Source organism: Glutamicibacter sp. BW78 (assembly GCF_002332245.1).
Taxonomy (GTDB): domain Bacteria; phylum Actinomycetota; class Actinomycetes; order Actinomycetales; family Micrococcaceae; genus Arthrobacter_H; species Arthrobacter_H rhombi_A.
Genome location: NZ_NRGU01000031.1, coordinates 115,344 through 173,014, shown reverse-complemented (window position 1 = coordinate 173,014; position 57,671 = coordinate 115,344). Strand labels below are relative to the sequence as shown.

Below are 57,671 nucleotides of genomic sequence, written 5' to 3'. Positions count from 1 at the left end.
AGAACGCCGGCCAGACTAAGGCTGTGAAAGACATCGAAAAGGAGAATGCCAGGCTAAAGAAGCTTTTTGCCGATCAGGTCTTGGCCAATGACATTCTGAGTGAGGTGGAGCGGGGAAAATTCTAAGCCCCGAACCACGCCGCCGTGCTGTGCGTATGGCGCAGGAGAAGTTCGGGGCTTCCGAAAGGCTCGCGTGCACTGTCCTGGGCCAGAATCGCTCAGCCCTGTGCAAAGGCCGACCGATGATCAGCTTCGAAGAGGCCCAACTGCGGGCTGATCTACGTGCCGTGGCTCAGACGTATCTCGCATGGTGCTGGCGTAAAGCACGCTGGCACCTGCTCGAGCAGCCGCAGTGGCACGGGGTAGCGCTGAACAAGAAGCGCCTACGCCGGCTCTGGCGCCTGGAGGGACTCACCTGCAACCCCAAGGCACGGAAGAAGCGCCGCAGCGGACCCTGCGCCGGGGAGCAGAAGAGGCTCAGGCCCGAGTATCCGATGCATGTGGTCAGTTTTGACTTCCCATCCGATACGATCCCATGCGGCTGGCATATCCGGTTTTTCAACGTTATCGATGAGTTCACTCGAACCGCCCTGGCGATCATCCCCAGACGTTCGTTCACGGCCACTGATGTGGTCGCCGTTCTAGAGGACATCATCGCCGAAACCGGCATTGCCCCGGCTTTGAGTATTTGAGGTTTTGAGCCCCACCCGATCGTGCGACTCAGCACCACCGATCGTGCGAGAGAGCACCAGTAACGTTCTGACATAGAGCCACCGATGCTCTCCGCCATGGATTAGACGCCGCCCAGCACCGTATGCTTCCGCATGTTGTAGTTGCCAGTTTCGACCCGGACCGTGTCGTGGATGATGCGGTCCATGATTGCGTCCGCGTGGACAACGCCGGAGCCGAGCAACTGGTACCAGTCCTTCTACTGATACTGCGTGCAGAAGACCGTCGACTTTCCGCTGGCGAGCACGGGTTTCGGGGTACCTCTAGACAATATGAAGTAAGCACCCTGGCAGTGTCCTAGGACTGGAACCCCGGGTTCAAAGATCGGCGTGGATTGCCAGCCCTGCGTTCTTTCCCGTCCAGCCGGGCGGGTGTGGACTGGTAGAGCCACATTTGAACGTCTGGAGGTTCCAGTCATGAATCAGCGTACCTACGTCGGTCTGGATGTCCATGCCCGGTCCATCCTGGGCTGCGCAATCGATCAACGCACCGGTGAGATCAAACGCCAACGCCTGGCAGCAAACAATGCCGGAGTCGTGGACTGGGTCAGGGGCCTGAGCCCTCCGGTTCGCGTTGTCTACGAGGCCGGCCCGACTGGTTTCGGTCTCGCCCGGGCCTTGGAGGCGGCAGGGTTCACGTGCGTGGTCGCAGCCCCGTCGAAACTCCAACGTCCGCCGGGGGATCGGGTCAAGACCGATGCCCGCGATGCTGAGCATCTTGCACGGCTGAACCTGCTGGATCAGATCACCGCAGTCGCGGTTTCAGATTCCGGCCGTGAAGCAGCACGCGACCTGGCCCGAGCCCGGGAAGACGTCCGCTCAGATCTGATGCGGGCCAGGCACCGGCTTTCCAAGCTGTTGCTGCGCCACGGGATCGTTTATTCCGGAGGCACTACGTGGACGAACGTGCACCATACGTGGCTGCACCAGCAGCGCTTCAAGGACCCTTCCCTGCAGGCTGCTTACGACACTTGCCTGGAGACGGTGGAAATGACTTTGGACCGGAGGAACCGTCTCGATATCCGGATCACGGCCCTAGCCGAGACCGATCCCTACGCCGAAGTCGTGCATGCCCTGATGTGTTTGCGTGGAATCAGCGTACTGACCGCGTTCGGGTTGGCCGTCGAGGTCGGGGACTGGTACCGGTTCACCGGCAAGACCATCGGCGCCTACCTCGGCTTGGTGCCATCCGAGCATTCCTCAGGGGCATCGCGTTCCTTGGGCTCGATCACGAAGACCGGGAACACCCATGCCCGCCGGCTGCTGGTCGAGGCGGCCTGGCACCACCGGCGCAACTACCAGCCCTCCCGAGAGATGCGGGCACGTTGGGATAAAGCCGATGAAGCCTCCCGGGTCCGTGGCCATCAGGGCAATCACCGGCTGCATCACCAGTGGGAGAAGTTCGAGGCCCGCAAGAAGCGCCGGGTGATCGCCAACGTGGCCGTCGCCCGGGAATTGGCCGGGTGGTGCTGGTCCCTGGCCGCACGAGTACAGCGGGAGCACCCATGGCCAGCTGAGTAACTAAACGTCCCGTCGCCTACCGGTGATCATCCGGCTTGGCAGCGTGGAGGAAACCCGCGATACACCTATGGGCCACCGGCGGCCACCGGCGGCTGCCGGTGATGCCCGATGTTCCTAGACCAGCGGTCACCCTCCAGCCGAACACCTCGTCCTGCGGTAACCAACCCGCGTATATCTCTAATGGGTAGTGGCTGGCCCGTGGCCGGCTGGCAGACTGGTGGCATTCCGGCTGGATGTGACTCAGCGTATATCTGACCTCGCCTGCGGGCAGTGTCTTGATACTGACTCGTCCATCTGGTTCGGGATGGCACCGGCCCTGTCCACTCCGATGGCCTGATGGAAGGTTGTCCGACCCGAGCAGGTCGTGACTCGTTAGAGATGTGCCTTGGCGTGAACCACCGCGGGCTGCTGCATTGAAACAGTCCCGAGGGAAGGAAACCAACACGATGAGCACCGTTGCCGAGGAATTCACCCATGTCGTCGGGGTCGATACCCACGCCAAAACGCATACCTACGCGATCCTGGCCTCGACCACCGGCCACGTCACTGTCACCGGAACATTCCCCACTAGCCCGGCCGGTATTTCACGGGCCCTGGCATGGGCCTCACGCCGAACAAGCGGTGAATCGTTGTTGTTCTCCGTCGAAGGTGCCAGTTCATACGGTGCGGGCCTGACCAGGGCCCTGACCGCCGCACGGCTTCCGGTATGCGACGTCAGGCCCCCTCGCCGGCGATCCCGTGTCGGTCGTGGCAAGTCCGATGACATCGACGCAATCGCCGGCGCCCGTGCGGTCCTGGGCGCCGATACCAGCGCTCTGATCCGTCCGAGGGCTGAGGGCCAGCGCAATGCCTTGCGCATCCTGTTGAATGCTCGACGTGCACTCGATGGACAACGCAACGCCGATCGCCACGCGTTGACTGCGTTGGCCCGGACTTGCGATCTGGACCTTGATGCCCGCAAGGCCCTCACCGACCAGCAGATAGACACCATCGGTTCCTGGCGCTCACGCCATGCAGAGCCCCTAGCTATCAGCATTGCCCGCACCGAAGCAAAGCGCCTGGCCCGGGCCGTGAAATATGCGAGCCGGGAACTGGAATCCAATCGTGCCAGCCTCACGGATGTCGTCGAGAAGATGGCACCCGGGCTGCTCGAGGTCCCAGGCGTCGGGCCCGTGACGGCTGCCATCATGCTCTGCGTGTATTCTCATCACGGCAGGGTCAGATCGGAGGCCGCGTTCGCTGCCCTCGCCGGGGTCAACCCGATTCCAGCTAGTTCCGGGAACATCGTCCGCCACCGCCTCAACCGCTCAGGTGATCGCCAGCTCAACCAGGCCATCGATACCATCGCCCGCAGCAGGATGGGCTTCGATCCGGCGACGAAGGATTACATCAAGCGACGCACGGAAGAGGGAAAGACTAAGCGTGAAATACGTCGCTGCCTGAAAAGGTTCATCGCCCGGCAACTCTTCCGCAAAATCAATGCCCTCATGGCTTGACCCAACCCATAGAAGGGTCAGTCTGACAGCGCCGTCGTAGAAGACGCGCCAGCCCAGGACCACCACCAGGCGACGGGAACGAAAAGAGCGGTCCACGACAACCAGCCGCGGACCGCTCACCTCTGCCTCTTGACAACTCGTGCCCACATATCAGTTGTACTGCCCGGGTAGGTGGTGTGGAACCTCATCCCTTCGTGGACGGTGAATCTCAAGGCTTTGTCTGTCCAGACTCACGCTACCGTCCAGCGCGACTCGCCAACGTGGTGAAAGGAGCCTAATGAGATGCTGCTCGTCCGTGCCGGCACTGGTGCTCAACTGCGCCAATCGCAATCCCGGGACATGGTGCTGACCCGCACCACAGGTGGAGCCCACAGAGGCGAATGTTCAGCTTACGTACTGTCCGATAACGGGCCGGAATTTACAGCTGCTGCGCTGATCGACTGGTGCGACACTGCCGGGGGCAATGCTGCGTTTATTGATCCAGGATCACCGTGGCAGAACGGTTTCGCTGAATCATTCAATGTGCAGTTCAGAAGGGAACAACTGACCGGAGAAATCAAGGAGACGATGGCCGAGGCAAAGTACTTAGCCGACGAGTGGAAAGATATCTACAATCATGAACGTCCTCATGGATCCCTTGGCGGAATGACGCCGTTCAGACACTGGGATCGCGGGATTGCAGAGAACCAACTAGCTATCGCATAGCCACTGGACTGCTAACGCGGACCTAATCTGTAGGATCGGGGATGGTCGGAGTCTCTGTTGGTTGCTTGTTTTGTCACTTCCGATTATGGGGCTCCGATCCTTCTTCCCTGTCATTTGTCACACCCACTGGCCTACTTTTCAATCAACACACTTCAATCCGAAGACCCGTAATGACGACCGCGAAAATTGTGACAAGGACGGTTTGAGGTACGGCGAGCACGCAATAAGTCCATAGGCATGGCACCCCATCATGACTCTGATGACAACTTCCATGGCTGGTGTCTAGTTCCGTTGTGGCACCAACACGGTGCCAATTTCGCCAAAGCAACGGCGAATATCGGTATCGACCTCGTTTAGTTCTCAAAAGTCGCACACGGAAGACGTCAAACGCTTGGTTCGTCATCACGCACTGACCCGACAACTCCATTAGACCACTAGTGACCGGTCTTTAGCAGATTGAGAACTTCTAATTTGCCGATGCGATCTTCACGCTAAAATTTCCATATTTCGTCCTATACCATAGCAAATCTTTTGAATCAGTCATCTCAAATGACTCAGGTAGCACCAGCCGACGTTTGGAGTTCCAAGTCTCATCGTCAAAGCGGACAAAGACGTTAAATGTCTGTCCTTTAGATTGAGAAAAATAGTCATATGGAATAGGGAAATTAAAGGATTTATCATCGGATCCTTTGATGCCGACAGACTGAAGGAATGTATTAGTTTTCCGACTTGCAAGCAACATTTGGAGGCGGCGAGCATCGGTGTATTCACCATCTGCAAATTGAATATTTAGACAAACCGAGTTACTTTCCTCGCTGATGTCGATATCGTCAACCTTGACTGTCGGCTTGCCCTGGAGAGGAAGCGGATCCTTAGCTGTCGCTACTTCGCCAATCGCGGTCAACCACCGGGCGTAGCTGGCGCGAGGTAAATACGACGCTGCCTTTTCAATTGCAGCAACCCGCATTTTAAGTTTTTCATCTGCAGTCAGGCTCAAAAAGTTCACAATGCTAGCTGCCAGAGCATTCGTATCCCCGAACGGAACCACGAAGCCGTCGACTCCGTTGTCAATGATGTCCCTAGGACCGTAATTAATATCGTAAGTGATCGGGACGCACCCAACGGCCATTGATTCAATGACCGCAAGTCCGAGGCCCTCACTCATGCTCGTGAGTAGGGAGAAGGAACTCTTTTCAAGCCGTGATGGAAGATCAGCGACATGGCCGGCGAACTTTATGGACTCTTCAACTTCAAGTTTACGACTGTAATTTCGTAGACTTTCTAGCTCTGGTCCCTTACCAAATACCGTTAGACGTGTCTTTGCGCCGAGCTCGTTAGCCTCAGCGATTGCTGATATTGCGTGGTTGACGCGTTTCAACTTTGAAAGTCTCGCTATTATGACCCCAGACAACTCATCACGCCGGGCGTGGGCAGAGGCGAGATTCGGAGAAAATGATAGCTCGCTTGGAAGATGTCTCAGCTTTTCTGGCGCTATTCCTTTTGCTGCCATGGCAGCTGCCTGCTGACGAGTCTGTGTCGCGATAAAATCGAATCGTTCGATGTTCCGCATGGTGTTCGTGCGTTTTGCGAGCGACTCGCCATAAGGACCGTCGTACGGTCTCCGTAGGTGCGATCCATGCATAAACAGAACCATTTTAAAGTCGCGCTCGACGATCTCACAAAGGAATTCACTCATCATTTTATCGTCGACAATAAGTAGTGACTTATCTTTTTCTATTACATTTTTAATCCAGCAAACATACAGGTCTTCTATAGTCTTGAATTCAGCAAGAGGTGTTTGAGTGGTGGAGCACAGCGTTATAGATGCGTCTGCAGTGTCGGTGGAAATCTGCACTCCGAGTAAGCTTCCATCGTCGCGATAAAACCGCTTGCGTAAATCGCTGTTCGTGCCTGGCGCGGTAGCTGTTAATCTTTCGCGCGACTCGGAATATTTCGAGTTGTCGTCCCTTAATGTGACATTGGTGTTTTCCGCACAACTATCCACAAATCGACGCAAGTCATCGTCTGACATGGCTCGCAGGTCAGTCCATGCATTTCGAATCTTGACGCTTTCTTCGAGCTTATTTTGCTCAACGAGGCGTTGGCGAGTAGATTCGGCATCGAAATTCTCGTTAATTGTTAAAATCGTCACAGACGGATGATGACCATATTGTACGAACCCGTTAATTCTGCGCAACATTGAATTAACCATCCCGCCAAACTCTAAAGGGATATTTGACATGGCATTGTATACGTGCAGGTTCTCATTTTTTGTGATCTGGGTTGCCGAGCGGTAGCGATTTTTGGAAGACTTGAGATTTCCACGCTTAAACCGTTTCAGCGTCCGTATAACGAGATTAATGATCGCACATCCTTGATTTTGAGCTGTATGACCAGAGGAGCCTATCTTGCTGGGGTAGGCGAGGTTAACCCAACAATGTCTGCAGAGGCCCCGTCTGGGTTTAGTTTAAGCTTCTTGTCGAGTTTTCTATGCTTTGTCGCCCCATATCTTTGAAGGTTGGGAGCAATGTCAAACGTTGCCGTGTTGAATGTCGTATTTGAGAAAGATATTTCTCCTTAGTGTGAGGTTTGAAAATCCGGGATTCGGACAGGGACTTGGCGAGTAGCCCGAGTTGCTACGGATAGTCCAAATTGTTGGTACGGCTGATCCTGGAGGGATGGTACTGCGGCGACTATTGAGGTCTTCTGGTTCCAGCAGTGGCACGCCAGATGGGGACTGATGCAAAGGAAGGTGACACTTGATCTGGCTTGTTTGTAGGCAAGCCTGAAAGGATAGTCACCATGCCACGCCCTTACCCGAAAGAGTTCCGTGACGACGTGGTCCGCGTCGTATTGGACCGGGACGCAAAGACCACGATCGGCCAGATCGCGAAAGACTTCGGCGTCCACGAAGGCACCATCGCTAAATGGCTCCGCGCAGCCGAGATCGATGCCGGCAACAAGCCCGGCAAGACCACGGACGAGTCAACAGAACTACGCGACCTACGCCGACGGACACGCCTACTCGAGCAGGAGAACGAAGTCCTCCGCCGTGCTGCTGCCTATTTATCGCAAGCGAATCTGCCCTCAAAAGGTTCTACCCGCTCGTAAGAGAGCTCGCCGCCGACGGGATCGCCGTCGCGGTGTCGTGTCGGGTTTTGAAGTTCTCCCGCCAGTCCTACTACCGCTGGCTGTCCACTCCCATCTCCGAAGCCGACCTCGTCGCCGCCTACCGGGCGAACGCCCTCTTCGATGCCCACCGGGACGACCCGGAGTTCGGGTACCGATACCTCACCGACGAAGCCAACACCGCCGGATATCCCATGGCTCCACGCACCGCGTGGCGGATGTGTTCGGATAATGCCTGGTTTTCCTCCTTCGGGAAGGGGCGGGGCAAGAACGGAAAGAGACCCGGCCCACCGGTCCATGACGACCTGTGCGCCGTCACCGACTCCGACGGACGGACTCGACACGAGTTCAGCGCAACGGCCCAAAAACCAGTTGTGGCTGACCGACATCACGGAGCACGAAACTCTTGGATTCTAGTAGTCGTCGCAACACCGAGCTTCTCAACTTGTTTCCAGTAAAGCACGGACTCGTTCTGCCGGCGTATCCCAATTCAGTGTTTTTCGCGGTCGAGCGTTGAGCTCTGCAGCTACGTTCTCAATTTCCTCGAGAGCATGTCGAGACAGGTCTGTGCCCTTGGGAAAGTACTGGCGCAGGAGGCCACTGGTGTTCTCGTTGCTCCCACGCTGCCAGGGACTGCCCGGGTCGCAGAAGTAGACGTCCATTTTGGTTGCAGCGCGAAACGCGAGGTGTCCGGACATTTCCGCTCCTTGGTCCCAGGTCAGAGTCCGCCGCAGAATCCGAGGGAGTTCATTGACGGTCTTTACCAGCCCGTCGCGGACAGTTTCGGCAGTGTGGTCGTGGCTAAGATGAACGAGGCTCACGAACCGAGTGGATCGCTCGACGAGTGTTCCAATTGCGGATCTATTCTTCGTGCCGACAATTAGATCGCCCTCCCAATGTCCTGGCACGACACGGTCATCAGCCTCAGCAGGCCGGTCAGCGATCGGAGCCATCCCATCGACAAAACGCTTCGTCCTATGTGCCGGACTTCGTCGAGGCCTGCGTGCTGTCCGTCCTCGCCGCATAAACGTCGAGAGTTCGCGCTTGAGCCCACCACAGCCCTGGATATAGATCGATTGGAAGATCGTTTCCGTGCATACCCGCATTTGGCCGTCATCAGGGAAGTCTCTGATCAACCGGTGGCTAATCTGTTCCGGCGACCATTTCTTCCCCAACTTTGCCTGAACATCAGATCGCAACCCGCTTGGGGATTCGAATTTACGAACTCGTGGTCGCGGACGGCGAGTGGAGAACCTTCGGTGCGCGGTATAGGGAAGATAACCAAGGGTGTTCGTTGAGTTCCGCCCCAGCTCACGGCTGATCGTCGAAGGGCTTCGCCCCAACTTTTCGCCGATGGTTCGCATCGATTCCCCGCCCCTGGCCAGATCATGAATCTTTTCTCGTTCGATCAGGCTCAGGAAACGGGAATCGATAGGAGTTTCAAGGCGCTCGACATCGACAGCAGTGCCTCGCGTATACGTCTTCCGTGGGTTGTTCACGGTTTTCAGTATCGCTGATTGACGGTAGCGAACGATCCGGCCATCCGGATGGATGCGACCGCCAGAGAATTGCTTGATGTCCTTGTCCCAGTCCTGAGCGCTGGTCGATTCCGACCTGTTCGGAGGCCTGGGCTCGAGGGATTCCAGCGGCTCTGAGGGCTTTGAACTGTGCACGTTGGGCGCGGGTGTCCCTGCCGGTGAATATGCCCGCCTGATGGGCCCATTTATAGCAGGTGACTCTCACGAATCCGAGTTCTTTCGCGATTTCGGAGACGTTGCCATTGAGCTTCAATCGCCGGAAGAACTCTGCCTTGTCTTCAGCGGTGTAGGAGCGGCTCTTCGCTCGTGGTGTCGACACACCTGCCTCTCGACGCCACCGGTAACAGGAATCGACGCTCACGCCGAGCTCGGCAGCTACAGCACGGATGGTGCCTCCACGATCGAGGCGGCGGAAGAACTCTTCTCGTTTCTTCGCTTTGTACTTGACGTTGTCTTTACCTCTGGGCCGGGCCACCACACACTCCCCTTGATCAGGGGTGTTGCAACGATGGCTAGAATCCAAGCAAGTCAGGGCAAGCTCTACCTTTGTGCGATAGAGGACGTGTTCTCGTCTCGGATCGTGGGCTACTCGATCAGCAGCCGGATGAAGGCCAGGTTGGCCGTTGATGCTCTCCAGATGGCCGTGGCCAGACGTGGCGACGTGGCCGGCTGCACGGTGCATTCAGATCGCGGTTCGCAATTTCTGTCCAGGAAATTCGTCCGTGCTTTGGCCGGTCAGGGCTTGGTCGGGTCGATGGGCAGAGTCGGGGCGGCTGGTGACAATGCGGCCATGGAATCGTTCTTAGCGCTGCTGTGGAAGAACGTGCTCGACCGTGGTCGCTGGGCCACCCGGGACCAGCTGAGGATCGCCATCGTGACCTGGATTGAGCGGACATATCATCGGCGTCGACGTCAGGTCCGGCTGGGTCGTTTGATCCCAGTGGAGTACGAAGCAATCATAGAGACAGCTGTTCTCGCAGCATGACACTCAAACTGTCACCTCGACTTGCAGCAGTCCCGTCCCGCTGCTCAGCAAGGAGGATGCGCGCGCTGGACGGGACCAAATGACCCTGATGCTCCGCACCACCGCAATCACGATCTTTGGCTAGGTCGTCGGGGCGATCATGCCGCCCAGTGGCCTGCGTTCGATGTGCACGGAGGCCTTGGAAAGGCGGCTGTCAAGGCCGGAGGTAAAATTCACCGCAGTGGTCGCTAGCGACTTCGGTGTTGGGTCGTCATTACTTTGAACTCATAATTGTTCTGGACTCGTTGAGGAAGTTTTCGACTGCCTGTCGACCGTTGAACCCGCCGAGGTAATAAGTTCGTTGTTCCCACCGGTATGCCGCGAGAGGATCGTCTCCAAGCATCCTGTCGAGGGCAACCGTCAGATCTCCATTTGACGGGGTAACAACGTAGCCCGACCGTGACGTAGGAAATTTTTCATTGAATTCGTCTGGCGTGAAGCGTGTCGTTGCCATGGCGTACGGCTTCCCCGATTGGAGATAGTCAGTCACAATACCCGATACATCTGCAATCATTGCATCCGAGGCGTTTGTCACATCGCTTACGGTCGCGTCCGATTCAGCTGGAGCACCCCACCTATGTCGGCGATTCGAGTGCTCTGAATCACGTTCGAGCATTGTTTGAATCGTCTTGATGAGCTTGGCGAACTCCTTATTACTTCGACTCGCAGGGTGGGGACGGAAGATGACATTGACGTCTCGTTTGATCAAGGCCTCGACTATGTCTGGCCCGAAAGTGAGGGAAGAGTAGTTTTCAGCTTTATTCTTTCCGTACCAAGTGGGGGCATAGAGGACTGTTGGCCGAGTCTTTTCGGCAATTGGAGTTCTATCGACCTCGATTGCTTCCGTCGGGGGCCGTCCGATGACCTTAAATTTAGATTGGTTTATTTTAACACCGTTCCGGGCGTATCGGTCGATGGCTCCCTGCCCCGCAACAAATAAGAAGTCGTACTTTGCGCTGTTGGGGTTGAAGCTGGGTGCTTTGTCGCCGTCGCCGTGATGAACAAATACGTGGGTGTACCGCTTGTCAGCTCTGAACAGGGAGTTCTTGGCCGCGTTATGTGGGTAATAGGCAATGCTGACTGAATCTGGTACTAACTTACGGACGTCCGCGGCAGTTTGTTCATCCGGTACCACGATTGGCCTATTTGTGTTCGCGGCCAATCGGTTCATGGTTTTTTCGGTTAGGGAGACAATGAAGTAAGGCTCGCCCAGGCGGTCGATATATGGGTACCACATTTCAGCTTGGTAGGTGGCAGTTCCTCCATATGGAATTACCGCTTTCGGACGCAATCTCCGTAGTTCCCGTAAAGTTCGCCACCTTGCTCGATCAGCGTAGATCCAAGCATTCACCATGCTCCACGCAGCGACTGAGAACGCTAGCAAAGATAGTGCAAGTGAAACCCACGGTGTTGCTTGGACAGAGAGAAAGGCGAAGATTGCGATTACGGCGAAGGCGGCCCATGCGAGTCGGAAGAAACCCTTGACCTGAACTCCTGAAAGCTTGGTGATGCGTGGATTAAAGTTGAAGTTCGTGGCCACGAGTGGCTTCGTGGAGGAGAAGACCGGAATCGCGCTTGCCAGCCAAGTAGAAATCGTCAAGAGGAACAATGAGATCCACATTACTGATGGGAGATATGTGGAGTGAGCGGCATAAACCGCGCCGACTCCGAGAGCGAGTAGGGCCATATAGGGGATGCTGATCGTCGAATGTCGGGCAACGGACTGGGGAGTCGATGTCAGCGCAAGGACTGCTTCGGATAGGCACACAGCAGCAGCTAGAAGTGCACCCACGACTAGGGCCCCAATATTGGCTGGGAAAGCAACGAGTAGAAAGCCGGCGATGCTTGCAGCAATGAGGGTCGTGCGACGTGATAGTGCCTGGGGAAGGAACCCGCCGAGGCTCCAGACGATGGCCTTTCGGGTCGTTTGAGCCAACTGTCCCACCTTGTGCTTCATAAAATGATATCTCTCAGTTTGATCGCCAACGTTTCTCAATTGACTTCATGACACCGGAAACCTTCGATGGCTCCTCGTGTTTCGGCGCGACGATGGGGCGCCCCTAAGACTGCGCGACCCAATAGCCAGTAGATCTTAGCACTCGTCGCTGTTGAGTGTGGCGAATCGATTCGGCGGTTGGAATTCTCCGCGCATGGGTCATGGGTACGGTCTTGTCGAGGTGGAGAACTGCTCGAATAAGGGACTTTGTTGCTGTTGACTGATAGGGGTAGGAAGAAATACGAACTGGCCTTTCGTTGAAAGGCCGTCCTTCTCGTGCTCGGGCCGAACTGCTCAATCAAGCGGTTCGCCGAGCAAATTGGCGTGAACCCAGGCACTCTGGGTAATTGGGGCCTATGCTTTTTGGCACGTCGCTACCGGGGTCTTGGCCCGGTAGAGGGCCCCGTTCTTGATCATCGAATACAGAACGTCGCAGCGGCGTCTGGCTAGACACATGACTGCTGCATTGTGTCTCTTTCCCTCGGCTCGTTTTCGCTGGTAGTAGGCCTTGGAGATCGGATCGTGGCAGCTGGCGACCCAGGCCGATCGGAACAGGGCGTTCTTCAACGCTTTGTTTCCCGATCGAGATGGGTGTTCACCATGGATCGAGGTGCCTGAGTATCTTGATGTCGGGGCGATCCCCGCGTAGGCCGCCAGATGGGCTGCGTCCTTGAATCCGTGGCCGTCTCCAATGGCCAGGAGCACGGCTGCAGCGGTCTTGATGCCGACTCCTGGCATGGAGATCAAGACCGTGGAAAGAGGGAAGTCATCGACCAGCTTCTCCACCTCGGTAGCCAGGAGCGCCCGTTGGGCTTTGAGTTCCTTGATCTGGGCTGCCACCCTCGGGATGATGATTTCGACCGCGGCCGTGCCGGCCACGGTCACCGTCTGCTCTGACAGGGCGGTGAAAATCTCTCCGATGAGTATGGAAGGATCCTTGCGGGAATGATTCCGGGCGAATCGCAGGACGTTTCCCCTGCCGGCGGCGCGCAGCCCGGTGGGTCCGCCGTAGTGGATGAAGAGCTCCAGCACGAGGGGGCGGGTGATCCTCGTTTCGGGGAAGACCCGCTCCAGGGCGGGGAAGATCTGCAGCAGCAGGCCACGGAGTCGGTTGATGGCCCGGGTGCATTCATGCGTCAGGTCCGCATCAAAGCCGGCCAGGACCTTCAACGCTGAGAGGACCTCGCTGTCCCGGTCCACTTGGCGCAGTGTATGGGGCATTGAGCGGGCGGTGTCGGCGATGATGAACGCGTCCCGGGCATCTGTTTTGGCTCTGCCCGGGTATAGGTCCGCTGCTTTTCGCATCGCGAGTCCGGGGAGGTAGGCGACTTCGCAGCCGGCGTCGCGGGCCACGGCGATGGGCAGGGCGCCGATGGTGTTGGGCTGGTCCACGATGACCAGCACCTTCCCGTGGGTCTGGAGCCGGGTGAAGACCTCTCGTAGTTTTGCCTCGTCCTGGGGCAGGGGATGGTCGATGATCCGGCCACCGTCCCGGTCCAGGGCTGTTGCGTGGTGACCCGATTTACCGACGTCGAGTCCGCAGAACACGGCGATTTCGTTGTTTATGGTGGCGCTCCTTTGCACCGTGCGGTTGGCCGCTAGTCACGACACTCGATGCCACACCCACGTTACGAAGAGACCACGGTTTCTGACTTCCGGGTCATGTCCCTATCAGCGGTCAACGCGTGCCTCCAGGTTCGGCGACAACACCCCCCCCGGATCATGAGTGACAGGGCAGGACAGTCATACCGAACCTAGCGACCAAACCCCGTTTATCGGGGTCCTACAAATGTAGCGGGCGCGCGCGTGGTTGCCTCGAGTTTGGGCAAGAGCTCCCCGACAGGCTAAGATGTGATGTCGGTCTTTGTTCTACAGGAGTTCTCATTAGCGATAAGCGTTCAGATCGTCCGTCGTCACGCGGAATCGATCGCAGCTCGCCGTTGGTCTTTTCGGCCAAGGAATTCGGGGGATACCCGGGTACCATGAAGACTCTTGAACGGACCGTGCCCGCTCCGCCTGAAATGGGGGCGGCACTGATCGGAATCGAAGAGGGGTCGGATATCGATCTGGATCTTCGATTCGAGGCCGTACACGAGGGAATCTTGGTTTCCGGTACAGCGTTCTCGGAAGTGTCCGGTGAATGCGGCCGATGCCTGGAGCCTATCGCGTACGACCTCGAGTCCGACATTCAGGAGTTGTTCTTCCATGAAGGCGCTGAGGTGCCCGATGAGGAGGACATGGACCAGCGACAGATCGTGGATGACTTCATCGATCTGGAGCCGGTACTCAGGGATGCAGCGGTGACCGCGCTGCCGTTCCAACCGGTGTGCCGAGAGGGCTGCGAAGGCCTCTGCGCCGAATGCGGGATTCGTCTCGCGGATGAGCCAGGGCACCACCACGAGATCCTAGATCCCCGCTGGGCAGCTCTCACCGAGCTGGCTGGCACCACCGCAGAAGATGCGGTACAGAGTACAGATTCAGTCGAGAGAGAAGAGAGTTAGCCGTGGCTGTTCCCAAGCGGAAGATGTCCCGCTCGAATACCCGGGCCCGTCGGTCCCAGTGGAAGGCAACTGCGCCGAACCTGGTCAAGACCATGGAGAACGGCCGCGTCACCTACAGCCTGCCGCACCAGGCGAAGGTCGTGACCGACTCTGCCGGCACCGAGTTGTTCCTTGAATACAAGGGGCGCAAGGTAGCAGACGCCTAATAACGTCTGATGCCTTCAACAGAAGAGCTTCTGAAGCGTCTCGGGGTCACCATCGACCCCGAGACGCTTCGTCTTGCGCTCACACATCGCTCCTATGCTTATGAGCATGGCGGCCTTCCGACCAACGAACGCCTCGAGTTTCTCGGCGATTCAGTGCTCGGCTATGCCGTGACAGACCATCTCTACCGGACCTACCCGGACCTGCCGGAGGGCGATCTGGCGAAGCGACGTGCCTCCGTCGTCAGCACCCGAGCACTCGCCGGGATTGCGCGCAGCATTGACGTTGGACAGCATATTCTCCTCGGTCAAGGTGAGGTACTGACCCACGGTGCGGACAAGTCCTCGATCCTTGCCGACACCATGGAGGCGTTGATCGGTGCCACGTACCTCAGCGATGGCCCTGACGCGGCACAAGCCCTCGTGATGCGTCTGGTAGCCCCGCTGCTATCGGACGTTGAACACCTCGGCGCAGGCACCGATTGGAAGACAGCGATCCAGGAAATCGCGGCAGCGCGCAAACTTGGCCCCATTGACTACTCCATCACCGGCACCGGCCCTGATCACGCGCGGGTGTTCGAAGCAACGCTACGCATTGGCTCGAATGATTACGGAACAGGCACGGGCCCTTCCAAAAAGGAAGCCGAACAAGAGGCAGCTGCGATCTCCTATCGGACGCTGGTCCCCTCAGAGCCTTCGGTGGGGTCGGAAGAGAAGACGGCCCACGAGTAGATGCCGGAACTTCCGGAAGTAGAAGTTGTGCGACGGGGTCTGGAATCCTGGGTGGCCGGCCGGAAAATCAACGAAGTCCACGTCCATGACGCACGCTCCATCCGTCGACATCAGGATGGCCCAGCTGACTTCATGGCCACGCTGCACGGCACAGCGATCACCGACATTGTGCGACGTGGAAAGTTCCTCTGGATGCCTCTGGGCGGTGTGACACGTGGAGCAGCTCTCGTTGCCCACCTCGGAATGAGCGGCCAACTGCTGGTTGAGGACTCCACAGCAGCTGACGAAAAACACCTTAAGATCACCTTTGATCTATCGGCTTCGGCCGCAAAGCCGGAACAATTGCGCTTCGTCGATCAGCGGATCTTCGGGGGCATGTTCGTCTCACCCCTGGTGCCGACCATTGACGGAGCTCCGGGCGGACAAGGTTCCCAAGCTGCATCCATTCCCCAAGCTGCCTCCCATATCGCCCGCGATGTCTTGGACCCGGATTTCGATATAGAAGAGTTCCATCGCCGGCTGCGGACACGTAGGATAAGTATTAAGCGAGCGATCCTAGACCAGGGACTGGTGTCCGGGGTAGGTAATATCTATGCGGACGAGGCGCTATGGGAAGCCCAGATGCACTACGCCCGTCCCACCGACACTTTGCGGCGCCCAGATACCATCAGGCTAGTCGATGCCTTATCGACCATCATGGACCGAGCTCTTGCTGCCGGGGGAACAAGTTTTGATCAGCTTTACGTCAACGTGAACGGTGCGTCCGGCTACTTCTCTCGGTCATTAAACGCGTACGGCCGCAGCGGACAACCGTGCCACCGATGCGCAGACGGGGGACAGACTTCGCTGGTCTGTCGGGATGCGTTTATGGGCCGTTCGTCCTACTGGTGCCCGGTCTGCCAGCGAGTTCCGCGCAACGCCCGCTTCTAGGCGGAGAACTCGGAGACTACCGCATCGTTGAACGGCGTCCACGCATCAATCGCCCATGGGCCAAAGTCGCGGTCGGTCAAAGTAACGCAGGCTAAGCCGGCTGGCGGGTCAACCCAGAGGAAGGTCCCTGATTGTCCGAAATGGCCGAAAGTCTGAGCCGCGTTCCTAGTGCCAGTCCAATGGGGTGACTTGTGGTCCCTGATTTCAAAACCCAGGCCCCAGTCGTTGGGCTTCTGGCGCCCGTAGCCGGGAAGAATGCCGTCAACACCGGGAAATTGCACGGTCGTTGCTTGCTCCATGGTGGGTCCGGCCAGAAGGGTAGGCCGCTGGAGCTCTGCTGCGAAGAGCGACAAATCGTGGAGAGAAGAGACGGCGTCGGCGGCGGGAGAACCTTCGAGCGCCGTTCTGGTCATGCCCAGGGGCTGCAGCACAGCTTCGGAGAGATAGGTGGCAAAGGGGATGCCTGTCTCCGATTCGAGGGTCTGTCCCAGGACATCGAAGCCCGTATTCGAATAGATGCGGCGGGTCCCCGGTTCGGCATGAATAGCATCGGAGGAAAAATCATAACCGCCGGTATGTGCCAGCAGGTGGTGAACAGTTGAACCTTCCGGGCCTGCTGGCTGATCGAGAGAAAGTGCCTCTTCTTCAAGAGCGACCAAGAATGCGAAGGCGGAGAGCAATTTGGTGACCGAAGCTAGCGGAAAAATGCGCTGGGGGTCCCCCTGACTGTCCAAGGTGTTGCCTTCGGTGTCCAGCACGGCTGCTGCGGCGTGGGGGACAGGCCATGTGTCGAGTAAGTCCAGGGCGGTCATGAAACGGTGCTCCTCAGCGGTTGCGGGTGGTGAGGCAGTCTATTCCGCGGTGCGCGGGGCAGTACCACCATAGTGGGCAGCGAGGCGGGACAGCCCCTCGTCAATGGAAAGCAGGGGCTTCCATGCGAGGACTTTATGCGTGGTGCGTTGGTCGAACCAGTGCGCAGTGGACAATTGCTCGGCGAGGAATTCCGTCATCGGTGGCTCATCGGAGACCCAACCGTGACGCAGCGCGCCTGTCCAAAGACTCTCTATCACTTTCCCTGCGTTGCGGGCCAAGGATCCGGGGACACTGAACTTTGGTGCGGGGACGCCGCCGGCGGCACAGATTCCGGCAATGAGCTCACCGACTGGACGCGGCTCTCCATTGGTGATGACCAAGGAGAGACCATGGGCAACGCTGATCCGTTCCAGCCCTTGAACAATCGCAGAAGCCGCATTGTCGACATACGTAGTATCGATCAGAGCCAGGCCGCCATCCAACAAGGGCAGCCGGCCTGAACGAGCTCTATCGATAACTCGTTCCACAAGTTGAGTGTCGCCCGGGCCCCAGACGACGTGTGGGCGCAGAGCGGTCACACGAAATGATGGTGTGTCGGCTTCCAGTGCCAAGAGTTCTGCACTGGCCTTGGAACGAGCGTAGTAGCCCCGCGCAGCGGCAGGTTCAGGAGCGCCGGCAGCCCCTCCGACGATCGATGACCCTAGGTGGGCTACGGAGGGCGATGAAACGAAGACGAAGTCTTCAACGCTAGCCGTTCGAGCGGCGGACAAGAGGTTCCTGGTGCCCTCGATGTTTGTTGCGACGAACTCCTCCCACTCACCGGTGAAGGAGACTTTCGCGGCCAAATGAATGACCGCGGAAGCGCCTTCGACAGCTCGGGCAACGGCGTGGGGATCGGTGACAGAGCCCCGACACGGTTCGACGCCGGGCAATGATGTGGGACCGCGTTGAAAGGTCCTGACCCGGTAGCCGCGGGCCAGCAGTTCTTCGGCCACCGCCCGTCCCAGCATGCCACTCGCCCCGGTCACCAGAACGAGCTTGTCGTGATTGGCAGTACTCATTGCAGGGTTGCCTTTTTCCCGGACAGAAGCTCGGCAGCCCACTTCGACAAAGCAGAACGGTCGATCTTTGAGTTGTGCCGGATATCGGTGGGCAAATCGGGGATGACCACTACTGCCGCGGCCGTCATACCGGTCGCTCGGGTTATGGATGAACGTACGTCCTGCGTCAAAGCCTGAGCAGCCAGCGCGGAACGACGAGTTCTCTGCACGGTTTCCACGATGACGACCACTGCCTGCGTACCTGCTGGTCCAACCCCGACGACTGCGGCACGACGAATGCCCCGCACAGCTTCCGCAGCCAACTCTGCGGCAACGGGTGTCCTCACCCCTGCGGCGGTAGTGATGATGTGCCCTAGCCGCCCCTGAACCCAGAGACGTCCAGCGGTGTCGAGATGGCCGACGTCGCCCGTGTGATGCCAGCCTGGATGAACTGCGCTGGCGTGCTCGGTGACCCATAACCGGTCGTACCGATCCTTGACATGGGGAGCCGAAACAACGATTTCTCCGACCTGGCCAGGGCTGGCATCCAGTTCATCGGAAACCCCTCCCTGATCGTCCAACGCCGCGATGGAAACTTGGGCGCCCGCCACGGGTTGGCCGACACAGACTCCGTCGCCCGAACCGGCGGCGAGGATCCCTTGAAGGCTGATGTCGGTGATGGGTAGTGCCTCGGTCATCCCGTAAGGCGTGTGGACCTCTGCCTGCGGAGCCAAGTCCTGAACCTGTTGCAGCAAGGTGGTCCCGAGTGGTGCCCCGGCTGAGAGGAGCAGATCCACGCGTTCAAGAGCAGCTCGTTGGATGGAGTCGAGCTCCGTCGAGGTGGCCAGAACGTTCACTAGGGCGGCCGGGGAGGCGAAGACGATGGTGGCGTTGATGGCCGCTGCCGCGTCAGCCAGCGCGGAGGCAGACAGGGTCCTGGGTGAGGTCACGTCCATATCGGGCGTAACGGATACTGCCCCCAGAGCCGGCCCCAGAAGGGCGAAGGGGGCAAACCCCGCCACGAGGGCGTCGCCGGACTTCAATCCGTAGGTGGCCTGCAGGGTATCGCGCATGGCGGCTAGCTGCCGATGAGTATAGACGACGCCTTTGGCCGGTCCGGTGGATCCTGAGGTGAACAAGATGGCGGCGTCGGTATCGGGATCTGCCGCCACGAACGGCGGAGCACCGGCCGCGATGCTACCCATCCCTGATTTCTCCAGGTCGCCAACCGTGGCGACCACGCCCAGGAGCCGACGTTTGGCGGGGGAGAGGTCGCCAGCGGAAATCCGCTGACCGGGCCATTTCAGCGCCTTGGCGGCCATGAGGGCCCGTTCGATGCCGATCAGGTACCCAGGGCCCGCACCGCGGATCGCCCTGCCGAGACTCTTCGTGCCCAGTCCGGCATCGGCGACGACAATGATGGCCTCGAGCCGGAGGCAGGCATAGATTAAGGAAGTGAGCTCCGCGCTGGGTGGGACCAGCAGGTTCACTCGATCGCCACGGCGGACACCCAGTTCGGATAGACCGTGGGCAATGGCATCGACGCGTCGGACCAGTGAAGCCCACGACAGGGAAGTGGAACTTCGTACGCCCTCTCCGGCGGGTCCCATGTCTACGACCGCGTCTGCGTGGTCATCGCGATGAGCGTCGAGTTCGGCGAGCATGCTGCGGAACCCGGTAGCCAGGTCGCGATCGCGAGGACCGCCGTCGGAGCCGACATTGGCGCGTGACGGGGCGTCGTCTTGAAGAGCAGACTTTATTTCCGACCTTTGGTGCACCGTGGAGGAGAGCCAGGCCAACAAGGGGGTGGCGATATCTCGATCTTCGGCAAGGAGGTGACCGGCGCCTTCGAAGCGGTGCACATCTGCTTGAGGCAAACGGTACATCAGGTCGCGTAGGTAGCGGTCGGAGAAAATAGGATCACGCGGACCCCACATCATCAGTGCCGGGACCTCGAGTGTCCGGATCTCCGTGGAAATCTGATCTAGGGTTGGCCAACTGGGATGCTGCGGGGTAGCGGGGATGTCGGCGACGAAGTTGGCGACCCCGGCACGTGCCGGGGCTGTGCGATACGGAGCCATAAACGCGCATTCAACGTCGGACGGCAGGCTCGGGTGTGCTAGCGCGTGGGTGACCTTCAGGAAAGCCGGGGTAATGCGGGTGCCCCATCCGTGGACGGCAGGGTGTAACGCAAGGCTGAGGGCAGGTGGTAGGGCGAAACCTGAGGGGTGCACTGCGGTGTTCGTCAGGACGATGCCTGCCAGCTGCTCGCGATGGCGTGTCGCCCAGCCCAACGAGATGATCCCGCCCCAGTCGTGGCCGAGAGTCACCACGGGGCCTTCAAGTCCCAGCGCGTCGGTCAAGTCCCCGAGGTCGGTGACTCGATCCGCTAGTCGGCGAAATATGTCAGTCCGGTCGGAATAACCCATGTCGAGTTGATCGACGGCCACCACGCGCCAAGGGGTTTCGGCCTCGGCGCCGGCTTCAAGTACGCTTCGCCAGAGGTAGGACCAGGTGGGATTTCCGTGCACGGCCAGAATGGTTCCTGCTGGTGCTGCCTCCCGAGCTTCGAGAGCTGGCAGGTTGTCCAATAAATGCCATTGGTGCGACGATCCTGAGGGATCACAGCTGGCTGTTGAGGGGACGGTAAGGTATCGGGAGAATTCCGGGCGGACCCCGGGCCAGCTCCTTGCTACCACGCCAGCTCCAGCATTGCCGTGTTCAGACCGGAACCGACACCCATGCAAAGCACTCTGTCTCCAGGGTTGAGCGTGTTGGCCTCTTGGGCCAACGTCATGGGAAGCGAAGCAGGACCGACGTTTCCCCACTTCGGGAACGTGATCGGAACCCGGTCTCGAACGAGGTTCACGGCCTTGATAATGGCATTGGTATACGAATTGGACACTTGGTGGGTGACGTAACGGTCCATCGACCCCCAGTTCCAACCGTCCTTATGGGCTTCGTCCCAAGCATCCACGACGAGTTTCAGGCCGTTGTCGAGCAGGCCTTTCGTGTCGGTGTACATCCCCTGTGGGCCGCCAACGCACAGTTCGTGATGTTCGCTCCCGGCGCGTGAGACGCCTCCGAGGATGCGGTGTGAGCCTGGATGTTCGTCGGCGCGGCCGATGACTGCGGCTGCAGCACCAGAGCCCAAGGTCAGGGTCGCGAATTCGCGGAGGTAGTCCTCACGCGTCGAATCTTCGCGGTTCAATCGATCGAAGGTTGGTTCCTGGGCAATCTGTGAATCTTCACCAGCGACGATCAGCGCGTACTTAATCTGCCCGGAATCGATCATATTCGCGGCCAGCGTCATGCCGTTGACGAATCCGAGGCAAGCGTTGGCTAGGTCGAAGTTCATGGCTGAGGACGGTAGACCCAGCCCATTGTGGACTTTGACGGCGACGGAGGGCTCAAGATTCCTGCGGGTGACCGAGGTATTGATGAGCAGGCCGATTTCGCCGGCTTCAACTCCGGCTTCGGCTAACGCCTTGGACCCGGCTTCGATAGCCGCGTCGTCGAATCCTGTTCCTTCCGGCCACCAACGTCGTTCGCTGACACCGGCTACCCGTTCGAGGAGCTTCTTGGACAGACGCAGCCGCTTAAGGCTCGGCTCTAGCCGCTTATCGAATTCGCTCGAGGTGACGATGACAGGAGCCTCCACACTCGTAACGGCAATAACCGCCGAGTTGGTGTGTCGAAACGTTGCATTGCCGCTCAATATCCAGCCTTCGTCCATATAGGATTCATCTGCCGCCGACGCATCCCTATGATGCGAAGACTCTCCAACCGTTAACTATGCACTCTGCGAAGTGGTTCCCGCACATTCGCCATGCGGTATGAACGCCGCCTGTGACTTTTCTCCCCTCGAGTGGCAAACCCGCCGCGGGTGTCCAGACACAGTAGATTGGAGGGAGGAAGACCTTTGTCCCGCCGTCCGAAAGACCTCCGTGCATCTCAAGACCCTGACCGTTCGTGGATTCAAGTCGTTCGCCTCTGCGACGACTTTTGAGTTCGAACCCGGCGTCACTGCCGTGGTTGGACCGAATGGTTCTGGGAAATCCAACGTCGTCGACGCCTTGTCGTGGGTGATGGGGGAGCAGGGGGCTAAGACGCTCCGTGGCGGCAAGATGGAAGATGTCATCTTCGCCGGAACCTCTGGCCGTCCGGCGTTAGGGCGAGCGCAGGTCTCGCTAACTATCGATAATGCAGACGGTGCCCTGCCCATCGAATATTCAGAAGTGACGATCACCCGGACCCTGTTCCGGGCTGGCGGCTCTGAATATGCCATCAATGGTCAGTCCTGCCGCTTGCTCGATATCCAGGAATTGCTTTCCGACACCGGAATGGGCCGGGAGATGCACGTCATCGTCGGGCAGGGGCAACTGGACCGTATCCTTCATGCCACATCGGATGAACGCCGAGGTTTTATCGAGGAAGCCGCCGGGGTGCTGAAGCACCGCAGACGTCGGGAAAAGACCGTACGCAAACTCGAGTCAATGGCCACCAACCTCTCGCGTCTGCAGGACCTCACAGGAGAGGTTCGGCGCCAGCTGACACCGTTGGGTAAACAGGCTGACGTTGCACGGCGGGCACAATCGGTCCAATTTGAGGTGCGCGATGCTCGTTCTCGGCTCCTGGCCGACGAGTTGGTGACCCTCCAAGAAGCCCTCCATCGAGAGGTCGAAGACGAACGACGAATCCGTGTGCGACGGGACGAAGTCGAAGTGGAGGTTACCCGAGTCGGCGCCCGGGTCGCGGAGCTGGAATCTGCTGCCGCGAGCATTGTTCCTGCCCTAAACTCCGCTCGAGAGACATGGCACGGGTTGAACGCCATGAAAGAACGGTACAGATCTCTGGGCGCCTTGGCGAAAGAACGCGAACGCGGCTTGGCTGAGCAGAGTCGCGTCGTGCACGATCCGTCTCGGGAACCCGACCGGCTAGAAAGCCAAGCACAGCGTTTACGCGTTGATCTGGAAGCGCTTGAGAACGAACGCGATAAGTCATCAACTGTACTCGATTCCGCGATTACGGATCGGAAGGAATCGGAACAGGCGGCGGCCGACGAAGCCCGTCGAATGAACGAATTGATGCGTGCCTTAGCTGACCGTCGCGAGGGACTGGCTACCTTGGCCGGAAAAGTCGCCTCGGCGCGCAGCCGCGTCGAATCACTCGAAGGTGAGCTGGGCAGACTGCGAGCATCGGCCGAACTGGCACGTGTACGCGGTTCTGAGGCACAGATGAAATATACCGAACTGGAACAGCAGGCTAGCGGTGTTGAGGACACGGAAGAGGACCTGGACGCTTCGCACGAATTGGCCGAGGAACGTTTGGCGTCCTGCGATCGAGAGTTGGAGCAGGTAGTTTCTCGGGAGCAAAAAGCAGAACGTGAACGGGCCGCTCTTCAAGCTCGTCTTGACGCACTGCACGCTGCGATGAGCCGCAAGGATGCCTCCGAGGAGATTCTTGCAGCAGGGCATCAGGGCATTAGGGGGCGTATCAGTGCAGAGCTCCATGTCGAACCCGGATACGACGGTGCGATTGCCGCTGCGCTAGGTACCTACGCCGAGGCGCTAAGTGCCTGTAGCGCCGACGACGCTCAGCAAGTCCTGGAATCAGTCCGCGAACAGGAATCAGGCCGTGTCCACCTGATCTTTCCGCAGGCAACCGAGTCAGATGTTCTTCTCTCGGACCAGCGGGCGGAAACGCACGCGAAGAGGAATCCATTGCCCGCTGGTGGCTTGTGGGCTTCGGGCCTCGTGGATGTCAAGGAAGCAGCCCCCGGCGGCCTCGCCGAAGCTGTCCGGCATCTTCTGCGCAATGTCATCGTCGCTGAAAATAGGGAAGGCGCTGTTGAACTCCTGACCGCAGCACCCCAATTTACTGTGGTCACTCGCGATGGCGTGGTCCATTCGACGAATAGCCTTGCCGGGGGATCTGGCACCGGTTCATCACTTGTGGAGCAGCAAGCGGCCATTGATGCCACCAACGTCGAACTATATGACGTCACCTCATGCTACGAACAGCTTCGTTTCCAACGCTCAGCGCTGGAAACTAGACGCAGCGACGCTGCCGAGGCTGTCGATACGGCACTTGAAAAGTTGTACCAATCAGATGCCCGCATTACCGGCGTTGCTGAACAGCTGGCAACTCTCGGAGCCACGACCCGAGAAGCTGCCGCAGAGGTCGAAAGATCAAGGGACCGGATCAGCGTTGCCACGGAGTCGGTAGCCGAAGCCAAGAAAACCCTGGCTGCACTTGAGGAGCGCCTGGCTGCTACCCGGGAGGCCCCAGCTGATGATGAACCAGACAGCTCAACGCGCGAGAGGCTAGATGCTGAGGCCGCCAAGGCCCGTGACCGAGAGCTTAACGCACGGTTGGCTCTGCGGGGCAGTGAAGAGCAGGTCAAGAGCTTGTCGAGCCGAATTGAATCACTCGTGAAATCCGCCGCGGGGGAACGCCGTAACCGTGAACAGGCTGAGCGGAGAACCGCGCTACGACGTCGTCAAGCCAAACGTGCTCAAGCCGTCGGACAGGCGATCTTGTTGGTGCAAGAACACCTTGAATGCTCATTGCAGGAAGCTGCGGATGAACACGCACGGCTAACAAAGCATCGCGACCAAATAAATGGCGAGCTGCGGCAAACCAGAACCCGATCTAATGAACTAGGTAGTGAGTTGGCCGGGCTCACTGATTCCGTGCATCGTGATGAGTTGGCGCGCGCCCAACAACACCTGCGCATTGAAAGCCTTGAAGCCCGGGCCCTCGCAGAGTTGGGGATGACGCCTGAGCATCTCATCGAAAACTATGGTCCCGACCTACCGGTCCCACAACCTGACCAGGGAAGTGATAAGTGGGCGGCTTTGCGTCAAGACGTGGACATGGACGGAAACCCGGAGCCGGTGGGACGACCCTTCGACCGTGGCGAGCAGGAAAAACGTTTAGGGAAGGCAGAAAAGGATCTAGCGTCCTTGGGCAAGGTCAACCCCTTAGCCTTGGAAGAGTTTGCGGCACTTGAGGAACGGCACAAGTTCCTGGCGGAGCAACTTGAGGATCTGAAATCCAGTCGCAAAGACCTTCTGGACATCATTCGCGACGTGGATGAACGAGTTGAACGCGTCTTCACGGAGGCCTTCGACGATACGGCCGAACAGTTCGAAAAAGTCTTTGCCACACTGTTCCCGGGCGGTGAGGGAAAACTGGTGTTGACCGACCCGGATGACATGCTCAATACGGGGATCGATGTGCAAGCCCGTCCAGCCGGCAAGAAGATCAAGCGTCTCTCGCTACTTTCTGGTGGAGAGCGATCATTGACTGCCGTTGCGCTCCTGGTAGCGATCTTCAAGGCCCGCCCATCGCCGTTCTACGTGATGGATGAGGTCGAGGCTGCCCTTGACGATACGAACTTGGGGCGCCTACTGGTGATTTTCCGCGAGCTCCAAGAAGTTAGTCAGCTGATCATCATCACGCATCAAAAGCGCACGATGGAGATCGCTGACGCCCTGTATGGCGTCTCCATGCGCGGCGATGGGGTCACGAAGGTCATTAGCCAACGGTTGTAGACCGTCTTTCATCTACGCGAATCCATGCAGCGGCACCGGCCAAGCCGATGATTCCGGTCATGACGAATGCCCACCCGAAACCCATCTGGTCCGCGATGAGCCCCGCAACTACGGGGCCTAAAATGGCGCCGGAATCGCTGGCCATCTGGAAGCCGGCCATGACTTTGCCGCCATTATGATCGCGGCCGATGACGTCGGCTACGGCTGCTTGCTGCGCGGGGTTCATAAATCCGATACCGGCGCCAGCAATGATCGAGAGCGCGATGAACAGTATTGCGTTGTCGGTCAGTCCAATCCCGGCCATGGCGACTGAGCCCACCGTCAGTCCGACCAAAACCGGCATGCGCCGCCCGTATTTATCGGTGATTCGTCCGGCAACGGTGAGCGCAGCACCGTTTCCAATGGCGAATATTCCCAACGATAGACCCGCCAACGCTGCCCCATCGTCAAAGACTTGCGCGGCAAACAGGGGGACCAAAGCTACCCGTACGCCGAAATTGGACCATCCATTTGCGAAGCCCGAAAACAAAGCGGCCCGATAAGTCGGACTCTTCATGGCAGCGGCGAATGACATCGCTTGGCGTTCGTCGCGGGGCCCACGCTTGGCAGCCGATCGCACTCCCAAAAGTGACAAATACACGAATGCTGCTGCGATGATGAGGGCGCCACCGTAGATGAAGAATGGCAGACGGTATCCGAAGACTGCAAGGAAGCCGCCGAGCACAGGGCCAACAATGTTCCCGATGAGGAATGATCCGGCGTAGTACCCGGATATTCGGCCGCGGATCTCGGGGGGTGCGAGTCGGGCGATGAGTGACATGGCCGAAACGGTGAACATGGTCGAACCGAGCCCACCAGCTGCCCTGAAGACCAGCAATTGGGTGTAGTCCTGAGCGAAGCCACACAGGATGGTCGATACCGCAACGATGAGAACGCCGCCGACATACACGGGGGGCTCGCTCAGCGCAGACGCCAAACGACCACTGACCGGTGCGAAAGCCAACCGGGTCAGCGCGAAGACGCTGACGATGAAACCGGCTTGGGCGATCCCGACGTCGAAGCTCTTGGCAAATTGCGGCAGAATAGGTGCGATCAGGCCGAACCCTAGGGCTATAACGAACGCCGCAGCAATAAGGACTCTAATTTCGCGGGGGATCGTTGGTTGTTTTGGAGGGAGTGTGGGTGTGCTCATCAAGCCAACAGCCTAGTCTGTGAGAAGCTAGTCCCGTGTCTACAGAAACCCTCCTGATTATTGCCATCGTCATCGTTGTAATCCTTGTCGCGGGCCTGGGAACTGCCTTCTTCCTCCGGGGACGCAAGACGCCCCCCGGTACCTACGACGGACCCCGGGACGCGAATGATCCGGCCCCCGGGAATGCCAGCAGTGATGGAACCGACACCCTGACCCATCCGGGTAAAGCTCTTGAGCAGGACGTCGAAGGTGGTGGGGGACCAGGCACTGCGCCGGCCCCTGAAGAGGCATTAGGACAACAAGACCTTGCCGTTGACGTTCCGGCGCCAGTTCTCGGTCGTCTAGCACGCCTCCGGGCGCGTCTGGTCAAGTCGAACAACGCTCTGGGCAAGGGGCTGTTGTCCCTGTTGTCACAGGACAACATTGACGAAGACGTTTGGGACGAGATCGAAGAAACACTGCTGCTGGCAGACCTCGGGAGCGAACCCTCCCAAGAGCTGGTCGAGGCACTCCGCGAACGGGTAAAGGTTGAAGGCCATCGGGACCCGGCCCAAGTCAGAACCATGCTCCGTACGGAACTCATCAAATTGGTCGACCCGAGCATGGATCGCACCATCGTTTCGGAACGGCAAGTCACCGGCCCATCGATTGTCATGGTCGTGGGGGTCAACGGCGTCGGCAAAACCACCACCATTGGAAAAATCGCCCGTGTACTGGTTGCCGAGGACAAAGACGTGCTCCTCGGGGCTGCTGACACGTTCCGTGCAGCAGCTGCCGAACAATTGGCAACGTGGGGGGCCCGAGTCGGTGTCCCTACCGTCCGTTCCGATGTTGACGGTGCAGACCCCGCGTCCGTGGCTTTCGAAGCCGTGAAAGCTGGCATCGATCAAGAAGTTGACGTCGTCATGATCGACACCGCCGGCCGCCTGCAGAACAAGGTCGGACTGATGGACGAACTGGGCAAAATTAAGCGAGTCGTGGAAAAGCAGGCCGCCGTCAATGAGGTTCTGCTGGTCCTCGACGCCACCACTGGCCAGAATGGTCTGAACCAGGCGAAGGTGTTCTCCGAAGTTGTTAACGTCACCGGAATTGTTCTGACCAAACTCGACGGAACGGCAAAAGGCGGCATCGTTGTCGCTATCCAGCGCCAACTCGGTGTGCCGGTAAAGCTGATCGGATTGGGCGAGGGACCTGACGATCTGGCACCTTTCGACGCAGAGGGCTTTGTCGACGCACTACTCGATTAGAAAATGAGTCTCGCAGAAGATGGGTAGTAGACCAGTTAGAATATCAAGCGCCGGACACCATCGGGGGGAACGACCGATTGGAGTAACAGTGATTGCTGGCTGGAGGCTTTTCGAAGCCTTGCATAAAGATACCGTCCTACTCAAGTACAACTGTCCGCCACCAACCGCAGAAACATACGGCTGGTTAAGGGCGGGCACACCGATTAAACTGTCACACGACGTGAGGATAGAACAGAATAGTGGCCTATATGGGGGGGCCTATAAAGGCATGCCGGGAGGGCGCAAGCGTCCTGGGTTCGCTTCTATAGGCGCGTTCAGCTATTCGATGTCAGCGTTGCCCGATGGGGTTAATGTCGGCAGGTACTGCTCTATCTCCACAGGACTTCGTTTCACGGATTCCGTGCATCCATTAAATCTGTTAACCACCTCAGCCATCAGCTTCCGCTCACGGAATATGCTGTACAAGGGCCATCAGACTCCGAGTCTTTTGGAGTATGCGGCGGATTTCGACGTGACCGGAGAGAAGCCGTACCCAACCATAGGACACGACGTGTGGATCGGTACTGGGGTTACCATAAACATGGGCATCACTGTTGGTACCGGCTCGATGATCGCCGCAAATTCCACTGTCACTAAAGACGTTCCGCCATATTCAATAGTTGGTGGGAATCCAGCGAAGGTAATCCGTATGCGAATTCATCCGGACATTGGTGAGAAACTTCTTGAGAGTAAATGGTGGGAATATGAGCCCCAGTATCTTTTCGAAGATGTAAATACGTCTTTAGACCTGTTGGCAGATCGCATCCTCGATGGCCATGCGCCTCGTGCCCATTTCCGCTCGTTGAGAGTCTCAGACTACTTGGATTCGGACCAAGAGTAGACTCATTGCCGGTTCGGCGGTGCAGAGGTATTCAGCGTCGTTTTGATCTGGGAAGTATCCCAGCGAGTTCCTGAGAATTCTTCGATACGGTCTCGCATCCCATGATTGTGGTCAACGTGTCTAGACCGAATTAATCCCTCGAACGATTCCACTTGGGGATGGGTCTCGATAAATAAACCTTCGCTTCTTGCTCGGAAAGACTGGACTGAGGAAAACTCACGACGTCGAGCAATAGACCGTCGCTGAAGCGTCGGCTGGACCACGCCTAGACAGCGACGGAATAGCGCATAGGCGAAATTCTTATTGCTCTCGAGTGGCCTTTGGACAGATATGTGCAGGGCACGGCTTAGAGCCAGTTGGTGCGTCAGAAGTTCGTCGCCGAAGGAACTCTTCGATGTTTTTGGCTGCTAGCCTCAAACACAACCAATTGTTACCGTAGTGTGATGAAAGCAGTTGAGGTGAAGCGGCGCGACCAGCGTCTCGACATTGCCAAAGGCCTCCTGATTGGGCTGGTGGTTCTCGGACATTTGCTCGAGGGGACGAATGTTTGGTCGGCAACTACGGTTCGTCTGCCCTTGACACTCATATACGCATTTCATATGCCTGCTTTCGCGTTCCTCACCGGGATCACTGGAACTCCAAAGAATTTGGTCCGGAGAGTGGGCCCGCTTCTGGTGTTGTTAGTCCTCTTCCAATTCCTATATTTCGGGGCAACCCGCGTCCTTAAACCGGGCGCAGAGTTTGAATGGGACACTCCTTTTTGGATGCTCTGGTTTTTAGTGGCGATGATCTGGTGGTTGTTACTCACACCCATCATCGATAAATTTCCCAGGGCTTCTATTGCGGTCTCTACCGCTTTAGCCATCGCAGTCACTGCTGTCCCATGGATTGGCTACCCCTTGTCGTTGGGGCGGGCTTTGGTCTTCTTGCCGTTCTATGCAGTTGGATACGCGTACGGCAAGCGGGTACTCGATTGGTGCATGAGCTCCACGAAGGTTCTCAAGGGCGTCACAGTCGCTGGTGCCGCGTCAGCCCTGATGGTCTTGTATTTTGCGCACCTTAAGCATGAATGGTTTTACGGCAGCTTGAGCGCCGATAGCTTGGATGCGAATCCAGCAGAAGGCCTGGTCATCAGGTCCGCACTTCTTCTGGCAGCAGGCTTGGGAATCATGGCCTTCCTGATGCTCGTACCTCAGCGTGAGTCTCCGGGGCTGGCCATGGTGGGCCGTCACACGTTGCCAGTCTTCTTGTTGCACGGGTTCATTGTGCTGGGCGCCGAACTGTACCTGCCCGCAGTGTTGGCACGGAATAACGTCGTTGCACTTGCTTTTGTGGTTACCCTGACCGCGGCCACGGTGTTATTGACTTCGGGTCCACGGACCAATGCCGTGATGCGCACTATCAGCGGGTACTTTTTCAAACCGTCAACTCAACAGGCAAACAAGAAGAATTCGAAGCTGCAAACAGCATCTTCATGACGGGCCCGGCGTTTGCTTCTCCACCACGCGCCGCGACGAATGTTCACCGCGAGAAAATAAGGGCAATGAGCCTGGAGTAGGTGACCGACGATCTACTCCAGGCAGCACGTCTATTTGCGCTTTTTCTTCTCTTCCTTCTCGCTGGGAACGACGACAAAGGGAGACTTGGAATGTGCCACACAGTGCTGGCTTACGGAGCCCAGCAGCATGCCGGCAAAGGCTCCATGGCCTCGGGTGCCCAAGACCAGTAGCTGTGCGTCTTTCGACGCTTCGACCAGCGTTGAGGAAGGATGGCCCCGCTCGGTCCGCCGAATAACGGTGGAGTCGGCTCCGACGACTTCGGCGACGGTTTCTTCGAGAAGCTCGCGGGCACGCGCCTCGATTTTCTCTCCGGACTCTGCATACGCGGCCAAGTATCCGTAGCTCGTCGGGATATCCCAAACGGCCAGTGCCTCTACCGGAGCTTCGTACCGCTGCCCGTATTCCACGGCCCATTTCAGGGCTGCCTTGGAATCATCGGACCCATCGACACCGACCACAACTGGTTTGGTTGCCATGATTTCGTTCACCACCTCCGGTGTGCTGCGAGCACACCCTTGAAGACTGCGGCCACGGTTCTGGTGGACGTGCCTTCTGGCAGGACCGCCTCGTCCACTCAATAGCCAGCATATCAAGGCGGCAGAGCCCTGATCCGGGGCCAGACTGGGGTCGCCGGAGGGTCCTTCGACCCTGCGGCGACTCCGAACATCAATTACTTCGCTTCGACGTCGCTCTCCGGATGCCGAATGACGACGAAGGGGCATTTTGAATGAGACGCGCAGTGCTGACTGACGGAGCCCAACAGCATCCCCCTGAAAGCACCGCGACCTCTGGTGCCCAAGACCAAGAGCTCGGCGGACTCCGAGATTTCCACCAGAGTTTTGGCGGGGTGCCCACGTTCGGTGCGTTCAAGCACTCCGGAATCTGCGCCGACGGCTTCTTGAACTGCTTCGTTGAGGACCTTGCTGGTGCGTTCCTCAACCTGTGCGCCGGTCTCTGGGTAGGTGGCCATATTCCCGAAGGCCAACGGAAGTTCCCAGACCGCCACAGCGTAGACCGGAAGGTCGAAGCGCTTCCCATACTCCACGGCCCACTGAAGGGCTGCCTTGGAGTCGTTGGAGCCATCGATGCCGACGACTACTGGTTTGGTTGCCATGTGTTCTTTCACCACCTCCGGTGTGCTCCAAGCACACCTTCGAAGATCACGGTCACTGTTGCAGAGGACGTGCCGGATGGCAGGACCGTTTCGTCCACCTGAGGCCAGCTTAGCAGCGGGTACGGAGGGGTCAGCCGGCTGCTGGAGGAGCGTCCTGTGGTGAGAGTTCGGTGCCCGGAAGGAGGCCTTCCATCGGTTCGCTCTCCAGCTCGACTTCTTGGGAAGTCACCCAGTGGGTGGGTCCGTTGGAGCCGGCGGGGTATTCCTCCATCGGGACCTCGTCGTTCGCCCAGGCGGCCAATACCGGCTCGATGATCCGCCAGCATTGTTCGGCGGTGTCATCACGAACCGACAGTGTCGGGTCCCCGGCCAGTACGCCCGCCAAGACTTCACCGTAGGGCAGCAGGTCGGGGGTGTTGAGCTGGGCTGAAAGACCGACACGGTCCAGGTTGTACATATCCCCGGGGCCATTGACGTCTAGCTCGAGTTGAAGGATGTCCGGGCCGAAACCGATGCGCAGGCGGGTGGGGGAGTCGTTGCCGGTGAAGCCTTGCGGTAGGTGGGCGACCGGCTTGAAGGTGATGACGGCCTCTTTGCGGGGCTGCGCCAGAGCCTTTCCCGAACGCAGGATGAACGGTACGCCAGACCAGCGGGAGTTGTTGATCTCGACTTCGATCTCCGCCAGGGTTTCGGTGTTGTTGATCCGATCCACACCGTCTTCGGAGGTGTAGTCAGGCACATGGTGTCCGCGGCTCGTCCCAGCGGTATAGCGGGCACGCCGGGTGCTTTTGGTGTAGTCGGTGGGGACCTTCGTCGCCCGAAGGACCGAACCGATGTGGTCGCGTAGATCCCGTTCGCCCAAAGTGGCGGGGGCGTTGAGGGTCAGCAGGGCCAAGATCTGCAAGAGGTGTGACTGGATCATGTCCCGTAGGGCACCGGCATGGTCGTAGTATCCTGCCCTAGACTCCAGGGCCAGGTCTTCGTCGTAGAAGATCTCCATCTTCGCCACGTGTTCGCTGCTGAACAGCGGTTCTAGGAAGCGGTTGGCGAAGCGTAGGCCCAGGATGTTGAAGACCGTGGCCTTGCCCCGGAAGTGGTCCACACGCTGGATGGATTCCTCCGGCACCAGGCGGGTGAGTGTCTTGGTCAGGGCGTGGGCTGACTCGGCGCTGGAACCGAAGGGCTTCTCCATCACCAGCGAGGTACCCTCGGGGACTTCTTCCGGTGTCAGGACTTCGCAGGCTTTCTGACTGACCGTCGGGGGAAGCGCGAAATACAGGGCGATCGGGCCCTCGCACGTGGCCAGTAGTTTGCCGAGTTCGCCCGGTGCGGTGACGTCGAGGGCCGTGTACGTCGTCTGCCGGGCAATGCGGTCCAAATGTGCGGCGCCGTCTCCGGAAGCCTTCGTCCGCGCGTCGGCGAAGGCCTCGGTGACGCGGTTGGACCAATCTTTTGGGGTGAAATCCGGGGAGCCGGCCCCGGCGAGGATCAAGTCAGGCTGATCTCCCTTGGAGATGAGGGCAGCCAGACCGGGCAGCAGCAATCTTCCGGTCAGATCCCCTGAGGCGCCGAGGATGAGTAACGTCTTGACATGGGATTTCTTTGCTTCACTCACCTGTCTAGCTTGCCACCATTGCGCCCACCGTGTCTGCCCCCCCGCTGGCCGATACCGTTGGGCACGTTGGACCTTGGTAACCTTGGTAGTCGAGTCCAGCGGGGTTTCCCGCAGCCACCCACACGAAAGTAGTTCAGCTCACGTGTTCAATTCTCTCTCCGACCGGCTGACAGCGACCTTCAAGGGCCTGCGCGGCAAGGGACGCCTTTCCGAAGCCGATGTCGACGGGACCGTCCGGGAGATCCGGCGCGCCCTACTCGACGCCGATGTCGCCGTTCCGGTGGTGCGTGCCTTCACCGCACAGGTCAAGGAGCGGGCCCTGGGTGCAGAGGTCAGCGGTGCGCTGAACCCGGGCCAGCAGATCATCAAGATCGTCAACGAGGAACTGGTAGGCATCCTCGGTGGGGAGACCCGCAGGCTAAACCTGGCCAAGGTGCCACCGACGGTCATCATGCTCGCGGGCCTCCAAGGCGCGGGTAAGACCACGCTGGCGGGCAAACTGGCCAAATACCTCAAGGCTCAGGGGCATACCCCGCTGTTGGTGGCCTGTGACCTGCAGCGGCCCAATGCCGTCAAGCAGCTCCAGGTCAACGGTGAACGCGCGGGTGTCCCGGTCTATGCCCCACACCCAGGCGTCTCCTCGGAATTTGAGGAGGCCACCGGCGACCCGGTCGTCGTCGCCCGCAACGGCGTTTCCGAAGGTCGGCAGAAACAGCACGATGTGGTGATTGTTGACACCGCCGGCCGTCTGGGTGTTGACGAAGAGCTGATGCAGCAGGCAGCTGACATTCGTTCGGCAGTCAATCCACATGAAGTCCTGTTCGTCATCGATGCGATGATCGGTCAGGATGCCGTGAACACTGCCCAGGCCTTCAACGAAGGTGTCGGAGTTACCGGTGTGGTGCTCTCCAAGCTCGACGGCGATGCCCGTGGTGGTGCCGCATTGTCCGTTGCCTCGGTGACCGGCAAGCCGATCATGTTCGCCTCGACTGGTGAGAACCTGAGCGACTTTGAGGTCTTCCACCCGGACCGGATGGCCAGCCGCATCCTGGACATGGGCGACATGATGACGCTCATTGAGCAGGCTGAGCAGAACTGGGATAAGGGCGAAGCCGAACGGATGGCGCAGAAGTTCGCCGACCGCGAGGACTTCACGCTGGACGACTTCCTGTCCCAGATGCAGCAGATCAAAAAAATGGGCTCCATGAAGAAGATGCTCTCCATGATGCCCGGAGCCGCCATCTCCAAACAGCAGCTCGAACAGTTCGATGAGCGTCAGATCGACAGGATCGAAGCCATCGTCCGCTCGATGACCCAGCACGAACGCGTGGCGCCGAAGATCATCAACGGTTCGCGTCGAGCCCGTATCGCCAAGGGTTCAGGTGTGAGCGTTTCCGAGGTCAACCAGATGCTGGAGCGCTTTGGTGAAGCACAGAAGATGATGAAGCGCATGGCCGCCGGCGGTGGGATGCCGGGCATGCCGGGTGGTGGTGGCCGGGGCGGCGCCAAAAAGGGTAAAGGCGCTGGCAAGAAGAAGCAGAAGTTCGGAAACCCGGCCAAGGCTGCCCAGGCGGAATTGGATTCCAAGAACCGCAAGTCGGCTGCTCCCTCGGCCCCGACGGGCGCCTCCTTCGGAGGCCAGGGCGGGCAGGACTTCAATCCCTCGGACCTGAACCTGCCCAAGGGCTTTGATAAGTTCCTGGGCAAATAGGTCGGCGGCGGTAGCGGCTGATGACTGTTGTGCAGGGACTTGATGGTTTCCTCGGCGCCCGGTGGAAACATCAGGCCTATGCTTCGACATTGGTGCGGCGCTTCGATGGCGCGGTCCTGACCGTCAAGGATGCCGTGGGGGTCAACGAATCCCGCTACGGCGAGGACTCGGAACCGGATTGGGTGCTACCGACCGCCCAGGTCAGGTCAGGGGCGACACCGCGCGGGGCTGCCGCCTCGATCCTGGCCCGGATGGCCTTGGAACCCTCGATGGGCCGGATGCTGGTCCATGATTTCCGCCCTGCTACTGGTGGCGCTCACTCAGCCGGAGGCAGTGACACCGGCCATGAGTTCTTCGTTTACGACGGCGGTACCTGGGTCACCGGGGTGGAACGCTTCACCGCCGACGGTGGGTTGCTCCAAGTCAGGTTCTGCCCACTGGACCAGCTCCCGATCCTCTTGCCGCCCGGGGACGCTGAGCGCGCCGCGGCAGGTGTCCGTGCCCTGGAGCTCGGGGGAGTGACCGAACTCGAGCACGGCAGGGACATGACCCCTCGCCATGTACCGGGTAACCGGCAGCCTCCTCGCGCCCTCATGCCCGAGCTGCCCGCGACCGCGCCGGTACCCGGGTTGCGCCAAACACGAGAATGAGCGCAGGCTGCGTGTCGCAGCCCCGACGATAAATAATCGCCTGCCCATCGAGTCAAGTATGGCGTGCCAGGCGTAGAGTCCACATCGGAGGGGCTCGGCGGGTCCGGCAAGGGCCGGCACACGCACTGGCGGGCCGGAGACCATGGATGCTGTGGAATCGATCAGCCTCGTCGGCGGCTGGCTACCCCCACTGGTTTGGGCCGCGGGTATTATCGGACTCGCCTTTCTCCTCCTGCCGCGCCGCCATCGTCGATGGTGGCTCGTCTACCCGTTGCTTCTCGTGTCCGCGGCCCTGATCACTTGGGCGATCTACCTTCTGCTCGTGTACGTCTGGTTCGTCATCGCCGATCCGCTTCCACTGGTCGTCATCGCCTGGGCGGGGTTGGCCCTGTTGGGCATCCTGCTGGGTGTGTATTCGGCGTCAAAATGTCCCTGGACCTGGAAGCTTCTGGCCACACTGGCGACCATCGCCGTCGTTCTCCTCGCCGGATTGCAACTGAACGCCTATTTCGGGCAATACGTGAATGTGAGAAGCCTGTTGGGCGATCAAGTGGCGGTCAAGGCCCTGCCGTCGAACCTCATGCGCGGCGGATCCGGGACCGGCAGCCAGAAGATTCCAGTGCACGGTACCGTGAGGCAGGCGTCGATTCCGGGAACTGTTTCGAAGTTCACGGCGCGCGATGCCATCATCTACCTGCCGCCCGCCTATGAACCGTCGGGACCGAGGCAGCTACCCGTCTTGGTGTTGGTCGCCGGGCAGCCCGGCGGACCGCAACGTTGGCTCGACGCAGGGCATCTGCCAGGGATCATGGACTCCTTTGCCGCTGCGCACCACGGCATGGCACCCGTGGTCGTTGTCGCGGATCCCAATGGAACCACGAGCGGAAATTCACTGTGCATGGATTCAGACATCGCCCAGACGGACACCTACCTCTCAGCCGATGTACCCGCCTGGATCACCACGACGCTCAACGTACAAAAACCCAGCCCGGGCTGGACCTTCGGAGGGTTCTCCTTTGGAGGTACCTGCGCGCTGCAAATGGGCACCCTGCATCCGCGGCTCTACCCGAACATCATCGACCTCTCCGGTCAGCAGGAGCCGGCACTGTCGGTCAGCCGAACCCAGACCATCAACAAATCCTTTGGCGGAAACACGGCTGCCTTCGAATCCCGCCTGCCGCTCACCATCCTGCAGCACCAACGTTTTCCCTCAACCCACGCTTTCTTTTCGGTGGGGGCCAGCGATCATCAATATGGTCCCGATATGGAGGTGGTGGTCACCGCTGCCCGTGCCGCAGGTATGCAGGTGAAGGAACTCCGGGTCCCCGGAGCGGGCCACTCGTGGCCGGCTGCCAGGGCGGGGCTTACCGCGGGCCTGGATTTTCTGGCGCCTCACTGGGGCATGGTGCGCTAAATGAGCCTGGGAGAGAGGAACTCGGTTGATGCCTGGAGCACCGGCATTCAGGGACGGCTCCTGCGGCTGCCGGTCACCCTCGCCCTGCTCTGTGCTTATGTCGCCGCCGGCCTCGCCAGCCGGGGACACCATCAGGGCGGTCGACATGGGCTGATTCGCCTCGACCCGGCAGGCTCTCGCATGCCGGATCCAACCGTTCTGTCGCCTGTGCCCGCGGCGTGGGACGCTTATCTGCCGAGCACCAGCCATCTGACGGCGTTCATCTTGGGCGGGGTCGTCCTGACGGTGGTGGGCCTGTGGGTGGAGACCAGGATCGGCAGCCTGAGATTCCTGCTCGCGTTCCTGTTTACCCAGTCTGCGGCCTTGGCAGCCGGGGCAGTGTTCGTGGCATTGGTCCAACCGGCACCAGCCCATCGGGGAGAGCCTGGGCTTCTGGTGGGGGTGACGATCATCGCTTGCGGCACGGCGATGGCCGCGACGGCTGGCCTTCGGGTGATGTGGCGCAGACGGCTGCGCACCGGGTTGCTGGCCGTTGTGCTGGTCACCGCGCTCTATGCCGGGACGCTGCCGGACGTCATGCGTTTGGGGTCGGTCCTGATAGGGCTATTGCTCGGGCCGCTGCTGCTCGGTCAACGACCGGGCAGACTTCGGATCAGGGCTACACGTCATGAGGGCCGCGTCCTCGTGGCAGTCGTCATCTGCGCTGCGGCGCTGGGGCCCGTGGTGGCGGCCCTCTCACCCGGAGCGGTGGGGCCGCTGGCCGTCCTGCGTTATCTGGGAACCAACATCGTGCCGGTCGATCCCCAGTCACTCGCCGAGTTGTGCTCGAGTCCGGAACGCATCAACGAATGCGCCGCAGCACAGCTTCAACAACGAGCCGGCCTCGGCGCCATGTTCTCCGCAGTCCTTCCTTCCATTCTTCTGGTGGTTATGGCTGACGGTCTGCGGCGGGGGCGCCGCCTCGCCTGGTGGGCGGCAGTCGTGGTCCAGGGGGCCATGGCCGGGTTGACCCTGATCTTCCTGGCCGGCGTCGTGCTTCAGGCCAGGGTCCCGGACGCTGGCTTGTTGGAGGGGTTGGGCGAATATGACTTCACCGACTATGGGCAAGCCAAGGCCATCATCCTGCCCCTCCTGGCCCCGCTGGCCGTCTTCCTCCTCTTGCTGGCCACCCAGCGACTGTTCCGCCTCAGTGCGCCGCCCCGAGTGAACCGTCGTCTACTGCAGAAGATCCTGCTGCTCGGGATTTTCCTGTCGGCGCTCTACCTCGGGGTGGGGTTCTGGTTGCGCGAGGGGTTCCGCCCGGTCCCGGATCTCGGGGAACTGGCAGAGAACCTGCCCGAACGTTTCGTTCCCTTGGTCTATGCCCTTCATATCAGCCCGGAGTTTGTGCCGATCACCGCGGCCACGACCATCCTGTTCGAGGGGTTGGGGATCCTCTTTTGGACTGCCGTCTGCTTCTGGCTGCTCGCATCCTTCATCACGGCAGGGGACTACGAATCGACGGCAGATAGGACCCGCGCCCGGGCCCTGGTGCGCGAGGGGACGGGTGGAACCTTCTCGTGGATGAGTACATGGGAGGGAAACAGCTACTGGTTCGCACCAGATGGTCGCTCGTTCATCGCCTACCGGGTGATCGCCGGAGTCGCTTTGACCACGAGCAACCCCATCGCAGCGACCCAGGATGTTGCTGCGGTGGTTCGCGGATTCGCCGAGTATTGCATGAGCCACGCATGGATCCCGTGCTTCTACTCCGTGACGAGCGAAGTCGCTGACGCGTTGCCGCCGGAGATGTTCAGCAGGGTTCGCGTCGCCACCGAAACGGTGCTCCCACTCGGTTCCATGGCGTTCACCGGGAAGAAGTTTCAGGATGTGCGCACGGCACTGAACCGGGCAGAGAAGTCGGGTGTCGCGGCGGTGTGGAGCAAATCCTCGCTGTTGACCCTGAACATGCGCGAACAACTACGCGCCATCTCCGAGGAGTGGGTTGCCGATCGGGGCATGCCCGAGCTCGGTTTCACCCTGGGCGGGCTGGCTGAGCTGGACGATCCCGAGGTGAGGCTGTTGCTGGCCGTTGACGACGCGGGTGTGCTGCAAGGGGCCACCTCGTGGCTGCCGGTCCGGCATGGCGGGCAAGTGACAGGGTGGACGCTTGATTTCATGCGTCGGAAACAGGGAGGATTCAGGCCGGTCGTGGAGTTCCTGATTGGCACCGCGGCACTGACGCTCCAAGCGCAGGGCTATTCCTTCGCCAGCCTGTCCGGGGCGCCGTTGGTCTCCGCGGACAATCCTCAAGGCATGGTGTCGACGGCCGGTGTTGACACCGGAGTGCCGCCCATGGAGCGGGTTCTGGGTTGGCTGGCAGCCACCTTGGAGCCGGTCTATGGATTCCAATCGCTGATGTCCTTCAAGAAAAAATTTCAGCCACAGTTCGTCCCCCAATACATGGTTTACCCCGACGCAGCCGCCCTGCCAGCCATTTCCGTCGCCATCTCCAAGGCTTATATCGGCGACGCATCATTGAGCGCCGGCTGGTCACTGGCCAGGACATTGTTGAGCCGTCACTAATAGATCTGTAGCGACTCGGGCCCGTTCGGCGGAGCAAAGAGGTCATCGAGTGCCGCCAAGTCCGTCGTCGTGAGTTCTAGTTCGAGGGCGCCGGCATTCTCGGTGACCCGCTCCACCTGGGAGGTCTTGGGGATGGGAATGACCTGGTCTTGCGCCAAAAGCCAGGCCAGTGCGACCTGGCCTGCGGTGGCACCACGTTCACGAGCGAAGTCGGTGAGCCCCGCGTGATGGGCCAGATCGCCCCGGTCGAACGGGGAATAGGCCATCATGCCCAGACCCTTCCGCTGCAACCACGGCAGGAGGTCCCATTCGATCCCTCGCTGGTTGAGGTTGTAGAGCAGCTGCTGGACCTGGGTGTGACCGCCGCCGGGCAACGAGTGGAAGTACTGCATTTCCTCGAGGTCCAGGTTGCTGACACCGAACTGGTCGATTTTGCCCGCAGCGACGAGATGCTCGAAGCCCTCGAGCGTCTCCTCAAACGGTGCGGGTCCGACCCCGTGGAGCAGGTACAGATCCAGATGGTCGGTGCCCAGGCGTTCCAGGCTCTTCTCGCAGGCTTCGATGGTTTCGGCGCGATTGGATCCGGGGAGGACCTTGCTGACCAGAAACACGTCGTCGCGACAGCCGGAGATGGCCTCACCGACGAGGTCCTCCGAGCGACCGCCTCCATACATTTCAGCGGTGTCGATCAGGGTCAGGCCGCATTCAACGCCGGCACGCAGCGCAGCGATCTCCTGCGCCCGACGCTGGGGATCGTCGCCGAGGAACCAGGTGCCTTGGCCCATCGCGGGCATGGTCGTCCCGTTAGGTAGTTGAACTGTTCGCATGATGGGTCCTTTCGTTCACGTCTCCGTCACATGAAATCATGCAAAGCTGCTGCGGGCTGCTCGCCGCCCGTCGTGGAAAGCGCCGAACGTACAGAGGGGATCATCAGCGTCGCTGTGGAAGATCTCGGCATCTACCGATGTGGTTGGGCGTTGGGTGCCATTGATACATTGCAGCGTGGGCCCGTGCCCGCTGTGGGTGGGAGATCGCCTCTGGCGACGGACTGTTGTTGGCCCATCGTGCTGGAGGTAGGCTTCGTTTCTCCGGTCCCGGTGGATCTTCACGAGTCGTGAGCGGCTCCAACACTCGGCTTGGTCGGCAAGATGGGGGGCGTAACGGTGGTCGAAGCCTCACGGGATTCGAGCCCGGGCCTACACGGGTATTGGTGGAAGGTGCTTCTGGGCGGAGTCGTCTTGTGGATCCTCACCATCGTCGTCACCGCCCGCACAGAGAACACCAATCTGATCCCCACGCTGATCCTGTTGGGGAGTTTCTTGGTCCCCTTCGTGGTGGTCCTGTTCGTGGGAGCCCGACAGGAAGGCGTTTTATCGCCGGTCCGCTTATTCTCGGCCTTCTTCATCGGCGGGGTCTTCGGTGTCTTGGGGGCTTCCCTCCTCGAGGTAGACCTCGGTAAATCAGCCCTCCAGTTCGCCCTGGTGGGGTTCATTGAAGAGTTCGTCAAGCTCCTGATCTTGGCCATTGCCGCTCGCGGGATCACCCGGCGCACGGCGGGTTTGGGAGCATCGCTGGGTGCGGTGGTTGGGGCAGGCTTCGCGGCCTTCGAGTCCGCGGGATACGCCTTCAACGCAGCATTGGGCCAAAACACCATCAACCTCACCTCTCTTCTGGAGACGGAGGTCCTGCGGGCAGCCCTCTCTCCCGTGGGGCACATCCTGTGGACGGCCATCCTCGGTGCCGCACTCTTTTCCCTGAGGCGGCCCGGCCGGCCCGTCTTGAGACTGATCCTGACCTTCGTCGGCGTCTCGGCACTTCATTCCCTTTGGGACCTGATCGGACCGCTGAGTTCCTTCCTCGCCGTTCTCTTCACCGGAACCGTCAGATTTGAGCTCACCTACGGTCATCTGCCCCCATCGGTGGCTCCCGAGGTCGCCTTCATCTCATTGCTGATGTATATCGGAGGAATGGTGATCATTGCCCTTATCGGGATCAACTGGCTGCGACTATCAGTGCGCCACGGGACTCGCAGGGAGCAGGAATCCGCCGACCGCTCCATGCGCTGACCTGCCAGCACCCGCTTCCACCAACGCGCCGTGCGGCTACGGCTCGCCCGTCTGAACGATGGGTCGCGTCGCGCGCCGCGTTCTGGCATAATGGCAAGGTACTCGATCGACGTGGCCCCTCTCTCCGCGTGTGCATCTTGTCCTCAGACCCTTCGCAGTATGGCCCGCCCCACGGGTGCAGAAACGCGGGATCGCCCAGTATTAGATACAGGAGTGACCACTACAGTGGCCGTTAAGATTCGACTCAAGCGCCTCGGCAAAAAGGGCGCACCGTCCTACCGCATCGTCATCATGGACTCCCGCGCCAAGCGCGACGGTTATGCCATCGAAGAGGTCGGCAAATACCAGCCCACCGAGGAGCCCTCGTTCATCGAGGTCAACTCCGAGCGTGTTGGCTACTGGCTCTCCGTCGGCGCCCAGCCGACCGAGCAGGTTGCCGCACTGCTGAAGATCACCGGTGATTGGCAGAAGCATAAGGGCATCGAGGGCCAGGAAGGCACCTTGAAGACCAAGACCGCCAAGGAAGCGTACGTCGCTCCGGAGAAGTCTTCGGTCATCCTGCCCGAGGCCATCACCAAGAAGGCCGATAAGACAGAAGAAGCACCCGCCGCGGAAGCCGAGGCCGAGAAGGCAGAAGCCACCGAGGCTGAGTAGAAATGCTCGTTGAAGCTCTCGACCACCTGGTCCGCGGCATCGTCGACTCCCCGGAGGACGTCGCCGTGGAGCAGAAGGCCAACCGCCGAGGCGACACCCTCGAGGTCCGGGTCCACCCCGACGACCTCGGACGGGTCATTGGCCGTCAGGGACGTACCGCCCGCGCATTGCGCACCGTGGTAGCGGCCCTGTCGGACGGCGAACCGGTCCGCGTCGACGTGGTCGACACCGACCGACGCCGCTAGGCCCGGTCGCAGAGTTTCACCCCGCCGGCCCCGCACCGTACACCGGTGCGGGGCCGCGCGCTTTAAACACATCGTCGGAACGTTGCAGAACGTTCCCGTCTCAAGGAGTCACCATGCGCCTCCAGGTCGCACGCATCGGCAAGCCTCACGGAATCCGGGGGGAGGTCACCGTCCAGCTCATGACCGACGACCCCGACGCACGCTTCGAACCGGGAACCGTCTTCGACGTCGAATCCTCCCCGGCCAAGCACCTGACCGTGGAGGGGGCGCGCTGGAATAAGGAAATCCTGCTGGTTGCCTTCGAGGAGATCCCCGACCGCAACACCGCAGAGACCATGCGCGGATCCCTGCTGTTCCTCGAAACAGCGGACCTTGAAGAAGGCGATGAGGACGCCTGGTATGAGCATGAGCTGGTCGGCCTCACGGCCCGCATCGGCGAGGAAGCCGTCGGCACGGTGACCGGACTACGCACCAACGACGCCCAGGACCTCCTGGTCATCGAAGACACCGAAGGCGCCGAAGTCCTCGTCCCCTTCGTTGAAGCCATCGTCCCCGAGGTCGACCCCGAGGCCGGCTTTATCCGGCTCACCCCGCCGGAAGGGCTCTTCACGCTCAATCGTGCGCAGGGCGCCGAGGAGGGCCAGGCCTAGGGCATGCGCATCGACGTCGTCAGCATCTTTCCCGAATACCTGCAGGCACTGGATATCTCGCTGATCGGCAAGGCCCGGCGGGAGGCCCTACTCGACGTGCGGATCCACGACCTGCGCGACCATACCCACGACCGTCACCGCACCGTCGACGACACCCCTTACGGCGGGGGAGCCGGCATGGTGATGAAACCCGGCCCCTGGGCCGAAGCGCTTTCCTCGATCGCCGGAGCCGAGTCAGCAGCACAGCACGCCGGTTCTTCCCGGCCCCTCTTGCTGATCCCCTCACCCGCTGGAGAGGTTTTCACCCAGGCAATGGCCCGGGAACTGTCCGGACGCGAACATCTGGTTTTTGCCTGCGGACGTTACGAAGGCATCGACGAGCGGGTCTATGAATTCGCCGCCGAACACTACGAGGTCCGCCCCGTCAGCCTCGGCGACTATGTCCTGAACGGGGGAGAAGTTGCCGTGCTGGCCATGGTGGAGGCGATTGGCCGCCTGGTCCCCGGAGTCGTGGGCAACCCCGAATCCTTGGTCGAGGAATCCCACTCCGACGGGTTGCTCGAATACCCCGTCTACACCAAACCGTCCAGCTGGGAGGGCCGCGACGTCCCCGAGGTACTCCTCAACGGCAACCACGCTCTCATTGCCCGGACCCGCCGGGCCTGGCAGCTCGAACGCACCGCCGAACGCCGCCCCGACCTGATCCGGGCGCTGGACCCCGATTCCCTGAACCGGCGCGACCGCGACACCCTGTGGCATGCGGGCTTCATGATCGAAGACGGCTGCGTCGTGGCTCGCCCCGCGGACTAACCAGGCCAGGAACCCCGACAGCACGCTCCGGGCCGGCACGGGATTAACCACCGCGGGGATGCGTATGGCAAAATGGGACCTTGCGTCTACTGGGTGCGCCCCTGCCACAGGGGGAGTGCGCCAACAGTCAGAGCGCCGACGAACACAGACGTGTTGGTCGGTTCACCACACTCCGTTTCCACGGTTTCCGCTTTCCTCGTATCGCGGCCGTGAGAACGTGTCGAAGGTGGGTGACCTGTGGCATCCGCCCAAGGAGAAGCACCAGATGCATATTCTCGACTCAGTTAACGCGGCCTCGCTGCGTAACGACATTCCGGACTTCCGGACCGGTGACACCCTCAAGGTGCACGTGAACATCGTTGAAGGCAAGAACACTCGTGTTCAGGTCTTCCAGGGCTACGTCTTGGGCCGCCAGGGCCACGGTGTGGGCGAGACGTTCACCGTGCGCAAGGTGACCTTCGGCGTCGGCGTGGAACGTACCTTCCCGGTGCACTCGCCGATCGTCGAAAAGATCGAGGTCGTCTCCCGCGGTGACGTGCGTCGCGCGAAGCTGTACTACATGCGCGATCGTCACGGCAAGGCTGCACGCATCAAGGAAAAGCGCGAGTTCGGCTCCAAGTAGAGCCGTGCGTCGGGACGAATTCGTCCCGTCCATGATCGTGAAGACATCATCCGTCCCGCACGCTTCGCCGAGCGGGCGGAGCAGGCGCCGGTCCCGTTTTCGGGGCTGGCGCCTTGTCGTGGGCGCACTGATGGTCGCTGCCATCGCGGCGATCATCGTGCGGGCCACGCTGGTGGACTTCTACTACATTGGCTCCGACTCCATGGAAACCACCTTGGAACCCGGCGAGGGACTGCTGGTGAACCGGACCGCCTACCACCAGGATCCGCCGCAACGCGGGGACGTCCTGGTCTTCGATGGCCGCGGATCCCTGCTGCCCTACCAACGGGCCAGCCCGCTGGATGATGTGCTGCGGGCGCTGCGTGTCTCGGGGGACGACACGGCTTTCGTCAAACGTGTCATCGCCGTCGGCGGAGACACCCTAAGCTGTTGTGACAAGGACGGACGGCTACTGCTCAACGGGGAACCGCTCCACGAGCCCTACCTTTTCGCCGGGGACGCAGCCAGCGAACAGGAGTTCACCGCAGTCGTCCCCGAAGGCAGGATCTGGGTCATGGGCGACCACCGTTCGGTATCGGCCGATTCCCGCTCCCTGCTGGGGGCACCCGGGGGAGGAATGATCCCCGAGGAACGAGTCATCGGACGGGTGGAACGGGTGATCTGGCCCCTGGGCGCGGCGCGGCATATCGAGGGAAAGGCACCACGTGAATGAGCAGCAGGCGGTAGGACCGGCCGGGGACGACGGCGGTGCGCCCGTCAGGCGCCCCCGGAACCCCGTCTGGGGGTGGGTCCGCGAATTCCTCATCGTGGTCGGCATTGCGCTGGTGCTCTCCTTCGTCATCAAAACCTTTTTCTTCCGCGCCTTCTACATCCCCTCGGGCTCCATGGAGCAGACCCTGGAGATCAACGACAGGATCTTCGTGAACCTGCTGATCCCCGGACCCTTCGACCTGCACCGCGGCGACGTCGTCGTGTTCAACGACGATCTGGGCTGGCTGGGCGAAACCCCGCCAACCCCCACCAACCCGGTGACCGAGGCGATGACCTTCGTCGGCCTGCTCCCCAACACCGCAGACCAGCATCTGGTTAAACGCCTCATCGGCATGCCGGGGGACACCGTGGAATGCTGCTCCGAGGACGGGCGCCTGATCGTCAACGGGGTGCCCATCACTGAGCCCTACATTTACCCCGGAGCAGCCCCCTCGGAGGAGTCCTTCAAGGTCACCGTGCCCGCAGGCAAGGCCTGGGTCATGGGGGACCACCGCAACGCCTCCGCCGATTCACGCTTCCACCCGGATATTCAGGACGGATTCATCGACACGGACTCCATCGAAGGCAAGGCGGTCCTGCGTGCCTGGCCCCTGGACCGCTTCGGAACCATCGACGGACACCACGAAGTCTTCGCCGACGTCCCCAACGAATCAGGCCACTAACCCATGGCCCACCGGACCCCCGCCCCGACCCTGGACACCGAACTCGCCCTGGCTACAGCCCTGGGCGGCGGAGGAAACCAGCTCATCGGCGGTTGCGACGAGGTCGGCCGCGGAGCCCTGGCAGGTCCCGTCAGCGTGGGCATGGTCGTCATCGACCCGGCGACCGCCGAACTGCTCGAGGACGTCAGGGACTCCAAACTTCTCAAGGTCGCCACTCGCGAAGCCCTCGTCCCGGTGATCCGGGAATGGGCCGCCGGCTGGGGTGTGGGCCATGCGGCAGCGAGCGAAATCGACGAGCTGGGCATCGTCGGCGCCCTGCGCCTCGCCGGAAACCGGGCCTGGGCGAACCTCGCCGAATCGGCGCGGCCCCACGCCGTGTTGCTCGATGGCAGCCACGACTGGTTGACGGCCCCCGGACAACCGGCACTGCTGGGCCAGGGTACCGGTGCCACGGCGCCGTCGTACCCCTTCGATGCTTCCGGCGCCCGGGTGAGCACCCAGATCAAGGGGGACCTGCTCTGCCTGTCGGTGGCCGCAGCCTCGGTCTTGGCCAAAGTGGAACGTGACACCCTCATGGCCACCTATGATGAACTGGAGCCCCACTATGGGTGGGCGATCAATAAGGGCTACGGAACGGCAGCCCACCGCCAGGCCATCGTCGAACGCGGTGCCACCGACTACCACCGCCGCAGCTGGCGGCTGACGGCGCCGGCGGCAACCCGTTAGACCCAGGGAGGAACCATGAGCGCCGACGATCTCGAGAACTATGAGACGGATCTGGAGCTGCAGCTCTACCGCGAATACCGCGATGTGGTGAACCTGTTCACCTATGTCGTGGAAACCGAACGACGGTTCTACCTCGCCAACGAGGTCGACCTCCAGATCCGCTCGGCCGACGGCGAAGTCTATTTCGACGTCACCCTCAAGGACGCCTGGGTCTGGGACGTCTACCGTTCGGCCCGATTCGTGAAAAACGTCAGGGTCATTACCTTCAAGGACGTCAACGTCGAAGAACTCGCCGAAACCGGGGAACTGACCACCAAGGATGCCGGCCTGGGCAGCTAGGCCGCCGCCATGAAAGACCAACCCACCCCCGTCCGGGACGTCTCAGGCCCGCTCGAACTCGTTCTCCCGGAACCACCACTGCTCATCTGGGACGACGGCGGAACACAGGGCACCGCCCGTTGGTTCGGTAGCGGCCCCGCCCCCCTACAGATCCAGGTCGTCGACGATACGTTGACGGCCGAAGACGCCTACCGGATGGCCCACCGGGGCACCGCGATGCTCTGGACCGGGGATTACCATAACGCCCGTCAACTGCTCAGCGCCCTCGGACGGCGGATCCCCGGCCCCCGCCCCGCAAAACGTGCGGCCGGCACCCAGGCAGAACGCGAGCCAGACGTCGGAGCCGAGTTCTACCGGCACCGTCAGGCCCGCTCCCGACGTTCGCGGATGTTGGCGTCGCTCCTGGTCCCGCTGGCCCCCGGACCGTCGGTGGACCTGCGCCGCGGCCCCGAGATCGCCACGGCCTGGACCCACGCCCACGGCCCCATCACCGAAGCCTCCGTCATCCCCCTGCAGGACCTGCTGGGGGTGCTGGGAGCCGAACAGTGGAGGGCGCGGGGAGTCCACGTCCCCGCGCTGGACGCTCCCATTCACCCGCATTACGGCACCTTCGCCCCGATCCGCGGGGAATACCTGGACTTGGTCGCCGGCGAAACCTTGCCCGAGACCGACACGGCCTTCGACATCGGCACGGGAACCGGAGTGATCGCAGCGATCCTCGCACGACGAGGCATGAAACGGATCGTTGCCACCGACCTTTCCGCCCGGGCCGTTGCCTGCGCCCGGGAGAACCTAGACCGGCTGGGCGTCGGCGCGGCTGTTGCCCTCGAGCAGACCGATATGTTCCCCACCGGCCGGCGTGCCGGCCTGGTGGTCTGTAATCCGCCGTGGCTTCCCGGTAGTGCGAACACCCTGCTCGATCAGGCCGTCTACGACCCCAAGTCCCGGATGCTCCGTGCCTTCCTGACCGGACTGCCGGAGCATCTGGAACCCGGAGGTGAAGGCTGGTTGGTGATCTCGGATCTTGCAGAGCATCTGGGGCTGCGTAGCCGGGACGAGCTGCTGGGCTGGATCGCCGCCGCCGGGCTTCAGGTTGCCGGGCGCAGCGACGTGAAACCCAGCCATCGCCGCGCCCTGGACCGCGAGGACCCGTTCCATGCGGCACGATCTGCCGAAGTCACGTCCCTCTGGCGGCTCATTCCCGCCTAGCGACACGACCTGAGGTTCGAGGCAGGCTCGGGCGGGAGCTCTGAGCTAGAGGCCCGTCTTGCTGACTCCATATTTGGCCTGCGCCGGGGTGTATCCCTCGAAGACCAGTTGCTCGATCAGCCCGGAACGGAAGAACGCCGTGTAATCGAGGTAATTCTCTGCGGCTTGGGCAGCCTGTTCGTTCCAATCAACGGTCAGCCGGTTCACGGCCCAGGTGGCATCGGCTTTCGAATACTTTTCGAAGACCAATTGTTCGATCAGCCCTGGCTGGGAGAAGGCCGTGTAATCAAGGTAGCTTTCAGCGGCCCGCCGAGCGTTCTGCTGGCTGGTCGTGCCAGCCGCAGCTTCGGCTTTCTTTTGCGCGGCTGCCTCTGCCTTGGCCTTCTTGGAGGCATCTGCCTTCTTTTCGGCAGCTTCAGCCTTGGCCTTCTTCGAAGCCGTGGCCTCGGCCTTTTCCGCGGCTGCCTTCTCCTGCGCTGCATCAGCCTCCGCCTTCGCAGACGCTTCGGCGTCAGCCTTTTCCCGAGCTGCCTCGTCCTTCGCCTTCTGGGATGCCTCAACGTCGGCCTTCTCCTGGGCCGCCTCATCGTCGGCCGCCTGAGCTACGGCTTGTGCCGAAGCATTCGGTGCCGAATCGGCTGGGCCGGGCACGGAAGCGGTGCCGCCACCGGCCACGTTGATGATGATACTCAGAGCGAAGAGGGCGAGGGTGACGATCAGTGCCACCTTCTTGTGCTGGTCGTAGCCTTCCAACGGGAGACCGCGCTTATCGCGGGTTCTATTCGCCAGTACGAGGATGAGATCGACCAGAGCCCAGACACCCAGACCACCAAAGGTGATCAGCTTGAGAATCCCTGTCCCGACTTTGCCCAGATAGAACCTATCCACACCGAACATCCCCAGCAGAAGCGAGAGCAGCCAGGTGGCGAGGAAGGATTTCGAGCTCTGCTGAGGTTGGCCGTAACCATAACCATTGGCTGGCGGATAGGGCGCGAAGTTGGGAGTTTGGCTCATGAGAGTCCTTTCAGGGGACACCTGACCGACGTGCGATACGTATCGTGCGGGATGGGTGCGAGACTGGGCGCGTCACCGGGAGGACCGATGCGGCGCGCGTGCCCCGGAAGCGAGATCTCTCGCCAACCACAAGTCACCAGCATTTTTGTTCCCCCCAGGACGCCGCGGGCGTCGATGCCCGTCCAACGGATGATACACAGATTTTTGGCGCCAAATCCATTGGCTTTGTAAAATGACTTGATGTCGCAGGTTTATGACCACAACCGGCATTTCAGGCGGCAATCGAGGGGAATGCCCGCCCGGGCCCACCGGTGACTTGACAAGCCTCGCCGCGGAATCATGTTCGTTGTTTTCGCCCGTTCCCTCAGCTTCGTGTGAGTCCTCCACAGGTACTGCCCTGAACCCCGCGTCCACAGCTGCCGACCCGTCAGGTCGACCCAACACACCTGCCGCCCAGAGTAGAGGCGGAGGTGGGTCATGGGACATAACCAGGAGCTGGGTCAACGCGGGGAAGTGTTGGCCGCTCAATACCTGATGGGGCGCGGCATCCACGTGTTGGCCAGGAACTGGCGGTGCCCGATCGGCGAAATAGACATCGTCGCGGATGACGCCGGGACCCTGGTGGCCGTGGAAGTGAAAACCCGTTCGGGGCTCGGCTTCGGTCATCCGGCCGAGGCCGTGGATGCGGTGAAGCTGCGACGACTGCACCGATTGGCTAGCGCCTGGTGTCGTGCGGCGGGCCAACCCCGACGGCGGCGCCGCGTGGATGTCATCGCCATTATCGCGGTCCCGGGGCAACACCACCGGGTCGCCTATTTCAAGGAAGTCACCCCATGAGCCTGGGCAGGGCCGCCGGGGTGTCCCTGGTCGGTTTGAACGGTCACATCATCGACGTCGAGGCCGATCTGGGCGGAGGGCTGCCCGCCTTCGTGCTGTTGGGGCTGCCCGATGCCTCCTTGATCGAAGCCCGTGACCGCATCCGCTCGGCGGCGCGCAATTCGGGAGTGCCACTGTGTCCGCGACGCATCACCGTGAACCTCACTCCGGCTTCGCTGCCCAAACGGGGATCCTCCTTCGATCTCGCGATCGTCGTTGCGGCACTTGCCGCTGCGGGGGAGATCGAGAATCCTCCCGACATCGTCTACGTGGCCGAACTCGGCCTGGACGGAACCTTGCGCCCCGTCGCCGGAGTCCTCCCCTCGGTGATGGCAGCAGTGAGGGCAGGAAGGCCACGAGTGGTGGTGGCCGAAGCCAACGCGGCCGAGGCACGCCTCGTCCCCGGGGCCCATATCAGCGCCTACCGTCACCTGGGCGAAGTTCTCTCGGACTATGGCTGCCTCGATACCGTGGTCCCGCCGAGGGCCCCGGCGCAGGTACGGACACCTACCGCAGCGCCGGGCACCACCGCCGAACTGCCCGGCGCGGCCACCGAACGCGCCGACCTCTGCGATGTGCTCGGCCAGCCGTTGGCACGCTTCGCTCTGGAGGTTGCCGCGGCCGGTGGACACCACTTATTGCTGGTGGGTCCTCCCGGTGCGGGCAAGACGATGCTTGCCGAACGGCTACCCGGCCTACTGCCCGATCTGGATCCCGTCGAGGGGATGGAGGCCACAGCCATCCATTCGCTGCATCGCGGGACGGCAGGCATGGATCAGCTGCTGCTGAGGCCGCCGTATGAAAGTCCGCATCACAGTGCGAGCATGGTCGCCCTCATGGGTGGAGGGGGAGGACTTCCTCGACCGGGGGCCGCCTCGCGTGCCCACCGCGGGGTGCTGTTCTTGGACGAAGCACCGGAATTCAGTTCCAAATCTCTGGACAGTCTGCGCCAACCGCTGGAATCTGGGCAGATCACATTGCACCGTGCCGGAGGTATCGCCACCTACCCGGCCAGGTTCCAGCTGGTGCTCGCAGCGAACCCCTGCCCCTGCGGACAGAACACGGGCAAAGCCCTGGACTGCCGGTGTACACCGATGCAACGCCGCCGCTACTTTGACCGGCTCTCGGGGCCCCTGCTGGACCGTATCGATGTGCAGATCGAAGTTCCTCGAGTGAACTCGGTGCATTTGGGGACGGGACGCGGTGAGGAAACCTCCGCCACCGTCGCCGGCCGGGTGGCCGCTGCACGACAGGCTCAACGCCGCCGTCTGAAGGCGCTGGGGCTGCGCCGCAACGCCGACCTTTCGGGAACCATCCTGCGCCACGAACTAGCCCTGCCCGGGCACGTCACCGCCACTGCGGATCGGCAGGTCGAGCGAGGATTGCTCACGGCCAGGGGATACCACCGGGTGCTTCGCCTGGCCTGGACCATCAGTGATCTGGGAGGACAGGAATGCCCGCGGCAAGGCGATATCGAAGTGGCCTTGCAACTACGCCACCACGCACGAGGAGGAAGACCATGAGCGTCGAAGCAGAAATACTCGTCGCGCGCGCCGGACTGTCTCGACTGATGGAACCCAACGACCTGACCGGGACCGCCCTCGTGGCTGTTAGCGGTCCGGTGGAGGCCTATCGGTTGATCAGTACGACCACCGGCAAAGCACCAGCCGCCGTACAACAGGCAGTGGCCGAACTCCTGGGTGGCGAAGCAGGAACCCGGGGTGCCCACCGCCTCGACGCGGGACTCGAGCGATGGAGGCCGCGCGTTGACGCCTCGGGGGCGGCACGGGATCTGGAAACCATCCGGCGCTTCGGCGGCGGCCTGCTCGTCCCCGAAGATCCCGCCTGGCCGGCGCAAGTTGACGACCTCGGCCTCGGCGCCCCGCTATGTCTCTGGTGGCGGGGGACAGTTCCTCCCCAGCAGCTGCCAGTCAAGGACGCCCTGATGGCCGTGGTGGGAAGCCGGGATGCCACTGACTACGGCCGACAAGTGGGCAGCCAGATCGTCTCCGAACTCTGTGCCCGGGGAATCACGATCGTCTCCGGTGGTGCCTACGGTATCGACGCACGCGCCCACGAGGCAGCACTTCACGCGGCATCTGGCCATGAGTGCCTGGCAACGGCGGCCGTCATGGCCGGGGGGTTGGACCGTTTCTACCCGGCAGGAAATGATGAACTCCTACGCCGGGTCGAAGCCAACGGGATGCTCTTCGCCGAGGTTCCCCCGGGGACGGCACCGACTCGTTGGAGGTTCCTGCAACGCAACAGGTTGCTCGCCGCGTTGTGTGGGGCGACGCTGGTTGTCGAAGCACGCTGGCGCTCGGGAGCCTTGACCACTGCCCGGCGCGCCAGTGAACTGGGGCGCGATGTCGGGGCGGTACCCGGATCGGTGTTCTCGGCCAATTCAGCAGGTTGTCATCGACTCCTGCGGGAAGGATCGGCGATCCCCATTACCGATGCTGCCGAAGCCTTCGAGATGCTTGGCACCATGGCCCAGTCCGTCACGAGCGGGGACTCAGTCCGTGACAGAGGAGTTCAAGCGGAGGAAACCAGACCCCATGACGGGCTCGATATCCAAGATCTACTGCTCATGGATGCCCTCCCCATCCGCCAGCCGGCCACCCCGGATAAGCTGTCCACGGTTTCCGGGCTGGGTATCGGAGCAGTCCTCGGTGGGCTCAGCCGGTTACAGGCCCGAGGCCTTGCTGAATCCAGTGCCGACGGCTGGCGACGCCGCCATGGGGGCTGAACCAGTCCTATCCAAACGACGGGGTGTCCTGCCAAGAGTGCGGCGTGGCAGCACCGGTTACCGTACAAACCAATCCAAACTGAGAATATGAGTAGTGAGCCGCATTCCGTGGACCCGGCAGCAGCAGGGTCGGCCGCCGGGGCTCGAGACGCGAGCGGTCTTCCGGTCGAGTACGAAGTGGCACTGGATGGCTTCGAGCGGTATCTGGCATTGGAACGTTCCCGGAGCGAGCACACCCGCAGGGCCTACCTGAGCGATGTGACCTCACTGCTCGAATTCGCTGCTACCGAGCACGGCATCAAGGCCTTGGCTGAAATCGACCTGGCCGTTCTTCGCCTTTGGCTGGGCGAGCAACAGGCCCGCGGCAAGGCCCCGGCAACTCTGGCAAGACATGCGGCATCGCTGCGCACATTCATGGCATGGGCCCTGCGTGAAGAAATCATTCCGGCTGACCCCTCGCTCCGGCTGAGATCACCCAAGAACGCCAAACGGCTCCCACATGTCCTGCAGGATTCCCAGATGCGCCGGCTCCTCGACGACGAACCGCAGGCTGAGTCCGGGGCCGCGCCAACGCCACGGCAACGGGCGGTGTCCGACCGTGACCGGGCCATCCTCGAGCTGCTCTACGCCACAGGAATCCGCGTGGGGGAGCTGACCGGCCTGGATGTCGACGACATCGATCATGATCGGCGAACCCTGCGCGTCCTGGGCAAAGGAGATAAAGAGCGTACCGTCCCCTTCGGGCAGCCCGCACACCAAGCACTGAGCGATTGGATCAGCCGCGGCCGGACCCATCTGGCCATCAACGGTTCGGGTCCCGCTTTGTTCCTGGGGGAGCGAGGTGCGCGCATGGGCGCACGACAGGTGCGTTCGATGGTCCAACGGGCCTTGGAGGGGCTGGGCGATACCGCAGCACGGGGACCACACGCCCTGCGCCACACCGCGGCCACCCATCTGCTTGATGGTGGAGCCGATCTTCGGACCGTCCAGGAATTGCTTGGTCATAGCTCACTGGCCACCACCCAGCTCTACACCCACGTATCTGTGGACCGTTTACGCAATAGCTATCAGCAGGCGCATCCACGCGCCTGACGCCTCGTGCCGCGATAAAAAACCCGGGACGGCCCGTCACGGTGGAGATTCGCACCGGAATCGGGCACAATGAAATCAGGCAGCATGTGCTGGCCTCCAAAAGTGACTGTGGTCGTTGGGGAAGACGTACCAACAGGAACTGGAGGATGGCATGTCTGTACCCATGACCCGGGGCGTACTTTTTGTACACTCAGCCCCGACAGCGTTGTGCCCACATATCGAGTGGGCCATCGGGTCCGTCGTCGATGAACGCACGGACCTCAACTGGACGCCGCAATCCGCCGCGCCCGGAATGTACCGCACGGAAATCCATTGGGCAGGACCCCAAGGTACCGGTGCGCAACTGGCCTCCGCCCTCCGCGGCTGGGCCCACCTGCGCTATGAGGTCACCGAGGAACCCAGTCGTGGCGTTGACGGAAGCCGCTGGTCACACACTCCCGAACTCGGCATCTTCCATGCCGCCACCGACTCCGCAGGCAACATCATGGTCGGCGAGGACCGGATCCGCTTCGCCTATGAACAAGGCGCCGGCGATCCCGCGGCCGTCTACCAAGAACTCTCCCTTGCCCTCGGTGAAGCGTGGGACGAAGAACTCGATCCCTTCCGCCATGCCGCCGAAGGCGCGCCGGTCCGCTGGCTCCACCAGGTCGGCTAACTCCACACACCCTCTCTGGATGCCATCGCTCTCCAGATCGTCCTGCCGACCAGTTCCCGGCACGCAACGATCAGGAGAGCAGTCGAATAGTCGTGTTGTCCTACAGATGACTCTTCGTCTCCGAAGGTCTTGAGATTAAACGACAAGGCCCGCACCGTTGGGTGCGGGCCTTGTCTGCGAGCGGGGCGTGACTAGACGCTGCGGATCGCCACCACGGCGTTGTGACCGCCGAAGCCGAAGGAGTTATTCAGTGCCACGATCTGCCCGGAAGGCAGTTCGCGGGGGCTTCCGGTGACGACATCCAGCGGGATCTCCGGATCCTGGTTCTCCAAGTTAATGGTCACCGGGGCCTTGCGTTCCTGCACGGCCAGGACGGTCAGCACGGATTCAACGGCACCCGAGGCGCCCAGGAGGTGACCCATCTGCGACTTCGTGGCCGAAACGCAGACCTCATCGAGCCGGTTGCCCAACGCGGCGCGCAACGCCGTGTATTCGGGCTTATCGCCCACCGGCGTGGAGGTCGCATGCGCGTTGACGTGCACGACGTCCTCGGGCTGAATGAGACCGTCAAACATGGCTGCCTTCAACGCCCGGGTGGCACCCAGACCCTCGGGGTCTGGGGCGGTGATGTGGTAGGCATCTGCGGTAACCGAGGTACCAGCCAACTCAGCATAAATATGAGCCCCACGGGCCAGTGCATGCTCTTCTGCCTCGAGGACCAGGGCGCCAGCGCCCTCGCCCATCACAAAGCCGTCGCGGTCAATGTCATAGGGGCGCGAGGCATGTTCGGGATCGTCATTGCGCTTAGACAGCGCCTGCATGGCTGAGAAGGAGGCCATCGGCATGGGGTGGATAGCCGCTTCGGCACCACCACACATCACGACATCCGCCTTGCCGGAACGGATCAGCTCGAGCCCCATATGCATGGCCTCGGTTCCCGAGGCGCACGCGGACACGGGGGTGTGGGCGCCGGCCCGCGCCCCGAGATCCAGACTCACGGCAGCTGCCGGCCCATTGGGCATCAGCATGGGAACGGTCATCGGCAGCACACGGCGAGGACCCTTCTCCTTCAGCGTGTCCCATGCATCAAGCAGCGTCCATACGCCGCCAATGCCGGTGGCGAAGGTGACAGCGAAGCGGTCGTGGTCGACATCCTCGATCCCTGAGTCCTTCCAGGCTTCCCGTGCGGCCACGACGCCGAACTGGGTGGAGGGGTCCATGCGTTTGAGCTCGACCCGAGAAAGGACTTCCGCAGCCGGAGTAGAGGCCTTCGCGGCGAAGTGGACCGGCAGGGAATACTTCTCGACCCAATCGGCGGTCAAAGTGTGGGCGCCGGAAACACCCTTGAGGGCGTTGGCCCAGAGGGTGGGGACGTCCCCACCGATCGGCGTTGTCGCGCCGAGGCCGGTGATTACTACTTTGCGAGCCATCAACATACTCTCTGTGCTGTATTGCTGGGTGCGTAGAGCAGGTTGCTCTGCGCTTGAGGTTTAGGTGGGGTGGTCCGCCACGTTCGGCGGACCACCCAGAAGACCTGGGCTTCCCGGTTCAGGCTGCCCTAGCGGGGCCCACGGGAAGAACCGGAATCGATCAGGCCTGGGCGTTCGCGATGAAGTTCACGGCGTCGCCGACGGTCTTGAGGTTCTTGACTTCCTCGTCCGGGATCTTCACATCGAACTTCTCTTCGGCATTGACGACGATGGTCATCATGGAGATGGAGTCGATGTCGAGGTCGTCCGTGAACGACTTGTCCAACTGGACTGCGTCGGTGGCCAAGCCGGTTTCTTCGTTGACGATCTCGGCGAGGCCGGCCAGGATTTCTTCGTTGCTAGCCATGAGGCTCCCTTTCTTTGGTGCCGGGACTCTCCCGACGATTTTTCCCGCCCTGCGGACGGTGAACTTTAGTGATGTCCGGTCAACAGCCTAGGGCAGGACGATGACCTGCGCGCCGAAGACGAGGCCCGCGCCGAACCCGATTTGTAGGGCCAGGGTTCCCGAGAGCTCGGGACGTTCCTGCAGCATGCGGTGCATGGCCAGCGGAATCGAGGCGGCGGACGTGTTGCCGGTATCGGCAATATCGCGGGCGACGGCAACGGTTTCGGGCAGTTTGAGCTGCTTGACCATTTCGTCGATGATGCGCATATTCGCCTGGTGCGGCAGGAATACGGAGAGATCATCGGCGGTGATGCCGGCAGCATCCAGGGCGCGCTTGGCTTCCTTCGCCATGCCCCAGACGGCCCAGCGGAAAACGGTCTGGCCGTCCTGGCGCAGGGTGGGCCACAGCTTGGCCTCGGTGCCGGCGACCATGGCGTCACCTGCGGGGTCTTCTTCGGCCTGTACGGCGACATCGCGCAGATCCAGCATTGAATGGGTCATCCCGATGGCATCCCATTTCCCGCCATCCGAACCCCATACCGAGGGGCCGATACCCGGTGTGTCTGAAGGCCCCACGATGACCGCGCCGGCACCGTCGCCGAGCAGGAAGGAGATGGTGCGTTCGTGGTTGTCGATGATGTCCGAGAGCTTCTCGGCTCCGACGACCAGAACATACTCGGCGGCACCGGACTTCACCAGCGCATCGGCCTGGGCGACGCCGTAGCAGTAGCCGGCGCAGGCCGCCGAGATATCGAAGGCCGGGGCCGGGGTGGCTTCCAGCCGGTGGGCCAGTGC

49 protein-coding genes and 3 pseudogenes (2 of these 52 cut by a window edge) are annotated in these 57,671 nt (G+C 61.0%); 35 read left to right on the top strand and 17 right to left on the bottom strand.

Annotated features, from left to right (window positions below):
* The 4 genes and pseudogenes from CIK75_RS07540 to CIK75_RS07520 all read left to right on the top strand — a co-directional run.
* Positions 1 to 676, top strand: a pseudogene (locus CIK75_RS07540) (transposase) (its annotated part extends 154 nt beyond the left edge of the window); the annotation flags it as partial.
* 468 nt (positions 677 to 1,144) lie between these two features.
* Complete coding sequence (locus CIK75_RS07530; RefSeq protein WP_096223512.1) at positions 1,145 to 2,248, top strand: IS110 family transposase; 1,104 nt, start codon at positions 1,145 to 1,147, stop codon at positions 2,246 to 2,248.
* Positions 2,249 to 2,694: 446 nt separating this feature from the next.
* Entirely contained in the window at positions 2,695 to 3,744 is a 1,050-nt protein-coding gene (locus tag CIK75_RS07525; protein ID WP_096223511.1) for an IS110 family transposase, read from the top strand.
* Between the two features lie 387 nt (positions 3,745 to 4,131).
* Positions 4,132 to 4,449 (top strand): annotated as a pseudogene (locus tag CIK75_RS07520) (integrase core domain-containing protein); the annotation flags it as partial.
* A 466-nt stretch (positions 4,450 to 4,915) separates the two neighbouring features.
* Here the strand turns inward: CIK75_RS07520 and CIK75_RS07515 are convergent.
* Entirely contained in the window at positions 4,916 to 6,691 is a 1,776-nt protein-coding gene (locus CIK75_RS07515; RefSeq protein ID WP_096223510.1) for a glycosyltransferase, read from the bottom strand.
* Positions 6,692 to 7,251: 560 nt separating this feature from the next.
* On the opposite strand from CIK75_RS07515, the gene CIK75_RS16315 reads away from it, so the two are divergent.
* Both CIK75_RS16315 and CIK75_RS16310 read left to right on the top strand, forming a co-directional pair.
* The gene (locus CIK75_RS16315) at positions 7,252 to 7,560 is read left to right on the top strand and encodes a transposase (protein WP_198962407.1); all 309 of its coding nucleotides are present in this window, start codon (positions 7,252 to 7,254) and stop codon (positions 7,558 to 7,560) included.
* Between the two features lie 47 nt (positions 7,561 to 7,607).
* Positions 7,608 to 8,036, top strand: coding sequence for a hypothetical protein (locus CIK75_RS16310; RefSeq protein ID WP_198962406.1), 429 nt, complete (start codon positions 7,608 to 7,610; stop codon positions 8,034 to 8,036).
* Here CIK75_RS16310 and CIK75_RS07500 read toward each other — a convergent pair.
* A pseudogene (locus CIK75_RS07500) lies at positions 8,019 to 9,219 on the bottom strand (IS30 family transposase). The gene CIK75_RS16310 and the pseudogene CIK75_RS07500 sit on opposite strands and share 18 nt — an antisense overlap.
* Before the next feature lie 72 nt (positions 9,220 to 9,291).
* Between CIK75_RS07500 and CIK75_RS16610 the strand changes: the two are divergent.
* Complete coding sequence (locus CIK75_RS16610; protein WP_256382351.1) at positions 9,292 to 10,101, top strand: DDE-type integrase/transposase/recombinase; 810 nt, start codon at positions 9,292 to 9,294, stop codon at positions 10,099 to 10,101.
* Between the two features lie 253 nt (positions 10,102 to 10,354).
* Here CIK75_RS16610 and CIK75_RS07490 read toward each other — a convergent pair whose 3' ends face one another.
* Together CIK75_RS07490 and CIK75_RS07485 are read right to left on the bottom strand one after the other, a co-directional pair.
* Positions 10,355 to 12,076, bottom strand: a complete 1,722-nt coding sequence (locus tag CIK75_RS07490) for a CDP-glycerol glycerophosphotransferase family protein (RefSeq protein WP_158225920.1) — start codon at positions 12,074 to 12,076, stop codon at positions 10,355 to 10,357.
* A 414-nt stretch (positions 12,077 to 12,490) separates the two neighbouring features.
* The gene (locus CIK75_RS07485) at positions 12,491 to 13,702 is read right to left on the bottom strand and encodes an IS110 family transposase (RefSeq protein WP_096223653.1); all 1,212 of its coding nucleotides are present in this window, start codon (positions 13,700 to 13,702) and stop codon (positions 12,491 to 12,493) included.
* 416 nt (positions 13,703 to 14,118) lie between these two features.
* Between CIK75_RS07485 and CIK75_RS07480 the strand changes: the two genes are divergently transcribed.
* The 4 genes from CIK75_RS07480 to mutM are packed head-to-tail and all read left to right on the top strand — an operon-like array spanning position 14,119 to position 16,502.
* On the top strand, positions 14,119 to 14,637 hold the full coding sequence (locus tag CIK75_RS07480) for a DUF177 domain-containing protein (protein WP_198962405.1): 519 nt from the start codon (positions 14,119 to 14,121) through the stop codon (positions 14,635 to 14,637).
* Positions 14,638 to 14,639: 2 nt separating this feature from the next.
* Positions 14,640 to 14,843 (top strand): 50S ribosomal protein L32, encoded by a 204-nt coding sequence (rpmF, locus tag CIK75_RS07475; protein ID WP_086996298.1) that lies wholly within the window; start codon positions 14,640 to 14,642, stop codon positions 14,841 to 14,843.
* 9 nt (positions 14,844 to 14,852) lie between these two features.
* The gene (gene rnc / locus CIK75_RS07470) at positions 14,853 to 15,572 is read left to right on the top strand and encodes a ribonuclease III (protein WP_096223507.1); all 720 of its coding nucleotides are present in this window, start codon (positions 14,853 to 14,855) and stop codon (positions 15,570 to 15,572) included.
* Complete coding sequence (gene mutM, locus CIK75_RS07465) at positions 15,573 to 16,502, top strand: bifunctional DNA-formamidopyrimidine glycosylase/DNA-(apurinic or apyrimidinic site) lyase (protein WP_096223506.1); 930 nt, start codon at positions 15,573 to 15,575, stop codon at positions 16,500 to 16,502.
* On the opposite strand, the gene CIK75_RS07460 is transcribed toward mutM, so the two are convergent.
* From CIK75_RS07460 to CIK75_RS07445, 4 genes are read right to left on the bottom strand one after another with little or no spacing between them, the layout of a single operon-like run.
* Positions 16,499 to 17,314 (bottom strand): serine hydrolase domain-containing protein, encoded by an 816-nt coding sequence (locus CIK75_RS07460; protein ID WP_096223505.1) that lies wholly within the window; start codon positions 17,312 to 17,314, stop codon positions 16,499 to 16,501. The genes mutM and CIK75_RS07460 overlap by 4 nt on opposite strands.
* 39 nt (positions 17,315 to 17,353) lie before the next feature.
* Positions 17,354 to 18,376, bottom strand: coding sequence for an NAD-dependent epimerase/dehydratase family protein (locus CIK75_RS07455; protein WP_096223504.1), 1,023 nt, complete (start codon positions 18,374 to 18,376; stop codon positions 17,354 to 17,356).
* Positions 18,373 to 21,054: an alpha/beta fold hydrolase gene (locus CIK75_RS07450; RefSeq protein WP_096223503.1), complete on the bottom strand. Its 2,682-nt coding sequence runs from the start codon at positions 21,052 to 21,054 to the stop codon at positions 18,373 to 18,375. The genes CIK75_RS07455 and CIK75_RS07450 overlap by 4 nt, the downstream gene beginning before the upstream one ends.
* Positions 21,048 to 22,073, bottom strand: coding sequence for a 3-oxoacyl-ACP synthase III (locus CIK75_RS07445; protein ID WP_198962404.1), 1,026 nt, complete (start codon positions 22,071 to 22,073; stop codon positions 21,048 to 21,050). The genes CIK75_RS07450 and CIK75_RS07445 overlap by 7 nt, the downstream gene beginning before the upstream one ends.
* 229 nt (positions 22,074 to 22,302) lie before the next feature.
* Here CIK75_RS07445 and smc point away from each other — a divergent pair, with 229 nt between their 5' ends.
* Positions 22,303 to 25,914, top strand: coding sequence for a chromosome segregation protein SMC (gene smc / locus CIK75_RS07440; RefSeq protein WP_198962403.1), 3,612 nt, complete (start codon positions 22,303 to 22,305; stop codon positions 25,912 to 25,914).
* Here the strand turns inward: smc and CIK75_RS07435 are convergent.
* A complete protein-coding gene (locus tag CIK75_RS07435) occupies positions 25,898 to 27,106 on the bottom strand; it encodes an MFS transporter (protein ID WP_096223501.1) in 1,209 nt (402 codons plus the stop codon). The genes smc and CIK75_RS07435 overlap by 17 nt on opposite strands.
* 53 nt (positions 27,107 to 27,159) lie before the next feature.
* Between CIK75_RS07435 and ftsY the strand changes: the two genes are divergently transcribed.
* The 3 genes from ftsY (at position 27,160) to CIK75_RS07420 (ending at position 30,711) form a co-directional block, all read left to right on the top strand.
* The gene (gene ftsY, locus CIK75_RS07430; protein ID WP_096223649.1) at positions 27,160 to 28,353 is read left to right on the top strand and encodes a signal recognition particle-docking protein FtsY; all 1,194 of its coding nucleotides are present in this window, start codon (positions 27,160 to 27,162) and stop codon (positions 28,351 to 28,353) included.
* A 220-nt stretch (positions 28,354 to 28,573) separates the two neighbouring features.
* Positions 28,574 to 29,233 (top strand): CatB-related O-acetyltransferase, encoded by a 660-nt coding sequence (locus CIK75_RS07425; protein WP_158225919.1) that lies wholly within the window; start codon positions 28,574 to 28,576, stop codon positions 29,231 to 29,233.
* A 443-nt stretch (positions 29,234 to 29,676) separates the two neighbouring features.
* On the top strand, positions 29,677 to 30,711 hold the full coding sequence (locus CIK75_RS07420; RefSeq protein ID WP_096223499.1) for an acyltransferase family protein: 1,035 nt from the start codon (positions 29,677 to 29,679) through the stop codon (positions 30,709 to 30,711).
* A gap of 110 nt (positions 30,712 to 30,821) precedes the next feature.
* On the opposite strand, the gene CIK75_RS07415 is transcribed toward CIK75_RS07420, so the two are convergent.
* From CIK75_RS07415 to CIK75_RS07405, 3 genes are all read right to left on the bottom strand, one after another.
* Positions 30,822 to 31,268, bottom strand: a complete 447-nt coding sequence (locus CIK75_RS07415) for a universal stress protein (protein ID WP_096223647.1) — start codon at positions 31,266 to 31,268, stop codon at positions 30,822 to 30,824.
* A gap of 194 nt (positions 31,269 to 31,462) precedes the next feature.
* Positions 31,463 to 31,906, bottom strand: a complete 444-nt coding sequence (locus tag CIK75_RS07410; RefSeq protein ID WP_143413285.1) for a universal stress protein — start codon at positions 31,904 to 31,906, stop codon at positions 31,463 to 31,465.
* A gap of 130 nt (positions 31,907 to 32,036) precedes the next feature.
* Positions 32,037 to 33,521: a glucose-6-phosphate dehydrogenase gene (locus tag CIK75_RS07405; protein WP_096223497.1), complete on the bottom strand. Its 1,485-nt coding sequence runs from the start codon at positions 33,519 to 33,521 to the stop codon at positions 32,037 to 32,039.
* Between the two features lie 142 nt (positions 33,522 to 33,663).
* Between CIK75_RS07405 and ffh the strand changes: the two genes are divergently transcribed.
* The 4 genes from ffh (at position 33,664) to CIK75_RS07385 (ending at position 39,861) form a co-directional block, all read left to right on the top strand.
* The gene (gene ffh / locus CIK75_RS07400; RefSeq protein ID WP_096223496.1) at positions 33,664 to 35,232 is read left to right on the top strand and encodes a signal recognition particle protein; all 1,569 of its coding nucleotides are present in this window, start codon (positions 33,664 to 33,666) and stop codon (positions 35,230 to 35,232) included.
* A 20-nt stretch (positions 35,233 to 35,252) separates the two neighbouring features.
* Positions 35,253 to 35,882, top strand: coding sequence for a hypothetical protein (locus tag CIK75_RS07395; RefSeq protein WP_096223495.1), 630 nt, complete (start codon positions 35,253 to 35,255; stop codon positions 35,880 to 35,882).
* Positions 35,883 to 36,024: 142 nt separating this feature from the next.
* Complete coding sequence (locus CIK75_RS07390) at positions 36,025 to 37,296, top strand: alpha/beta hydrolase-fold protein (protein WP_096223494.1); 1,272 nt, start codon at positions 36,025 to 36,027, stop codon at positions 37,294 to 37,296.
* Positions 37,297 to 39,861 (top strand): DUF2156 domain-containing protein, encoded by a 2,565-nt coding sequence (locus CIK75_RS07385; protein ID WP_096223493.1) that lies wholly within the window; start codon positions 37,297 to 37,299, stop codon positions 39,859 to 39,861.
* On the opposite strand, the gene CIK75_RS07380 is transcribed toward CIK75_RS07385, so the two are convergent.
* Positions 39,858 to 40,688 (bottom strand): aldo/keto reductase, encoded by an 831-nt coding sequence (locus CIK75_RS07380; RefSeq protein ID WP_096223492.1) that lies wholly within the window; start codon positions 40,686 to 40,688, stop codon positions 39,858 to 39,860. The two genes, CIK75_RS07385 and CIK75_RS07380, sit on opposite strands and share 4 nt — an antisense overlap.
* A 321-nt stretch (positions 40,689 to 41,009) precedes the next feature.
* On the opposite strand from CIK75_RS07380, the gene CIK75_RS07375 reads away from it, so the two are divergent.
* The 11 genes from CIK75_RS07375 to CIK75_RS07325 all read left to right on the top strand — a co-directional run bounded on the left by CIK75_RS07375 (position 41,010) and on the right by CIK75_RS07325 (position 48,615).
* Positions 41,010 to 41,927 carry a PrsW family glutamic-type intramembrane protease gene (locus tag CIK75_RS07375; RefSeq protein ID WP_086996431.1) on the top strand — a complete coding sequence of 306 codons (918 nt, stop codon included), beginning with the start codon at positions 41,010 to 41,012 and terminating at the stop codon, positions 41,925 to 41,927.
* Positions 41,928 to 42,152: 225 nt separating this feature from the next.
* Positions 42,153 to 42,581, top strand: coding sequence for a 30S ribosomal protein S16 (rpsP, locus tag CIK75_RS07370; protein WP_086996351.1), 429 nt, complete (start codon positions 42,153 to 42,155; stop codon positions 42,579 to 42,581).
* Between the two features lie 2 nt (positions 42,582 to 42,583).
* Complete coding sequence (locus tag CIK75_RS07365; protein WP_086996354.1) at positions 42,584 to 42,826, top strand: RNA-binding protein; 243 nt, start codon at positions 42,584 to 42,586, stop codon at positions 42,824 to 42,826.
* Positions 42,827 to 42,939: 113 nt separating this feature from the next.
* Entirely contained in the window at positions 42,940 to 43,476 is a 537-nt protein-coding gene (rimM, locus tag CIK75_RS07360) for a ribosome maturation factor RimM (RefSeq protein WP_096223490.1), read from the top strand.
* A gap of 3 nt (positions 43,477 to 43,479) precedes the next feature.
* Positions 43,480 to 44,286, top strand: coding sequence for a tRNA (guanosine(37)-N1)-methyltransferase TrmD (gene trmD, locus CIK75_RS07355; protein WP_096223489.1), 807 nt, complete (start codon positions 43,480 to 43,482; stop codon positions 44,284 to 44,286).
* Positions 44,287 to 44,551: 265 nt separating this feature from the next.
* Complete coding sequence (rplS, locus tag CIK75_RS07350) at positions 44,552 to 44,908, top strand: 50S ribosomal protein L19 (RefSeq protein ID WP_086996363.1); 357 nt, start codon at positions 44,552 to 44,554, stop codon at positions 44,906 to 44,908.
* Positions 44,909 to 45,026: 118 nt separating this feature from the next.
* The gene (lepB, locus tag CIK75_RS07345) at positions 45,027 to 45,620 is read left to right on the top strand and encodes a signal peptidase I (protein WP_241895355.1); all 594 of its coding nucleotides are present in this window, start codon (positions 45,027 to 45,029) and stop codon (positions 45,618 to 45,620) included.
* Entirely contained in the window at positions 45,613 to 46,341 is a 729-nt protein-coding gene (gene lepB, locus CIK75_RS07340) for a signal peptidase I (RefSeq protein ID WP_096223488.1), read from the top strand. The genes lepB (CIK75_RS07345) and lepB (CIK75_RS07340) overlap by 8 nt, the downstream gene beginning before the upstream one ends.
* Positions 46,342 to 46,344: 3 nt before the next feature.
* Positions 46,345 to 47,067: a ribonuclease HII gene (locus CIK75_RS07335; RefSeq protein ID WP_096223487.1), complete on the top strand. Its 723-nt coding sequence runs from the start codon at positions 46,345 to 46,347 to the stop codon at positions 47,065 to 47,067.
* Positions 47,068 to 47,082: 15 nt separating this feature from the next.
* Complete coding sequence (locus CIK75_RS07330; RefSeq protein WP_096223486.1) at positions 47,083 to 47,406, top strand: DUF2469 domain-containing protein; 324 nt, start codon at positions 47,083 to 47,085, stop codon at positions 47,404 to 47,406.
* Between the two features lie 9 nt (positions 47,407 to 47,415).
* Positions 47,416 to 48,615, top strand: a complete 1,200-nt coding sequence (locus CIK75_RS07325) for a class I SAM-dependent methyltransferase (RefSeq protein ID WP_096223485.1) — start codon at positions 47,416 to 47,418, stop codon at positions 48,613 to 48,615.
* Between the two features lie 45 nt (positions 48,616 to 48,660).
* Here CIK75_RS07325 and CIK75_RS07320 read toward each other — a convergent pair whose 3' ends face one another.
* Positions 48,661 to 49,629 carry an Ltp family lipoprotein gene (locus CIK75_RS07320; RefSeq protein ID WP_096223484.1) on the bottom strand — a complete coding sequence of 323 codons (969 nt, stop codon included), beginning with the start codon at positions 49,627 to 49,629 and terminating at the stop codon, positions 48,661 to 48,663.
* A gap of 477 nt (positions 49,630 to 50,106) precedes the next feature.
* Here CIK75_RS07320 and CIK75_RS07315 point away from each other — a divergent pair, with 477 nt between their 5' ends.
* From CIK75_RS07315 to CIK75_RS07295, 5 genes are all read left to right on the top strand, one after another.
* Entirely contained in the window at positions 50,107 to 50,466 is a 360-nt protein-coding gene (locus CIK75_RS07315; RefSeq protein WP_096223483.1) for a YraN family protein, read from the top strand.
* Positions 50,463 to 52,028 carry a YifB family Mg chelatase-like AAA ATPase gene (locus tag CIK75_RS07310; protein WP_096223482.1) on the top strand — a complete coding sequence of 522 codons (1,566 nt, stop codon included), beginning with the start codon at positions 50,463 to 50,465 and terminating at the stop codon, positions 52,026 to 52,028. The genes CIK75_RS07315 and CIK75_RS07310 overlap by 4 nt, the downstream gene beginning before the upstream one ends.
* Positions 52,025 to 53,254, top strand: a complete 1,230-nt coding sequence (gene dprA, locus CIK75_RS07305; protein ID WP_096223481.1) for a DNA-processing protein DprA — start codon at positions 52,025 to 52,027, stop codon at positions 53,252 to 53,254. Before CIK75_RS07310 ends, dprA begins: the two co-directional genes overlap by 4 nt.
* An 87-nt stretch (positions 53,255 to 53,341) precedes the next feature.
* Positions 53,342 to 54,346 (top strand): tyrosine recombinase XerC, encoded by a 1,005-nt coding sequence (locus CIK75_RS07300; protein ID WP_096223480.1) that lies wholly within the window; start codon positions 53,342 to 53,344, stop codon positions 54,344 to 54,346.
* A 151-nt stretch (positions 54,347 to 54,497) separates the two neighbouring features.
* Positions 54,498 to 55,001 carry a DUF3145 domain-containing protein gene (locus CIK75_RS07295; protein WP_086994482.1) on the top strand — a complete coding sequence of 168 codons (504 nt, stop codon included), beginning with the start codon at positions 54,498 to 54,500 and terminating at the stop codon, positions 54,999 to 55,001.
* A gap of 191 nt (positions 55,002 to 55,192) precedes the next feature.
* On the opposite strand, the gene fabF is transcribed toward CIK75_RS07295, so the two are convergent.
* The 3 genes from fabF to CIK75_RS07280 form a co-directional block, all read right to left on the bottom strand.
* A complete protein-coding gene (gene fabF / locus CIK75_RS07290; protein ID WP_086994500.1) occupies positions 55,193 to 56,431 on the bottom strand; it encodes a beta-ketoacyl-ACP synthase II in 1,239 nt (412 codons plus the stop codon).
* A 160-nt stretch (positions 56,432 to 56,591) separates the two neighbouring features.
* Positions 56,592 to 56,837, bottom strand: a complete 246-nt coding sequence (locus tag CIK75_RS07285) for an acyl carrier protein (protein ID WP_086994485.1) — start codon at positions 56,835 to 56,837, stop codon at positions 56,592 to 56,594.
* 87 nt (positions 56,838 to 56,924) lie between these two features.
* A protein-coding gene (locus tag CIK75_RS07280) for a beta-ketoacyl-ACP synthase III (protein ID WP_086994488.1) crosses the window boundary here: on the bottom strand, positions 56,925 to 57,671 show its 3' portion. Its footprint extends 345 nt past the window's final position; 747 of the gene's 1,092 nt are visible here — the last part of the coding sequence; the start codon falls outside the window, past its right edge; its stop codon occupies positions 56,925 to 56,927.

Bases quoted from the DNA above. Each gene is read 5' to 3' on its own strand.
- CIK75_RS07530 (WP_096223512.1), top strand. From the start codon at position 1,145: ATGAATCAGCGTACCTACGTCGGTCTGGATGTCCATGCCCGGTCCATC.
- CIK75_RS07525 (WP_096223511.1), top strand. From the start codon at position 2,695: ATGAGCACCGTTGCCGAGGAATTCACCCATGTCGTCGGGGTCGATACC.
- CIK75_RS07515 (WP_096223510.1), bottom strand. From the start codon at position 6,691: ATGTCAAATATCCCTTTAGAGTTTGGCGGGATGGTTAATTCAATGTTG.
- CIK75_RS16315 (WP_198962407.1), top strand. From the start codon at position 7,252: ATGCCACGCCCTTACCCGAAAGAGTTCCGTGACGACGTGGTCCGCGTC.
- CIK75_RS16610 (WP_256382351.1), top strand. From the start codon at position 9,292: ATGGGCCCATTTATAGCAGGTGACTCTCACGAATCCGAGTTCTTTCGC.
- CIK75_RS07480 (WP_198962405.1), top strand. From the start codon at position 14,119: ATGAAGACTCTTGAACGGACCGTGCCCGCTCCGCCTGAAATGGGGGCG.
- rnc (WP_096223507.1), top strand. From the start codon at position 14,853: ATGCCTTCAACAGAAGAGCTTCTGAAGCGTCTCGGGGTCACCATCGAC.
- mutM (WP_096223506.1), top strand. From the start codon at position 15,573: ATGCCGGAACTTCCGGAAGTAGAAGTTGTGCGACGGGGTCTGGAATCC.
- CIK75_RS07460 (WP_096223505.1), bottom strand. From the start codon at position 17,314: ATGACCGCCCTGGACTTACTCGACACATGGCCTGTCCCCCACGCCGCA.
- CIK75_RS07455 (WP_096223504.1), bottom strand. From the start codon at position 18,376: ATGAGTACTGCCAATCACGACAAGCTCGTTCTGGTGACCGGGGCGAGT.
- CIK75_RS07435 (WP_096223501.1), bottom strand. From the start codon at position 27,106: ATGAGCACACCCACACTCCCTCCAAAACAACCAACGATCCCCCGCGAA.
- CIK75_RS07420 (WP_096223499.1), top strand. From the start codon at position 29,677: ATGAAAGCAGTTGAGGTGAAGCGGCGCGACCAGCGTCTCGACATTGCC.
- CIK75_RS07415 (WP_096223647.1), bottom strand. From the start codon at position 31,268: ATGGCAACCAAACCAGTTGTGGTCGGTGTCGATGGGTCCGATGATTCC.
- CIK75_RS07410 (WP_143413285.1), bottom strand. From the start codon at position 31,906: ATGGCAACCAAACCAGTAGTCGTCGGCATCGATGGCTCCAACGACTCC.
- CIK75_RS07395 (WP_096223495.1), top strand. From the start codon at position 35,253: ATGACTGTTGTGCAGGGACTTGATGGTTTCCTCGGCGCCCGGTGGAAA.
- CIK75_RS07390 (WP_096223494.1), top strand. From the start codon at position 36,025: ATGGATGCTGTGGAATCGATCAGCCTCGTCGGCGGCTGGCTACCCCCA.
- CIK75_RS07385 (WP_096223493.1), top strand. From the start codon at position 37,297: ATGAGCCTGGGAGAGAGGAACTCGGTTGATGCCTGGAGCACCGGCATT.
- CIK75_RS07380 (WP_096223492.1), bottom strand. From the start codon at position 40,688: ATGCGAACAGTTCAACTACCTAACGGGACGACCATGCCCGCGATGGGC.
- CIK75_RS07375 (WP_086996431.1), top strand. From the start codon at position 41,010: ATGGGGGGCGTAACGGTGGTCGAAGCCTCACGGGATTCGAGCCCGGGC.
- CIK75_RS07365 (WP_086996354.1), top strand. From the start codon at position 42,584: ATGCTCGTTGAAGCTCTCGACCACCTGGTCCGCGGCATCGTCGACTCC.
- rimM (WP_096223490.1), top strand. From the start codon at position 42,940: ATGCGCCTCCAGGTCGCACGCATCGGCAAGCCTCACGGAATCCGGGGG.
- trmD (WP_096223489.1), top strand. From the start codon at position 43,480: ATGCGCATCGACGTCGTCAGCATCTTTCCCGAATACCTGCAGGCACTG.
- rplS (WP_086996363.1), top strand. From the start codon at position 44,552: ATGCATATTCTCGACTCAGTTAACGCGGCCTCGCTGCGTAACGACATT.
- CIK75_RS07335 (WP_096223487.1), top strand. From the start codon at position 46,345: ATGGCCCACCGGACCCCCGCCCCGACCCTGGACACCGAACTCGCCCTG.
- CIK75_RS07330 (WP_096223486.1), top strand. From the start codon at position 47,083: ATGAGCGCCGACGATCTCGAGAACTATGAGACGGATCTGGAGCTGCAG.
- CIK75_RS07325 (WP_096223485.1), top strand. From the start codon at position 47,416: ATGAAAGACCAACCCACCCCCGTCCGGGACGTCTCAGGCCCGCTCGAA.
- CIK75_RS07320 (WP_096223484.1), bottom strand. From the start codon at position 49,629: ATGAGCCAAACTCCCAACTTCGCGCCCTATCCGCCAGCCAATGGTTAT.
- CIK75_RS07315 (WP_096223483.1), top strand. From the start codon at position 50,107: ATGGGACATAACCAGGAGCTGGGTCAACGCGGGGAAGTGTTGGCCGCT.
- CIK75_RS07310 (WP_096223482.1), top strand. From the start codon at position 50,463: ATGAGCCTGGGCAGGGCCGCCGGGGTGTCCCTGGTCGGTTTGAACGGT.
- dprA (WP_096223481.1), top strand. From the start codon at position 52,025: ATGAGCGTCGAAGCAGAAATACTCGTCGCGCGCGCCGGACTGTCTCGA.
- CIK75_RS07300 (WP_096223480.1), top strand. From the start codon at position 53,342: ATGAGTAGTGAGCCGCATTCCGTGGACCCGGCAGCAGCAGGGTCGGCC.
- CIK75_RS07295 (WP_086994482.1), top strand. From the start codon at position 54,498: ATGTCTGTACCCATGACCCGGGGCGTACTTTTTGTACACTCAGCCCCG.
- fabF (WP_086994500.1), bottom strand. From the start codon at position 56,431: ATGGCTCGCAAAGTAGTAATCACCGGCCTCGGCGCGACAACGCCGATC.
- CIK75_RS07285 (WP_086994485.1), bottom strand. From the start codon at position 56,837: ATGGCTAGCAACGAAGAAATCCTGGCCGGCCTCGCCGAGATCGTCAAC.